This window comes from Pirellula sp. SH-Sr6A (assembly GCF_001610875.1).
In the GTDB taxonomy this organism is placed as follows: Bacteria; Planctomycetota; Planctomycetia; order Pirellulales; family Pirellulaceae; genus JBKCUI01.
Genome location: NZ_CP011272.1, coordinates 115343 through 173013, shown reverse-complemented (window position 1 = coordinate 173013; position 57671 = coordinate 115343). Strand labels below are relative to the sequence as shown.

32 protein-coding genes and 1 pseudogene (2 of these 33 running past the window's edge) are annotated in these 57671 nt (G+C 54.3%); 24 read left to right on the top strand and 9 right to left on the bottom strand.

The window, feature by feature from the left end; genetic code table 11:
- Positions 1 to 1812 carry the 5' portion of a chemotaxis protein CheW gene (locus tag VN12_RS00560; RefSeq protein WP_146674998.1) on the bottom strand. The gene continues 831 nt to the left of window position 1, outside the view, so the window shows 1812 of its 2643 coding nt (coding positions 1-1812); it begins with the start codon at positions 1810 to 1812; its stop codon lies off the left edge, out of view.
- A gap of 654 nt (positions 1813 to 2466) precedes the next feature.
- Between VN12_RS00560 and VN12_RS00555 the strand changes: the two genes are divergently transcribed.
- Entirely contained in the window at positions 2467 to 2826 is a 360-nt protein-coding gene (locus VN12_RS00555) for a response regulator (RefSeq protein WP_146674997.1), read from the top strand.
- Between the two features lie 36 nt (positions 2827 to 2862).
- Positions 2863 to 3378, top strand: coding sequence for a chemotaxis protein CheX (locus tag VN12_RS00550; RefSeq protein ID WP_146674996.1), 516 nt, complete (start codon positions 2863 to 2865; stop codon positions 3376 to 3378).
- 76 nt (positions 3379 to 3454) lie between these two features.
- On the opposite strand, the gene VN12_RS00545 is transcribed toward VN12_RS00550, so the two are convergent.
- Together VN12_RS00545 and VN12_RS00540 are read right to left on the bottom strand one after the other, a co-directional pair.
- On the bottom strand, positions 3455 to 3775 hold the full coding sequence (locus VN12_RS00545; protein WP_146674995.1) for a hypothetical protein: 321 nt from the start codon (positions 3773 to 3775) through the stop codon (positions 3455 to 3457).
- 51 nt (positions 3776 to 3826) lie between these two features.
- The gene (locus VN12_RS00540; protein ID WP_146674994.1) at positions 3827 to 4891 is read right to left on the bottom strand and encodes an alpha/beta hydrolase; all 1065 of its coding nucleotides are present in this window, start codon (positions 4889 to 4891) and stop codon (positions 3827 to 3829) included.
- A gap of 200 nt (positions 4892 to 5091) precedes the next feature.
- Here VN12_RS00540 and VN12_RS00535 point away from each other — a divergent pair, with 200 nt between their 5' ends.
- On the top strand, positions 5092 to 6552 hold the full coding sequence (locus tag VN12_RS00535; RefSeq protein ID WP_146674993.1) for a DUF1501 domain-containing protein: 1461 nt from the start codon (positions 5092 to 5094) through the stop codon (positions 6550 to 6552).
- Here VN12_RS00535 and VN12_RS00530 read toward each other — a convergent pair.
- Complete coding sequence (locus VN12_RS00530; protein ID WP_168164117.1) at positions 6549 to 7058, bottom strand: RDD family protein; 510 nt, start codon at positions 7056 to 7058, stop codon at positions 6549 to 6551. The genes VN12_RS00535 and VN12_RS00530 overlap by 4 nt on opposite strands.
- Before the next feature lie 158 nt (positions 7059 to 7216).
- Here VN12_RS00530 and VN12_RS00525 point away from each other — a divergent pair, with 158 nt between their 5' ends.
- Positions 7217 to 8182, top strand: coding sequence for a sugar phosphate isomerase/epimerase family protein (locus VN12_RS00525; RefSeq protein ID WP_240491276.1), 966 nt, complete (start codon positions 7217 to 7219; stop codon positions 8180 to 8182).
- 39 nt (positions 8183 to 8221) lie between these two features.
- Here VN12_RS00525 and VN12_RS00520 read toward each other — a convergent pair whose 3' ends face one another.
- The 3 genes from VN12_RS00520 to VN12_RS00510 are packed head-to-tail and all read right to left on the bottom strand — an operon-like array spanning position 8222 to position 10931.
- Positions 8222 to 9025 (bottom strand): glycosyltransferase family 2 protein, encoded by an 804-nt coding sequence (locus VN12_RS00520; protein ID WP_205855159.1) that lies wholly within the window; start codon positions 9023 to 9025, stop codon positions 8222 to 8224.
- 33 nt (positions 9026 to 9058) lie between these two features.
- On the bottom strand, positions 9059 to 10171 hold the full coding sequence (locus tag VN12_RS00515) for an alanine racemase (RefSeq protein ID WP_168164116.1): 1113 nt from the start codon (positions 10169 to 10171) through the stop codon (positions 9059 to 9061).
- Between the two features lie 31 nt (positions 10172 to 10202).
- Entirely contained in the window at positions 10203 to 10931 is a 729-nt protein-coding gene (locus VN12_RS00510) for an SDR family oxidoreductase (protein WP_146674990.1), read from the bottom strand.
- A 290-nt stretch (positions 10932 to 11221) separates the two neighbouring features.
- Here VN12_RS00510 and VN12_RS00505 point away from each other — a divergent pair, with 290 nt between their 5' ends.
- The 3 genes from VN12_RS00505 (at position 11222) to eno (ending at position 14479) form a co-directional block, all read left to right on the top strand.
- Positions 11222 to 11551, top strand: coding sequence for a hypothetical protein (locus tag VN12_RS00505; RefSeq protein ID WP_146674989.1), 330 nt, complete (start codon positions 11222 to 11224; stop codon positions 11549 to 11551).
- A 144-nt stretch (positions 11552 to 11695) separates the two neighbouring features.
- Positions 11696 to 12925: a cytochrome-c peroxidase gene (locus tag VN12_RS00500; RefSeq protein ID WP_146674988.1), complete on the top strand. Its 1230-nt coding sequence runs from the start codon at positions 11696 to 11698 to the stop codon at positions 12923 to 12925.
- Between the two features lie 276 nt (positions 12926 to 13201).
- Positions 13202 to 14479 (top strand): phosphopyruvate hydratase, encoded by a 1278-nt coding sequence (gene eno, locus VN12_RS00495; protein WP_146674987.1) that lies wholly within the window; start codon positions 13202 to 13204, stop codon positions 14477 to 14479.
- A 241-nt stretch (positions 14480 to 14720) separates the two neighbouring features.
- On the opposite strand, the gene VN12_RS00490 is transcribed toward eno, so the two are convergent.
- Positions 14721 to 20576: a serine/threonine protein kinase gene (locus tag VN12_RS00490; RefSeq protein ID WP_146674986.1), complete on the bottom strand. Its 5856-nt coding sequence runs from the start codon at positions 20574 to 20576 to the stop codon at positions 14721 to 14723.
- Positions 20521 to 21162 carry an ECF-type sigma factor gene (locus tag VN12_RS00485; RefSeq protein ID WP_146674985.1) on the bottom strand — a complete coding sequence of 214 codons (642 nt, stop codon included), beginning with the start codon at positions 21160 to 21162 and terminating at the stop codon, positions 20521 to 20523. The genes VN12_RS00490 and VN12_RS00485 overlap by 56 nt, the downstream gene beginning before the upstream one ends.
- 195 nt (positions 21163 to 21357) lie before the next feature.
- On the opposite strand from VN12_RS00485, the gene VN12_RS00480 reads away from it, so the two are divergent.
- The 17 genes and pseudogenes from VN12_RS00480 to VN12_RS00400 all read left to right on the top strand — a co-directional run.
- Positions 21358 to 22347, top strand: coding sequence for an alpha/beta hydrolase (locus VN12_RS00480; protein ID WP_240491275.1), 990 nt, complete (start codon positions 21358 to 21360; stop codon positions 22345 to 22347).
- A gap of 386 nt (positions 22348 to 22733) precedes the next feature.
- On the top strand, positions 22734 to 26156 hold the full coding sequence (locus tag VN12_RS00475) for a secretin N-terminal domain-containing protein (RefSeq protein ID WP_146674984.1): 3423 nt from the start codon (positions 22734 to 22736) through the stop codon (positions 26154 to 26156).
- Positions 26157 to 26158: 2 nt separating this feature from the next.
- Positions 26159 to 27859, top strand: coding sequence for a GspE/PulE family protein (locus tag VN12_RS00470; RefSeq protein ID WP_146674983.1), 1701 nt, complete (start codon positions 26159 to 26161; stop codon positions 27857 to 27859).
- Between the two features lie 6 nt (positions 27860 to 27865).
- A complete protein-coding gene (locus tag VN12_RS00465) occupies positions 27866 to 29068 on the top strand; it encodes a type II secretion system F family protein (RefSeq protein ID WP_146674982.1) in 1203 nt (400 codons plus the stop codon).
- Between the two features lie 67 nt (positions 29069 to 29135).
- The gene (locus tag VN12_RS00460; protein WP_146674981.1) at positions 29136 to 29546 is read left to right on the top strand and encodes a type II secretion system protein GspG; all 411 of its coding nucleotides are present in this window, start codon (positions 29136 to 29138) and stop codon (positions 29544 to 29546) included.
- Positions 29547 to 29670: 124 nt separating this feature from the next.
- A complete protein-coding gene (locus VN12_RS00455) occupies positions 29671 to 30456 on the top strand; it encodes a Tfp pilus assembly protein FimT/FimU (RefSeq protein ID WP_168164115.1) in 786 nt (261 codons plus the stop codon).
- Between the two features lie 3 nt (positions 30457 to 30459).
- A complete protein-coding gene (locus VN12_RS00450) occupies positions 30460 to 31047 on the top strand; it encodes a prepilin-type N-terminal cleavage/methylation domain-containing protein (protein ID WP_146674979.1) in 588 nt (195 codons plus the stop codon).
- The gene (locus VN12_RS00445; RefSeq protein ID WP_146674978.1) at positions 31047 to 32084 is read left to right on the top strand and encodes a prepilin-type N-terminal cleavage/methylation domain-containing protein; all 1038 of its coding nucleotides are present in this window, start codon (positions 31047 to 31049) and stop codon (positions 32082 to 32084) included. The genes VN12_RS00450 and VN12_RS00445 overlap by 1 nt, the downstream gene beginning before the upstream one ends.
- A 14-nt stretch (positions 32085 to 32098) precedes the next feature.
- The gene (locus VN12_RS26680) at positions 32099 to 34750 is read left to right on the top strand and encodes a type II secretion system protein GspK (protein ID WP_146674977.1); all 2652 of its coding nucleotides are present in this window, start codon (positions 32099 to 32101) and stop codon (positions 34748 to 34750) included.
- Positions 34751 to 34786: 36 nt separating this feature from the next.
- Positions 34787 to 36610: a hypothetical protein gene (locus tag VN12_RS00435; RefSeq protein ID WP_146674976.1), complete on the top strand. Its 1824-nt coding sequence runs from the start codon at positions 34787 to 34789 to the stop codon at positions 36608 to 36610.
- A 2-nt stretch (positions 36611 to 36612) separates the two neighbouring features.
- Positions 36613 to 37812, top strand: a complete 1200-nt coding sequence (locus VN12_RS00430) for a cadherin repeat domain-containing protein (RefSeq protein WP_146674975.1) — start codon at positions 36613 to 36615, stop codon at positions 37810 to 37812.
- Positions 37813 to 38136: 324 nt separating this feature from the next.
- Positions 38137 to 39012, top strand: coding sequence for a hypothetical protein (locus VN12_RS00425; protein WP_146674974.1), 876 nt, complete (start codon positions 38137 to 38139; stop codon positions 39010 to 39012).
- A gap of 191 nt (positions 39013 to 39203) precedes the next feature.
- On the top strand, positions 39204 to 39683 hold the full coding sequence (locus VN12_RS00420; protein WP_146674973.1) for a transposase: 480 nt from the start codon (positions 39204 to 39206) through the stop codon (positions 39681 to 39683).
- A gap of 283 nt (positions 39684 to 39966) precedes the next feature.
- Positions 39967 to 41430: an IS66 family transposase gene (gene tnpC, locus VN12_RS00415; RefSeq protein ID WP_146674972.1), complete on the top strand. Its 1464-nt coding sequence runs from the start codon at positions 39967 to 39969 to the stop codon at positions 41428 to 41430.
- Between the two features lie 399 nt (positions 41431 to 41829).
- On the top strand, positions 41830 to 42840 hold the full coding sequence (locus VN12_RS00410) for an IS4 family transposase (protein WP_256388117.1): 1011 nt from the start codon (positions 41830 to 41832) through the stop codon (positions 42838 to 42840).
- Positions 42834 to 44134, top strand: a pseudogene (locus VN12_RS00405) (IS256 family transposase). Before VN12_RS00410 ends, VN12_RS00405 begins: the two are co-directional and overlap by 7 nt.
- A gap of 903 nt (positions 44135 to 45037) precedes the next feature.
- Positions 45038 to 57671 carry the 5' portion of a VCBS domain-containing protein gene (locus tag VN12_RS00400; protein WP_146674970.1) on the top strand. 6740 nt of this gene lie beyond the right edge of the window, so the window shows 12634 of its 19374 coding nt (coding positions 1-12634); it begins with the start codon at positions 45038 to 45040; its stop codon lies beyond the right edge, outside the window.

Here is a 57671-nt window from a genome sequence, read left to right as displayed (position 1 = left end):
CGCCACTTTGCTTTCTTTTTGTTCGCTGGCGAGGACCGAGTCCACGTTGCGAAGGTTGCAGTGCATGGCGATTCCCACGGCATCGAGAATCAGTGCGACGTATCCGTCCCCCAGAATCGTAGCGCCTGCCAAATACCCAAGATCGCGGACATGTTTACCCAAAGGCTTTACCACGATTTCTTCGTTGTCGTGGAGGGTGTCGACAACCAGTCCGTATCGCATCTGCCCAGTTTCCAGCACGAGAATGCTGGTTGCGTGGGATTCCGATTGATAGTCGTCAGGACGCACGACTCCTAGAGCTTCATCGAGGCGGATCAGAGGAAGGAGGGCGCCACGCAATCGCAGAACTTCTGCGCCATGGATTCTCCCGATCTTTTCCTCAACTTCCGCACCAGGGACGCGCACTAGTTCGGCAATATTTGCTTGGGGGATCGCATACCGCTCGCCACCGCAGCTGACAATCATCGACGGGACGATGGCTAGGGTTAACGGCAGCGTGATATGGATCGCGGAACCGACCCCGAGTTCGCTTTCCACATCGACAGTACCGCCCAATTGCTCGATGTTCGTTTTCACCACATCCATTCCGACTCCACGCCCTGAGACATCGGTGATTTCTGCTGCCGTGGAGAATCCCGGTGCGAAGATGAGGCGAAGCGCTTCGCTGTCGGTCATCACTGCCGCTTGTTCAGCCCCGATGACCCCTTTCTCTACAGCCTTCGTCTTGAGTTTGACTGGATCCATTCCCGCGCCGTCGTCTTCGATCCGAATGCAGACCTTCCCTGCTTGGTGGAAGGCATGCAACCGAACCGTTCCAATCGGGCGTTTGCTAGCCGTAGCTCTTTTTCCGGGTGATTCGATGCCATGGTCAATACTGTTTCGAACCAAGTGGGTGAGCGGGTCTCCCATCGCTTCGACGATGGTCTTGTCTACTTCCACTTCGTTCCCTTCGATGATCAAGTCGCATTCTTTTCCAAGTTTGCTGCTCAGATCTCGGACAACGCGTGGGAAGCGATTGAAGACCGTTCCAATCGGTTGCATGCGTGTTTGCATGATCGTTTCTTGGAGCTCGCTGGTGACTTGATCGACGCGAGCCGCTACGGTGTCGAGACCTTCTCTGCCACCTCGAATCACAGCGGCGAGGAGCTGGTTTCGACTGAGGACCAGTTCGCCAGCAAGGTTCATGAGTCGGTCGAGGACGGCGACATTCACACGCACGATGGAGTCGGTAGCTTTCGGTTTAGAAGTGCTGCCGGCTACGGTTTTGGGATCGGCTTGTGCCTTCGTGGGCAATGCGGCTGCAATTTCTACGTTTTTCATAATCTCCTCGTGCTGCGATTCGATATCCGGAACGTTATCTTCCAAGGCCATCTCTTCTTCGACCAACTCTTCGAGCATTTCGAAAGCGTCGGAATCTCCTAGTTCCATTTCGCCGCGGTGGATACGATCCAATTCTTCAATCAGATTTCCCACGTCGACTTCGTTGCTCGACTCGACATGTTCAACCAATGATCGAAGCTGATCCGAAGCGCGAAGGAGCGTATTCACGATTCGCTTGTTCATGACCAGTTCGCGGTTGCGAATCATGTTCAGAACATTTTCAAGACTGTGAGCGAGCGAGTTGATCACTGCCAAACTCAAGAAACCAGCGGCGCCCTTTACAGAGTGAATGGCGCGAAAGACGGTATTGACCAGCTCGATGTCAATGTTGTCGCCAGCGGCCTCAATCTCCAACAACTGGCTTTCAATATCCGCTAAGTGCGAGCTGCTCTCGACTACGAAGTCCTGAATGAGTTCATCATCTTGAAACATGTTTATGCCCCCCAATATCTACTCAAACGCTATATCCACTTCGCGTTCCCTCCTTTGCTACCTCAGCAAAGGTAGCAAAGGAGGGAACGATCGACCTGGATCCAATCCATTAACGCCGTAGGGGGCATACGGAACTCACGATGCCGAAGAATAACCTCCCAAATGGGTAATGCTGCTCCAGACGGCAAGAATTCCCTGCGATGCAGAATTTACCTCGTCGTATCTAACAGCCGAATCAGTCGTGCTTTCCCCGCAGGCTTTAACAGACCTGAATGTAATTGACTCGATCATTTCCGATGTTTCATTAAAGTTTCCTGAACCTGCCTTCCGCCGCCGGATTGGATACGTCGTGTCTGTGCGATTTCGCGAGAGAAAGCCGAACACTCGCTCGCTGCTTCAGATCCACGCACCGTGTGAAAACGCCCTCCTGGTTGGGGAGGGCGGACCCTTTCGTGTTGATTATATGGATAGTGCGACTTCTACCGGATGCAACGGACCTCTCGACGCGTGAGGGAATCCGATCCTACGGAAATCTGAGAACAGTTTATTTGACTAAACCAACCGGTAACCAACAGTAGTTCGTTCAACGAAATGGCAGGATTGCTTCAAGTCCTGCACGCGACCAATATTTGGGAATAGAGAACGGGGTAACGCATGAAAGTTTTAGTTGCAGACGATTCTGGCATCATGAGGAAGATTATCATTCGATCTCTCAACGCGGTCGGAGTGACAGAAATCGTTGAAGCGGCCGATGGCCAAGAAGCGATTGACGCTTATAAAAATGAACCGGTGGATTTGATTCTCACCGATTGGAACATGCCCAACAAAAGCGGGCTCGATGTGGTAACCGAGATCCGGGCACTTGGCTCGACGGTCCCCATCATTATGGTCACGACCGAAGCACAGAAGAGCCAAGTCATCGCGGCGATTCAAGCGGGTGTCAACGATTACTTGACGAAACCATTCGAGGCGGACGATCTGCGTGCCAAACTGGATAAGTTTGTCACGGTTTAACTCCCCACCTAAGAAGCTCTCTATAAGGAATTCTTCGTGTCGACTACCACGCAGCGCCCACAAGCAACCGGACTTTCGGAAGCACAGAAACGATTTCTTGCCCCGTTTATCAAGTGCACGAAAGAAGTATTCAGCCGCATGCTGAGCTGGGAGGTCGACCTAGTCGGGTTTGCGACCAATGATGCGTCCGCGACTCGCCATGAATGCAGTGGCATCGTGGGAGTCTCCGGTGCGATCCGAGGCTCGGTCGTGGTCAGTATCTCCGCGGAAATGGCCATCGCTGCAGCCGAGGCATTTCTCGGCGAACGACCCGAATCCATCACCGCGGAAGTCATCGACACAGTCGGTGAACTGACGAATATGATTGGGGGATCCAGCAAAGATAAGATGGGAATCGAAGGCATCGCGTTGGGGCTTCCAACGGTAGTGGTTGGAAAGAATCACTCGATTTCCTTCGACCAGGGGGCCCACGTTGAAATGCTTCGATTCCAATCTCCCCATGGTCCATTTACTGTCGAGATCGCTATCGTCGGTCTAGGGAATCTCCTGTAATTCGATACACATGTGACAGCAGTCAAACAATCGATTCCATTCTCTCGATTGTTTGACTGTCTGTTTCTTCTAGCGATCACTCTTCTTCCACGGCCTCTTTGATTCGCCGGACCAGATCGCTATGCGATAACGCTGCTCTCTCGATTGGTTCTACGGTTAATCCCAATTGTTGGGCGATGCGTTTCGCCAAGTCCGAATCGCGTATCCCTCGATATTGATGGATTCGATTCCCATGCCGGTACAGCATCTCGCCGGGTGATTTAAACCCGCTTTCGTAGATCTCGCTCAGATCGAGGATCCAAGCATCGGGAATTCCTACCTGACGGCAGTAGTCGATCGACCAGACATCATCGCCGGTGCACTCTGCAAGCCATGTTAGGAGGTTCGATCGATTCACGATTTGAGCCTTTCATTCCTTTGCGGCAAACTCCGTCGATACCTGTTGCAGTTATTGCGCAGCGGCTTTGTAGTCTTGCCACATCCAGACGAGAGTATCGGCTAGCGTATGCTCGAAAACCTTGCGATCGCAGTGTTTCGTCGCTTTGCTGAAGACATATCGGTAGTCGTAGCCCTTGGCCTTCAGTTCCGCCGCTGTCCGTTCGTTGGCCATCACCCAATTGTGATACGTTTCTTCAGGATCTTTGGCACGAAGATCGTTTTCGGCGACATGGGTGAAAATGCGAAGCGGTTTCTTTTCCGAGTTTTGGATCAGTTTCATGCTGGAATGGTATTCCCAAGCGCCGAGCGGATACTGGGCCTCCTCCGGTGCATCGTCGTCCTGCTGGTCAACGAAGGTACCCGAGTAAGTGATCAAGCGACGGAATAGATCGGGCCGAAACCATCCCATCGTCAATGCCGCTGCACCACCCGAGCTGCATCCCAAAACCCCTCTTCCCCATGGATCGTCCGTGATCGCGATACCCGGGTAAGCAGCCTTGATATCGGGATGGCTAAGGATAGCAGGAAAGACTTCATCGTTGACGAAACGCGCTAAGCGATCGGACATCGTATCGTACTCGAGCCCCCGCTGACTTCCCTTGCCATCGTTTCCTCCGTTTTGAATGGCGATCGCGATGAATGGGGGCAGCTTCCTGGATGGATCTTTAGAGATCGTCAGATTGTCGAGCGCATTGCGCACCAGGTTCAATTGGCCAGGACCATCGTGGATCACCAGCACCGGGGCCTTCGTGCCATCCTTATATTGTGCCGGGACATAGACGAAAATCTTTCGCTCTTTTCGTACTTCTTTGCGAGCATCGAGCGTCTTATCATCTCCTTTGAAGATCTTGCTTTCCTCGAGGGGCATCGAGAACTCGAATGCCTTCCCCTTCGGATTTCCTTGATCCGTCAAGTCCGAAGCCAACGTGTACTCAGGCCCGATCACAAAATTGCCATTCCCATTGGAGGAAGGGGCTTGCTGTCCCAATGCGGAAGATGCCGTTGGAAGGGCTGCCCAACTCCCGAGTGCGAATAACAAGGAGGTAGCGATGGCGCGTCGGAGAGAATGTTTCATGGATATCGCTTTCTGAAAGGTCGATCGAACAGAAGGGAGCGATCGCAATCGCTCACCCTATAGCCAAGCCCCCCAGTATACACGGATCGACTCGATTCTTGAGATCGCCCCTCCAAATGGCTATCCTTAAGACAGCTCCTTCTCGAACCACCCACCCCATCCACCTTCCTTTCCATACTCGCTCTTCCATGAGACATGACATGACCGACTCGGAAATTGCACGAATCCAATCCTGGAATGCACGCCGGCGGTTCCTGTTTTCCTCGGGCATCGGACTGGGGGGTATGGCACTGTCGCAAATGATGGGGGATGCGGTCGGAGATGAACCCCCATCCTTGGATATTCGGGGAGGGGGAGGGGAGTTGAAGGCGTTTCATCATCTTCCCAAGGCCAAAAGGGTCATCTATTTGTTTATGTCGGGCGGGCCCTCCCATCTGGATCTTCTCGATTACAAGCCACTCTTGAAGGAGAAAGAAGGAGAGCAGCTACCAGATTCCGTACGAGGTTCCCAGCGATTGACCGGCATGTCGGGAAATCAATCGTCGATTCCCTTGGTTGGTTCCCCCTTTCGATTTGAACAGGCTGGTGAATCGGGCGCTTGGTTTAGCGAACTTCTTCCGCATACGGCCGGTATCGCCGATAAGATCTGCGTTCTGCGCTCCGCTTTCACCGAAGCGATCAATCACGGACCCGGCGTTACCTTTTTCCAAACGGGGACCCAAATTGCAGGACGCCCCAGCATCGGTGCATGGCTTAGCTATGGGCTGGGGCAAATCAACGCGGACCTACCCTCCTTCGTTGTATTGGTGACAAAGGATAAATCAGGGCAGCCTTTGGGAGCTCATCTTTGGGGGAGCGGGTTCCTTCCGACGAAGCACCAGGGCGTTTTGTTGCGTGCGGCGAAGGACCCAGTCCTCTACCTGGGCAACCCAGATGGAATTTCGCGCGAGAGCCGCCGCATGATGCTCGACCGTTGGAAGGAATTGCAACAGGAGCAATTGGCGCGAACACCCGATGTCGAAATCCAGAATCGTATGGAGCACTACGAAATGGCTTTCGCGATGCAGTCGAGCGTTCCTGAAGTTGCCGATCTATCCAAGGAACCCGCCAGCGTTTTAGAGATGTACGGGCCCGACGTTCAAAAACCGGGAAGCTTTGCAGCCAACTGCTTGCTCGCGCGCCGACTCGCGCAGCGAGATGTTCGGTTCATCCAACTCTATCATCAAGATTGGGATCATCACGGCGGACTGCCAGGGAGCCTGCCAAAATTATGTCAAGAAACCGATCAGCCTAGTGCAGCATTGGTCAAGGATCTTGAACGATTGGGAATGCTCGAGGATACGCTCGTTATCTGGGGGGGAGAGTTTGGGAGAACGAACTACTGCCAAGGGAAGATTCAAAAGAACTTCGGCCGCGACCATCACCCTCGATGCTTCTCGATGTGGTTCGCGGGAGGAGGGACGCGCCCCGGTACCGTCTACGGTCAAACCGATGAGTTTGGATACAACATCGCGGAGAATCCTGTTCACATTCACGATATCCAAGCGACGGTGATGCATCTCCTTGGAATCGATCACGAAAGACTCACCTATCGATTCCAAGGTCGACGTTACCGATTGACCGATGTGCACGGCCAAGTCGTTCAAGGCCTTATTGCCTAGGCCTTTACAACCTTGGTCTTGGCGATGTCATCATGCAGACACTTGCGCGATTCGCGAAAAATGGCCAGGACGTTCACCAAGCCATAGAGCCCGCCAATGAAAGGGATCAACCCGATAAGCCAAGTCACGCCATATCGATAAAGTATGAGGTGGGTGAACTCAGGCTTCGTTCCATCCTCGTTCACGATTTTGATGTTGGTGATTTTCTTCCCAATTGTCTGGCCATTCAAATTCAAAAAGTAGCCATTGATCGCGAGGAATATTCCAATCCCGGCAACGCCGCCGACGACTTGGGCGACAAAACTAGCAACCACTCCTGTCCCCATCACGGAACCGATCAGGTACCCCAGACCAAAAATGACCGGCGCGGCCACAATTATCATGATCACCCCGTCCACGATGGCGGCGACCAAACGCGTCCCCCGATCTGCGAGAGGAACACTCTCTCCAATATCGCGAACGTAGTCTTGGGCGGTGGGGAGATAGGGATTGGTATCGAACGACATGGACAGAACTCCTGAAAAGAACGGAAGCAGCAAACGGTCCGGGTGACGCTGTTTCACCCATCCTGCGGTAAACGTCATTCGCATAGTAGCAAATTTTGCACGGCGGAGTACATTTCAAGAGTCTGATTTTTGACCCCTCTTTCGAAGAAAGCAAACCCGTGGATCGACGCACCTTCCAAACCGGCTTGGCAGCAACCATGACAGCAGGGGTACTAGCCTCGTGTATCGAGACGGGCGCTGCAATCACCACCGCCGCCGACGGTGCTCGAACCACGAATCCGATCGGTCTCTCCACCTACTCTCTTTGGCGATTCAAGAACGAAGAGTTCAAAGATGTGACGAAGTGCATCGACTTTGCAGCAGATTGCGGGTTCGATGGCGTCGAGATCTTGCTCTATCAAATCTCCCAAACCGAACTTCTCAGTCACAGTGCCTTGCAAGCGATCAAACGACGCTCGCTGGTACACGGTCTGCCTCTTTATGGAATGTCGACCCATCAAGGGTTCGTGTCACCGGACGCAGAAGTACGTCGATGGAATATCGAGCTCACCATCGGCCAAATCGAACTTTGTTACAAGCTGGGTATTCCTACCATGCGAGTGAATACGGGGCGGTGGGGGACGAGCAAGAACTTTGACGAACTCATGGCGAATCGCGGAATCGAGCCCCCTCTCGCGGGATACACGGAGGAAGACGGATTCCCGTGGGTGATCGACGCGCTCGAGCGTTGCCTCCCTACCGCCGAGAAATGCGGTGTGGTGCTCGGACTCGAAAACCATTGGGGGCTGGGGCTAACTCCTGAAGGCGTTCTGAAAATCGTCGACGCCATCGACTCCCCGTACCTGCAAGTCACTTTGGACACCGGCAATTTCCTTGAAGATCCTTACCAAAAGCTACAACGTCTCTTACCAAAAACCGTCTTAGTCCAAGCCAAAACCTACTACGGTGGAGGCGAGTGGTACACGCTCGACCTGGACTACTCCAAGATTGGCCAAATGGTCCGGGATGCCAAGTACCGAGGCTGGATCTCGCTGGAATTTGAAGGCAAAGAGGATCAAAAGACAGCGATCCCCAAGAGTCTGGAACTGCTCCGTAAATCGTTTGCCCTGGAAGGCGGACGCTAGGAGCGTTTCCGCTGATGAGCTCCGCTCGCGAAGACAGGTTTAGGATTGGACATCCTTCAATGCCGCATTGACGGTCGAGATGTAGCTCTTGCCCGCCTTGGTTCTCGGGTGCACCAAATTGTAATAAAAGATGTACCAAATCGCGGCGATTCCATCGGAGAGGCCAATCTTTTTTCCTTCTTCGTAGGTTCGTCCGTAGTAGGAAATCGGGACCTCGTACGTCCTCGATTTGGTTTTGCAAACCATCGCCGTGATCTCGATCTCCATCCCAAACCCCTTGCTCGTGAGCTTCATCGGGGCAATGACTTCGCGTCGAAACGCTTTGTAGCAAGTTTCAATATCGGACATGTTCCGGTTGGTGAGCAAATTGCTCAAGCACGTTAGGAACTTGTTCGCGATGTAATGGTAGTAGTAGAGAACGCGCGAGGCCTTCTTGACTAAAAAGCGACTGCCGTAGACGACGTCGGCCACGTTTTCGAGGATGGGGGCGATGACATCCGGAATCTCTCGAGGGTCGTACTCCAAGTCGGCGTCTTGCACGATCAAAACGTCGCCCGTGGCCAGCGAGATGGCGCGGGCGATCGCAGCCGTCTTCCCTTGATTGGACGTCTGTCGAAAGAGTTTCACCTCCGGTTGCTTTCCCGCGATGGACTCCACCACGTCCGCTGTCCTGTCCAGTGACCCGTCATCGACGACGAGGATCTCTTTTTGCGCGAAGGGGAGCTCCAGCAATCGTTCCAGCACTCGGCCGATCGTCTTTTCCTCGTTGTATGCAGGGACAAGGATCGAGATCTTGTTCGATTGGGACATCGATGGATCGGGATGGGGGACTGCTGCGCTCATGGCGGTTTCGATTGATCTCCAAAGGGCGCAGACCTAGACAAGCAAACCGCGTGCATCGACAGGCAAGACGGAAAGAGTCTGGCCATCATGCAGAAAGAACTGATTTTGGAGGTTGATGCAAACGCAAATGTGGTTTGGGATCAACCATAGGCGATCTCCCACCTCAGGCACTCGACCGCTCGCAACGTCCGCATCGCTAAACACGATTTCGCCATGTTCTTCGCTAAGCCGCACGACCTTGGCCTCTGGAAAGTCCGGGAGATACCCGAATCCGCTATCGGGCAAGGCCGCATTGCGATCGCTCGAAAGAGTTTTGCTTCCAGCGTCGATGACCACCTTGTTGGGTTCAGGTTTGCTGACGACTGTTGCGAGAACTCGAGCTGCGACTTGATCCAAATCACAAACACCCAGTCGAACCTCGTTGAGGTCGTTGTAGACATAAGTCCCTGGGCGGATCTCATTCAAGGCGGTGTTTTTGTGCGATTCCATGGCCGTGGGGGTCGAGCCACCGGAAACAGCCTCAACCGAAAGCCCTCGTTGGGCCAACTCCTCGACGATGGATTTCAAAGCCGCCTCGTATGCGCTCCATGTCTGGGAATCGGCATGGGGAAGAATGTGGCCCGGGAAGCACATGAGACCGCGGAATGCAAGATTGGGTTGGGCTGCGACAAACGTGCACAGTTCCAATGTTTTGATTCGGTCCTGCACACCTGTTCGATGAAAGCCGACATCGATATCGACCAAAACCCCCACTTGGACCCCCGCATTTTGGGCAGCCGATTGAAGGGCAGACGCGGCAGCGATCGAGTCGATACCCACCGAGACCGAAATGCGTTTTGCAAGCTCCATCAATCTGCTTAATCGATGGGCCCCGATCGCTGGGTAGGCAATAAAGATGTCGCGGCAAACATGCGACATGACCTCGGCCTCACCAACCTTTGCAACCGTCAGCCCGACCGCTCCAGCTTTCATTTGCAGCTGTGCTGCCCACAAAGATTTGTGGGTCTTTGTGTGAGGACGCAGTCGCAAGCCATGTGCGTTGCAGTAGTCCTGCATCCGTTTGATGTTCGCTTCCGCTAACTCCGTCGACACAATCACCGATGGGGTCGGTTGATCTGCAGGGATGTTGTGAATATTCCAATCCATCTTTCGTCTCGCTTGGTGCGCCGTTCGCGTCTTAGTAGTACTGCTGATGAATCGGCTTAATAACGATTTCTGGTACATGGACGCGGCTCGGCATCTCTGCCAATCCGACCACAACCTCAGCAATATCCTCCGGCTTCAAGATCTTTTGACGATGTTCTTCTGTCACCGGTACAGGTCGTTGTTCCAGAATCGGAGTATCGACTTCACCGGGATAGACATTGGTAACCCGTATCCCTTCCACTCCTAATTCGTTGGCCAAACATATGCCGAGCGCGGTCATGGCAAACTTGCTGGCCGAATAGGCGACACCACCGAGCGCAATCGCTCGCTTCCCTGCCACACTCGAGATATTGATCAGCATCCCGGCCTTGCGTTCCCGCATGGACGGCAGGACGGAGTGGATGCAGTTGTATGCCCCCGTCGCATTGATCGCCATCACTTGATCCCACATCTCGGGCGTCATGGCGGCCATGCTCCGATCCTTGATGTTGATTCCCGCGGCATTGACCAAAATATCGACGTCTCCTTGAGTTTCCTTGACCCAATCGAAGAAATGCTGCACGCTCCCACGGTCGACCACGTCGAGCACTTTCCCGGTCAGCTTTCCTTGACTCGCAGCGACCGCTTCCTCGACGGCAGAGTTTCGGCGGGAACCGATGGCGACTTTGGCTCCGCGCGCAGCGAACGCCGTAGCGAGGGCGTAACCGATCCCGCTCGCCCCGCCCGTAACAACGACTGATAGATTTTGAAGAGCACTCATTCCGCTTTGTTGGACTTTCGACTTGTCTGGACTGGAAAATGACAAAGGGAGACCTAAGGTTCACCCAGCGAGGCCCAATCATACGCTTTCTGGCTAGATTCAGGAGTCGGGGCTTCAGATTTCCTGAGTCGACGTAGCCGGGTGTCCAACGGAGCGCCGAACAGGAACGCGAAAGTGGAATGTCGGAGATTTTTCCTTCCACAGGATTTAATGCGAAAATCCGTGAACTAAGTTGTTTGAAGAGGCTGCGCCACAGGGACGGAGCCTGCGTATTGACCAAGGATTTTTCGATGATGACATTCGAGACTCCGTTTAAGCCGATCGAAGGTTGGATTCGTTCGTTCCGAATGCTCGCGATGGTGTCCGTTGGGCTGCTCATGTCCTACGAGGCCACCGGAAAAGCTTGGAGCGGCTACTGCGAATACAGGGAGTCCAACAACCTGGTCCATCTCAACGAATTGGTCAAAATCTACTCGCAGACAGTAGGAAACAAGCCCGATTTGAATTTGATCGAGCTCTACCAGCACGGACTCACCTCGAGCCCTCTTCATCCGACCCCCTACGGTGGCTACTATCGGTTCGATCCACGGGCAGGTGTGGTCTACAATCCCAACCGATAACCAGCAGGAATAAGTCCTATAACCCAAAAGTTCCTCCCCGTTGTCTTCGTGGGGGCTTGGTCGTGACGTATACTTTGCGGTTATCAGATCGGATCCCGATCGGTTCATTCCCCTCCTTCCCCTCCCTCACTCTGCAAAAGTCTTATGCGACATTCTTTGATGTTTGGATTGTTGACAATGTTCGCCGCTGGGGCCCCCGCCTCCGCTGCCGAGCTGGTCAAACTCGGTTCGGACACTCTCACTCAGGGAATTCCCGGTAAAGGGAATTTGACCATCGAAGAAATCAAATCATTTCTTAACAATCCGAAGAACCACGAGCCCTTAAACGTTCAACTTCCGGACGCTTTAAAGGCGGGTGCTAGCGCGCTATTCATCCCCGAGGATAATCCGATGACCCTCGCCAAGATTGAATTGGGGCGACAGCTCTACTTCGATCGCCGCCTCTCCGTGGACAACACGGTTAGCTGTGCGGACTGCCACCACCCCACCACTGGTTATGGTGCCAACACCCGGTTCGGCGTTGGCGTTCGCAAGCAAGAAGGAAATCGAAATTCGCCCGTATCCTTCAACCGAATTCTTAGCAAAGCCCAGTTTTGGGATGGCCGAGCTGGGACACTCGAAGACCAAGCGGTAGGTCCAATTGCCAACCCGATTGAAATGGGGCACACCCACGATGCCTGCATTGGGAGCCTCGGGAAGATCGAAGGTTATCGCATTCAGTTTGAAAAAGTCTTCGGACGCGCTCCCAATATCGACGATGTTGGGCGTGCCATTGCGACCTTTGAGCGCGCTCTCGTTACGGAAGCCAGCCCATACGATCTTTATGAACCTGTCCGACAAATGCTGGTGGCATTCCCTGAAGAACTGGAGGATCTGGACGCGTTGAAGGAAGAGGATCCGCAACTCTATGCGCGATTTACCAAGGCGAAGGCCTTGTCGGATGAGCATCCCATGAGCGACTCTGCCAAACGGGGGCGCGATTTGTTTTTCAGCGCTAAATCGAACTGCACCGCTTGCCACGTGGGGGTGAACTTCACCGACGAGCTTTACCACAACCTGGGTGTCGGGATGGAAGCCGCAGAACCAGACCTTGGCCGTTTCGCGGAGACCAAGCAAGAGAAAGACAAGGGAGCGTTCAAGACGCCGACGATTCGGAACATCGCGCAATCGGCTCCATACATGCACGATGGTTCCCAAAAAACGCTGGAGGAAGTCGTCGAGTACTATGCAAAAGGTGGGCATCCCAATCCCTATCTGAGCGATAAAATCAAAAAGCTTGATCTGACCGCCCAAGACAAGGCCGATTTGGTAGAGTTCATGAAGGCCCTCACAGGACCGCTCCCCAAGGTCGAAATGGGACGGCTTCCTCAATAGCCCCCCAGATTCCACTCCGAACGATGGCTCGGCTGCCTCGTTCCATCGACGAAGCAGCCCTTTTTCTTCCAAACGGTTGCCCCCAACCGACCCGAGGTGTGCGAACACCTCGGGTTTTCTTTTGCGCGAACCATTTGAAGTAGCCAAGAAGCCAACGCTCCGCCACAATGCGCAAAACGTTGTATGTGGGGAGCAAACGGGCGCGGGCTCGAAGTCTGAGCAAATGCCCACCCCCGCCGGCTTACTCTGATTTCTTTGGACATTGGCAGGTATTTCATGAGCCTTATCGAGCGCATTCACGGTCGTCAGATTTTCGATTCTCGAGGCAATCCTACGGTTGAAGTCGACGTAACGCTCGTCGATGGCTCCACCGGCCGCGCGGCGGTACCCAGCGGTGCCAGCACCGGCGCCCACGAAGCATGGGAACTCCGCGACGGCGATAAGTCCAAGTACATGGGTAAAGGGGTTCTCAAAGCGGTTGAGAACATCAATTCGCAAATTGCCGAAAACCTCATCGGCTTCGATGCGCTCGATCAACGAGGCGTCGATGCGATGCTCCGCCAAATCGATGGAACGTCCAACAAGAAGAATCTTGGTGCCAACGCGATGCTCGGCGTCTCTCTGGCAACTGCGAAGGCGGCAGCTCATTTCACGAATCAACCTCTCTACCGATACCTGGGTGGAGCCGGCGCGCACCTCCTGCCAGCACCCATGATGAATATCGTCAACGGAGGTCAGCACGCTGACAACTCCGTCGACGTACAAGAGTTCATGGTCATGCCCCTCGGCTTTGACTCGTTCACCGACGCACTCCGCGCCGGAACAGAAATCTTCCACAACTTGAAGAAGGTTCTGAGCGAGAAGAAACTGAACACTGCCGTTGGAGACGAAGGTGGATTCGCACCTGACCTAGGCAGCAACCGCGAAGCCCTCGATCTGATCATGGAAGCGATCAAGCGAGCCGGATACCAAGCGGGCAAACAGATCTTCATCGCATTGGATGTCGCTGCGACCGAGTTCTACGATGAAAAGACAAAGAAGTATACCATCGACGGGAAGCAACTCTCCGGCGATGAAATGGTCGACTTCCTGGCAAACTGGGTCGATAACTACCCGATCTGCTCGATCGAAGACGGATGCTCCGAAGATGACTGGGACTCTTGGAAGAAGCTCACCGAACGCGTCGGCGGCAAGGTCCAATTGGTAGGTGATGATTTGTTCGTGACCAACACCGAGCGACTGCAGCGAGGGATCGATCAAGGAATCGCGAATAGCATCTTGATCAAAGTGAATCAAATCGGAACCTTGACCGAGACCATCGAAGCGATCCAATTGGCACACCGAAATGGTTACTCGAGCATCTCGAGTCACCGAAGTGGCGAAACCGAAGACGCCACCATCGCCGACTTGGCCGTTGCTCTCTCGACCGGGCAAATCAAGACCGGATCGGCTTCTCGTTCGGACCGAATGGCCAAGTACAATCAACTGCTGCGAATCGAAGAAGAGCTGGGTGAAGGCGCTCGCTACGCCGGCCCTCTCTTCCGCCGCAAGTAGTCCGTCGGTCGCATTGGAATTTCGATCGCTGTCGATTGGATCAAACCGGAGTTTTGCACAGAACGGCTGCGTTGCAGCCGCGACCGTGTTGATCTCCGGTTTTTTGTTGGTCCTCGATGTTGGTCCTCGATGTTGGTCCTCGATGTTGGTCCTCGATGTTGGTCCTCGACGATGGTCGGCGAGGCAATCTCTATAGTTTGTAAGTAGGCGGTCGCCGCTCCCCTGCGACGCGAATCATGGGTTACCGAGCAGATGCTACCGTTCTACGTTCAAGCCCTTGTCGATGGAACATCTTTCCGAGCGCTCGAACGGCCCAATAAACGTACGCTGTTACGAATACACTTTGCGGAATGATCCAGTACCATCCGGCCCAGTCGTAATATTCACCCGGCTCGAGCGGCTGACTCCACCCATGAAGGCTCAAAATTCCTCCCGCCGTGAGGATTGCTCCGAGCACGATATAAAAGAAAATAGCGAAGACTCCACGCCATTGTTTCTGAACACATCGATGCACTATCAATCCGATCATCCCGACGATCGGCGAGAATAAAAGCGCCAATCCATAACTTGTAAACCAGCCACCTCCTTCGGTCCCTTGTTGCACCCGAAGCGTGATCAGCGAAATGGCGACGAGAATGGGTAGCAATAACAGCCATCTAAGGCCCCACTTCCGCTTTCGAAAGGTTGTCCACAAATAGAGGCCAGGGATCCAAACCAGCAACACGGATTGGAAGAGACCGGTTACTAGAAACGCAACAACCTCCATGGGTAATTCGGTCGCCATCGAATTTTGCATCCAAGGCAATGGCCTTTGAAATCGCACATCGCGCTCCGTCGATACCAAGGAAATCGGTGACTGGATATTTCTCGATGACGGTGTATCGCTGCACGCTGCCCTCGCATTGGATTGATCGAGGTGATTGGTGACGACGATTGGGAGTTCTCCATCTCGGCGCGGGATAGCGAGAGTCGGTACGATTTCATTCGAATACGTTCGATGTCTCGTCGGACCGTGACTCCACCAATGTCGATCCCCGGTCTCGCTATCGAATGCCGAGACGCTGGGATGTTCCCCCCACGAGTGCAGTACGATGCTAGGAGGATGGGACGCACTCAGCGAATGGACCTCCACGTTCGCTGGATAGCGGTCGGCGTCCAGCGCTCCGTTCATACCGACCGACGTTCCCGCATGCGCATCGGCGATCGTGAAGAGCGTCTCCAAATTTTTTGAGAGATCCACAATTTCAATCCGGCTGCCAACAATCGCTCGATCCAGGATGCCATCGGCATCGTTGTCCAATAACCTCCAGATAATGGGTGGCTTGGGATAGGTAGAGGGCTGCGGATAAGATCGCTTGGCAATACTGGTCCCATCCTCGTCTAAAATCTGAATATGATCCTTTCGATCCTGTTCATAGCCTAAGAGAAGCATCGACTTTCCGTCTGCATCCAGCAGGGTTCCGCTGAAAAGCCTGTCCCCCGTGGAAGCAAAGTTGCGACGAAAACTCGCGTCAACTTCGATGGGATGGTCCCAGAGTTCGACTCCCGACTTGGCTGCGACCGCGACCGCATGGAGCTGCCTGGACAGACTGCCGTCCTCCCGCGAATCATCTCGCACCTCGACGAAGTAAACTTGGGAGAGAGCGGCGTCCGCATTCGCTCCTTGTGGCTGAACGCGGGCTTGTGCCGCTTCGGCGAAGCAGTTGCTGGATTCTCGGCAGGAAGCTCCCGGACGATTCCACAATTCGGTTCCATCCCTCCCATCGAGTGCCAGCCAAGTGGCCGCCATCGGTGGTGTGGTCTCCGCAGACGGCTCGGCGGGCGCGAGAATGTCCGTAACGCCATCGCCATTGAAGTCACCCATTCCCAATTTTGGCATCGGTCGCGACGCGAATGGGTAGGGCAAACGCTGACCGGAATTAGATCCGTACTTACGCGTCAATGCGCGATGCCATCGCTCCGCTCCGGTCGTAGCATCCCACACAGACACGATGAGATTTCCGTCATCGCCAGACCAACTTCGGCGATTTTTCAATGCAAGCAGCGAATCCGAATAGGACAGGTAAACGATCTCGCTGCGTCCGTCTCTATCCAGGTCTTGGCACTGCAGATATCCCGATCCTTGCTGGTAGGTTTTTGTCGCTCGTGTCTTCCAAATTCTCGATCCAGTTTTTCCAGAGATCGCTTCGAGTACTTCGAGCTTGCTTCCGCCGGTCTGGGACTCCAGGATCAGATCACCAATCCCATCGTCATCGAAATCCCAATTACGATGGTCGAACTCGGCAAATCCTTCTGCTTCCCAGCTCGGTGCTCCTCGCAATCGCAACGGTGCAACGCCTTGTTCGCTATGGACAGTTGTGTGCGAGGCACGGCCACTCAACTGGATCTGCCATAGGAGGGAACCGTCCAACGTGTTGTGTGCGGTGATGGAACGATAATCCGTTTGGATCAAATCCAGAATTCCATCCCCATTGAGATCGGACACCTTCTGGTGGGGTTGGCCCATACGGTCCCAAAGGGATTCCCCAGTGCCCCGCACAAAGTGAGTCTCGGATTGTCCTCGCAATCCGAGTTCCGGTGTGCGAAATCGTGAGAGGGAAAGATCGGGTACTTTGTCTCCGTCTAGATCTCCTATTTCTACTGAATGGACCTGCGTCGCTTCTTGTTCGCAATGTCCGGTTCCAATCGAAAAGATCTTCAGTTCCGCTGCGTCTCCTTCGCGGGAATGAGAGCTTTGAAGGGGAACGACGACACGCGGCCAACCATCAACCCGATTCTCCCAAAGAAATGGTTGGCAAAGGTAGAACGTCTCCGGCGAGTCGCGATGCAGCACGCGGCTTTGCCCCTGCAGAATCGTCTTACCTGTCGCGCCGGAAAGGACATCGAGGTGGACGCGAACTGGCATGCCAGCCATCGTCGTCACGATCAAATCGAGAACACCGTCACCATCCCGGTCTGGGCCAACCACCCAATGATCGATCTGCATATCGGCATGTCGAATGCGTGCATGCCACTTCTCCTCACCGTCTTTCGCATGGAGTACTCGAATAGCAGTGCTCTTTGGATTTCCAGGAATTCCGTTTGTCGATTCATCGGGGACGATCCACTCGGGAACATCGTCCGAATCGAGATCGACCAAGAATGGCCAGCGAGGAAGAGTCATTTCCCACGTTCGAAGTAGTGGCAGCTGTGCTTGTAGCGTCCTCTGCCAAAGAACCCGATTTTCGGATAAGGACCAAGCGACGCACCGAAGCGATGGTGGAGCGACATTGATCGGTTTTGCAGCCTGCCCATCCGTCGTCGAGCCTCCGTCCATCCAATAGAGAGTTGCTGGCACGTCGTTCTTTTCGGGCCAGAAGAGGGGAGGGGTTTGGGGGATTCCTCCTAGGTGGATCGCGTCTCCTTGGAACCTCCCCGTTCGCAGATCGATAGAGAGTAGGTTCTCACCGACTTGATACCAAAACGTTGTGCTCGGATTCTCGGCAGCACGCGAGTCATTGAGGAAGATCGTAGCACCGACTGCGACGAATTCGCCGGTCAGTTCACAGCTTTGGTTGCTGTTGCGACTCCAATAGCCTTGATTAAGAAACGTGCCACTTCCTCCTTCACTGCTCCCTGTATTCATGCCCGTAAACCATTTGTAGTGATAGGGGACCTCTTGGGGACTTAAAGAAAAAGCGGAAAGCGGGATTGTGGTGCTCCATAGGATCTCGCCGCGAAGTCCAGACAATGCGATGACTTCGCGCACCGCTTGATGAGTTTGGGGAAGGCCTCTCGGAGGAATGGAGGCGATATGGACGATGAAATCGGGATGTTCATCGCCATCGATATCCGCAACGATGCGAGGGGGTTCTACGATAGTACTACGTGGACTTTGTTTGCAGGCGTCGAGTTGTTCCTGTATCGAATCGGTTTGCAGGACATCGGCTGCGAGCCCACGCGCCCACTTTGTCGTCCCATCGCATCCCACCATTGCCACGAACGCTTGGTGGCGAGTGGCAATGAGAAGATGGTCCGATTCCAAACCAATCGTTGCACCGGGAAGACCTATCAAAAAAGGAGCCGTTGACGACTTCGCGCCTTGTACGATGTTTCGATGGAATTGATGGGCAGACTCCCAATGAAAACTGGGAGCCGAGTCGCCGTTCGTAAACGCAGTCCAGGGAATGGACGCCTGTTTGGGTTCCTCACCCGCGAGCGATTCGATCACCAGATGATGGGCATCGATCGATACCCCCCAGGCATGTTCGGTCCCTTTCACGAGTTGGGTTCGAAAGAATCCAGTCTTGGATGGCGCGAGCAGTTGATCTGTTGGGTTCAGCGTCTGTTTGTGATCCCGTCCTGCTAAGAGAGACAACTGATAGGTTTGGCTCAACAAACCGGGGGTTCGAACCCGCAACTTGTATTCGCCCGGTTGCAGCGGGATGGGGTCTTGTGTGGGAACCGTTTGAGCGTGGAGCGCGAGTGTGCCATCTGCGCTAAGAATTTCCGCCGTCAACGAAGTAGCGGGACTGGTAAGGGAGAGGTGGGATTCTCTCCATTGTCGATAACCGACCCAACTTAGGATGGCAAAGGCCAGCAACATCAGGCTCGCGACAATCGATGTGACCGACCAAGTGAATTCGTTGCGATGCTGACGAATCCACCGCTGAGACCGCTCCACGAGCGTGGGCTGCTTGGCTCGGATCGGGCGTCCATCGAGCAGCGCTCGAAGGTCCGAGGCCAACTCCGACGCACTCGCATAGCGAGAGGTTGGATCCTTCGAAAGGCACTTCATCAGGATCGTGCTGAAATCTTTGGGCAACTGGTGTTGGTAGCGAGTGGCTGGTACTGGCTGACTGTGCAGTATTTGATGGATCACGCCATGTGGAGTCTGGGCATCGAAAACCGGATGCCCGGTCGCAAGCTCGTAAAGCGTCGCGCCGAGGCTGTAGATGTCGCTGCGATGATCGATTGCGTGCACCGATGCGGACGCTTGCTCTGGACTCATATAGCGCGGTGTTCCCAGCAGTGCCCCCGCGACGCTCAAGGTGACGTCATTTTGTTGTTTGGCGAGCCCGAAGTCGGACAGCCAAATACGTTGTTCGCGATCGAGAAGCAAATTGGATGGCTTCACATCGCGGTGAACGATCCCGCGCCGATGCGCATGCTCGAGAGCTTCCGCCGCTTGAAGTCCCCAGTTGGCAACGCATTCCCAATCGATGGGCGTGTCCGGATCGTGAAGGATCTTGTCGAGACTCGTTCCTTCGATGTATTGCATAGCGAAATAGTTGATCGGACCATCGCTTCCCACTGAAAAGATCGGGACGATGTTCGTATGGTGAAGCTTGGCGACGGTCAGCGCCTCACGCTGAAATCGCTTCATGGCTTCCCCATTGGAATGGGATCCAGACCATAGAATCTTCAAGGCGACCGTTCGTCCCAAGGAGGGCTGGATCGCTTCAAAGACAATCCCCATTCCCCCACGTCCAATCTCGCGGACGATTTGGAATTCGCCGATGGACCAATTGCCTGCTCCCTTTCCCAATCGATCTGGCGAAGCCATTCCATCCATGGCGTCCCGTAGTACGGCCGGAAGCCCTTGTTGGGCCGCGATCCAGTCTGAAGCTCCTAAGGTTGGATTTTCATGACATGCGTCGCGATACTTCTCAATCCAGATCGCGAAATCCTCCAGTTGCGCCTGCGAAAGGGCATAGGAGTCGGACAACGGCTCGGTGTTACCACTTCTCTCCGTAGCTAGCGGTGCTTCGGTGCAGTCTTTTGCTTCCCAAAAAGCGTGGAGTGCGGGGATGACGGATCCCAGGTTCGCGTAGAATGCGACCTCGATCGATTGACCTCGTTCGGTTTGCCAAGCCCATGCGATGGGGAGGGTCTCCTGAAGAAATCGAATTCGGAACGATTCCTCTGAGCGAAAAGTGCCATCGGCAAGCAAATCGGCCAAATGTTTCGATAATTGCGATGCAATCTCCACGGAGGAGGTCGGAATGGCGACCCTCAACCAAGTTTCGAATGATTCGCACGCATCATCGAGTCGGAGCAATTCACCGTGAGGAATTGGAATCGGAAGGGCTGGGTGGAAGGTCGATGGATTTTCCATGCTGAGTCCAAATTTCGCGAATCAATTTCAATCGACGCTCGATCGTAGCAAGTGAACAGCCTTGCTCCTGCGCGATTTCCGCATTGGAAAACCCATCCAGTTTACGAATCGCAACGAGTCTCATCGGTTCATTAAGCAAGTCCAACAGGACGCGCAGTTCTTCGATAAGGATCGCTTCCAAGTCCGGACCTAGCTCCGGGCCAGCGACTTGTTCCAGGGGGCGATCACCAGGATTGCTAATGGGTCCCGGAAGCACCGCCGACTCCCCTTGAACTTTGCGTTTCTGCCGCGACTGAAAGCGGATGCGATCGATCGCTTTTCTATGGGTCATCCAGGAGAGTAACCGCCAAAGGCTGTCGCGACCCCTCAAATCGAGAAACCGATTTTTCTGCATAGCAGTAAAAAAACTTTGCAAGACGCTTAGCGCGACGTCTTCCTCGTCCTCGACCGCTTTGCGGATGCCGGTTAATCGTTTGCGTGCTAGCAGGACAAGTTCGGGGAAGAACGCCTCCCAAATCGCTTGCTGTGCCTGGGAATTTCCAGCTCGAATCTCATGTAACCAGCTTTCAATCGAGTTTTCTACCATTCCTTACCATCCCCGCGAGTCCCCCCCAACAATCAGCCCCTCATGATGAGGGCTGACCCATTATGTAGGTTGAATAGTTCCCGTGTATTGAAAACCACCCGCCAACCCGATACCCTAAATTTTTCGAGCGTGTACGCACGATCGCGCGGAGGCATTGATCCGACGCGTCTCCTCTCCCTATTCTGATAGGATCGAATGATGAAAGCGAATTGGTTTATCGGCGGTCTATTGTTCACCGCTCTTATCGGCAATTGCGAGGTGTTGAGGGCGCAGGAGCCTGCAGCGCAGCGTGAAACCAAGCCAGGGCAGCCACCCGAGAACAGCGAAGATCCACAGCGAGTCAACCCGCGTCGGGGAGGCGGGCGGGGCTTCGGTGCACCGATTGTACTCGAAGCCGATGATGTGGCTGCCTATGACGCCCCGCCGGAGGGATTTCTCAAAGAGCGAGAAGGGATCCCCCACGGAAAGCTGGAATTGGTCGAGTACGAGTCGACGACGGTCGGAACGACTCGAAAGTTGAACGTATACACCCCCCCTGGTTATTCGAACGACAATAAGTATCCGGTCCTCTATCTGTTGCATGGGATAGGAGGCGATGAAAACGAATGGGTGCGTTTCGCCTCGCCCAATCATCTCTTCGACAACTTGATCGCTGACGGCAAAGCGGTTCCGATGATTGTCGTTATGCCCAACGGACGAGCGCAAAAGAACGATCGAGCTGAAGGGAATGTGATGCAAAGTGCTCCCGCGTTCGCCGCGTTTGAGCAAGACCTCCTGAAGGACGTTATCCCGGCGATCGAGGCCAAGTATTCCGTGGACGGCAATAGGGAGAAGCGAGCGATCGCTGGTCTCTCGATGGGAGGAGGGCAATCGTTTAACTTCGGACTCGGGAACTTGGACCGCTTCGCGTGGGTCGGACCCTTCTCGGCTGCCCCCAATACCAAGCCCCCCCAAGAGCTCGTCCCGGACGTCGAGAAGGCGAAAAAGGAATTGAAGCTCCTCTGGATATCCTGCGGAAACAAGGATGGATTGATTCGTATCAGCCAAAACATGCACCGATTCCTAAAGGAAAACGGAATTCCGCATGTCTGGCACGTCGATGGGCACGGTCACGACCCCCAGCATTGGAGCAGCAGCCTCTACTGGTTCGCACAAAGCGTCTTCCAAGAGAAAACGAAGAGCTGACCGGGCGTCCACCGACGATCGGTGGTCCTCCATCGCGATATGCGTCGACCTCGGCAGATCGGTCCCTCCGACCGATCTGCAGCCTCCACTACGACCAAACTGTCACCCTCGGCAGATGCGCCCCGTTTAGAACCGTCCCGAAAAACACGGGTTCCCATTCGATCTTAGGCCCTCTGAAGCCTTCCCACGGAACCTTTTGCCGCCGAACGGGTTAAGAGTGTGCCGGTTTTAGCATTTGGAAACCTTTTTCCTGTGCTGATTCCGATATTTGGCACGCGATTTCGAACATTACACCGTCAACTATTCATTAGCCGCTAGCGAATGGTTGCCAGGCAACTAGAGTCGAAGTGCAGCGCAATTTTCTTCATTTGCATTCGTTCTTTTCCATGAATACCAACCGAAGCCTTCGTAATCGAGTTTTGGCATTACTCCTTGCTACCACCGTGACTTCTCACGCGTTTGCGGATGGGAACCCAGCATTGGTAGGGGTGCTCGCGGTGATCACGGACCCCCAGAAAGCGGCAGAATTGGGGCTTTCCGAGGACCAGCTAGGAAAATTGAGCTTGCTGATCAAGCAATACGAATCGAAAGCCCTGGATTTGGCCAACACCTTGCGAAGCGTCGATTCGCCTTCGGAACGCCGCATGCGGCAAATGGAGGCCATTCGTGGAATCGAAAAGCAGGGATACGAATTTCTCAGCGAAGCGCAGCGTGCGACCGCCGAAAAGTGGCGCCTGAGCAATTTGGGTCCCATCGCGATCTTGGATCCCGAGGTTGCGAGCCAATTGCAGGTGACGCCGGAGCAGGCGGAGAAAGTCCGCAATGTCCTCGAGGGACGCAGTGTATTGCTTCGCACCCTGGGGGCCGAGAAGGCGGATGCCGAGATCAAAACCCGCCTCGTCGCGGTCTTGTCCGACGAACAAAAAGGAAAGTGGACGGAACTAACAGGCGCACCAGCGATCGCGGCAGCAGCCGCTCCCGCATCGAGTCCATCGGATGTCCCGAAGGCAACCGGAGCCCCTTCCGATTCGAATTCTGCAGTCGCGTCGTCGAGCCAACCGATATCGGGTCCCGAGGACGGTCTCCTGATCAATTTCAACGCAGCGCCGTGGTCGGAAGTTCTCAAATGGATCGCCCGAGAGGCGGAGTTGAGTTTGCAGGTCGACGCGTATCCCACCGGGACCTTCACGTATCGAGATCCTTATCGGCGGTACACGGTCGCGCAAGCCATGGATATCATGAACAGTGTTCTCTTGAGCAAGGGCTACACGCTTGTCAAGAAACAACGGATTCTGATGAGCATCGACTTAGCCAGCGCCGAATCGGCGGACGTGATGCGATCGCTTCTTCGGGAAATGGCCGAGCTCGTTCCACCTGAGGAGCTCGACTCGCGTGGCGAATACGAAATCATCAAGACGGTCTTCTCTCTTGAGCGGTCAAGCATTGAAGATATCGAGAAGGAAATCAAGCTTCTCATTGGCCCGCACGGCTCCATTGTCCCGATCCAATCGGCAGGTCAAATACTGGTCACGGAAACGGGTGGCAAGCTTCGCATTATCCGTGAAACGATTGAACGATCTGAAAATCCGGACGGGGTCCGTTCGGCAAAGATTGTGCGACTACCTCTGAAATTCGTTAGTGCGGAAGAAGTCCTTTCGATTGCCCGCGCATTGCTTGGAATCAAAGAGAATGAGTTTCGCGCCGAAGATATTAGTATCTCGACCGATACGTTTGGGAACACGATGTTCGCCACTGGCTCGGCCGACAAACTCCAGAAACTTCGCGACATCGTCAAGGAGCTGGACGTCAAACCGGACGAGTCTAGCACGAAGATGGCAGCATCGGAGCAGCCAGTTGTAAAGAGCCATCTGCTGCTTGGCTCCGATCCCACCACGACCATGGATGTACTGCAGTCGACGTTTGCAGGTCAGCCCAATATCAACATGGCGCTCGACCCGAAGACCAATAACATCATCGTCCGAGCGACCAAGACCGACCACGACTTCATCGAAAAGCTGATCAACGAGTTGGCAGGCCAATCCAGCGAATTCGAGATTATCCCGCTCGGAAACATCGATACCAATGCAGCGGTCCTGACGCTCGAGAAGTTTTACGGCAAATCGACGTCGACCGGTAAGGATCCCGCCGCGATCAAAGGTCCCATTTTCTACGGTGATCCTGCAGGCCGCAGATTGCTGGTGAAAGGAACCAAACAGGAAGTCGATCAAATCCGAATGCTGATCAGCAAAGTAGAAGATTCGGGTCCCAAGATCGAAGGATTGGGCGATGGTGTTCGCGTCATTCCTCTGCGTGGCAAGGCCGCCGATCGCTTGCTGGAACAGTTGGAACTGCTTCGCAAAGCCAGCCGATCCCGAATCAAGATCTCGTTGCCAAAGGATGAATCATCCAAGGCCAAAACGCCCGCGGAGGGAGAGATCGGTGAAAAACCGAGCGAAAAGGATGCCCCGCGTGCCTCGCTGAATGCAGTCCCCGAGGGAGTTTTAGTCGCGAACTACGACGAGAAAAAGGAAGACGAAGGAAAGAACGCGCCGTCTGCTAAACAAGCGGTGGTAGCGACATCTGCGCAACAGACTGCCGGGGATGCCAAACCAGGCAAAGGCGAAGTCACCATCATGCAAGGTCCTTCGGGCCTGATCATTGCCAGTGATGATCCAGAAGCGATGAGCGAGTTTGATCAACTGCTCCGAGTCGCCGAGGACCAAATGCGGAATGCCCCAGCGGAACCCACCATTCGCTTTTTGCGACATATCACGGCCAACGCCGCCGCAGAGTTGGTAAAGAGTGTCATTGCTGGGGAGCAAGCTACAGCGGGCAGTGGAGGAGGCGGGTTGCTGGGAGATGTGGCATCGAGTGTTCTCGGGGGAGGCGGGTTGTTTGGAAGCCTCTTCGGTGGTGGCGGAGGTGGGTCAACCGCTGCCGCGACGACCGTATCGGGAGCCGCAACGGTAGGAGACGTGGTGATTACACCCGATGCACGACTCAATGCACTTTGGATTCAGGCCAATCCGATGGACGCGCTCTTCGTGGAAGATATCCTCACCATGATCGATGTCGAGCAGAGCGAAGTCGACATCCAGACTCGAGGAAGTGTCCAAATCGTTTACTTGGAGAACACGCCGGTCGAAGAAGTCGAACCGATTGTCAAGCAAGTTTTTGCAGCGCAGATCGCCCAGCAGCAGCAAGGGGGGGCAGCGGGTGGCCAGCGACAGCCTTCGCCTGAGGATTTGATCAATTTGCTGCGTGGGGGCGGAAATCGACGAGGCGGAGGTGGCGGTGGCAGTGCCCAGTCAGAACTGAAGGAGCAGACCATGACCATCAGCGCCGATAAAAAGAACAATGCTTTGATCGTTGTGGGTCCCCCGTATCTCTACAATCAAGTAAAATCACTCGTGACCAAGATGGACGAGGCGGCCGCCGAGGACGAGCAAACCATCTTGACCGTACCCCTTGATGGGGATGTCAATCCGGTCCTGATCCAAAACACCCTTAACTCGGTGTTTGGTGCCAGCGCCCGAACGACTTCGACCAACGCGAGCGGTACGACTCCCACCACAAATCCCACCAACAACGCCGGCGGTAGAACGTTCGACCCAAGCCAATTCCAACGTCGTCAACAAACCGGCGGATTCCCCTTCGGCGGAACGGGCGGATTTGGCGGGGGCGGCTTCGGAGGAAATGGCGGATTCAATCCTGCCCAATTCGGACGAGGCGGCCAGGGTGGTAATACCCAGGGCGGCGGAAACAATCGCGGAAACCGCGGCGGCAATAACCGAGGAACGAGAAACTAGGCATGATTACAGAGGCAGGCGAATTGCTGCTTCGGCGGGGCTTGATCACGCAGGAGCAACTTACCCAATCCCGCAATAACATGAATGGCGGTGGCATTCTTGAGAGCATTATTAGCTCCGGGTTTGCCAAGGAAGAAGATGCGCTCCGGGCCGTCGCCGACGAGTTCGGCCTCGATTTTATCGACTTGCGAGAAGCGAACCCTGACCTGAGTCTGCTGCAGACTTTCCCGCAAAAGTTGATCTATCGCCACGGACTCTTCCCGATCAAGCGTGAGGGGGGGCAGCTCTTTGTCGCGACCCATAATCCGCTCGACCTGTATCCCATCGATGAGGCCGCCGCAGCGACGGGGCTCCAAGTCGTCCCGCTGGTGGCCGAAAAGTCGGAAATCGCCAAGCTGGTGAAAAAGCACTTGGGGGTTGGTAGCGAGACCATCGAAGGCTTGATGGCAGCCAAAGCCGAAGACGACGAAATCGAACTGTTGGAGAAGATCGAGGCCGATGGCAGCGAGCTCGGAGAGCAAGCGCAAGAGGCGTCGGTGGTCCGGTTGGTCAATGAATTGCTCGTAGAAGCGGTCGATTCCCGATCCAGTGACGTGCACATCGAATCTCAGGCCAGCGGGTTGGTCGTTCGCTATCGAATCGACGGTATTCTTCACACCCAGCCTGTCCCACCCGAAATCAATCGATTCCAAGCGGCGATTATTTCCCGTTTGAAGATCATGGCTCGTTTGAATATCGCCGAGAAGCGACTTCCCCAGGATGGTCGTATCAAACTGCGTGTTCACGGTCGTGAGGTCGATGTCCGGGTCTCCGTCATTCCGATGATTCACGGCGAAAGCTTGGTCATGCGGATTCTCGATAAAGGCTCGATGAAGTTCGACCTTCGAAATCTTGGGATGGGGGACGCCACCTACAAACTCTTCAGCGAACTGATCCGCCTTCCTCACGGAATCATCCTGGTAACGGGTCCGACCGGTTCGGGAAAGACGACCACGCTTTACAGTTCACTGCTGGAGATCAAGTCCCCGGAAGTGAAGATCATCACGACCGAAGATCCAGTCGAATACCAACTCGAAGGAATTAGCCAAATCCAGGTCCATCCCAAGATTGGCCTCACATTCGCGGCGTCCCTTCGAAGCATTTTGCGTCACGACCCCGACGTCGTGCTCGTCGGGGAAATCCGGGACGCGGAGACAGCGGAAAACGCGATCCAGGCCTCTCTCACCGGTCACACGGTTTTTAGCACCTTGCACACCAACGATGCTGCAGGTGCTTTCACTCGGATCGTCGATATGGGAATCGAACCCTTCTTGGTCGCCAGCACCGTGGAAGGCATCATGGCGCAGCGGCTTGTTCGACGTCTATGCCCATCTTGCAAAGAGCCTTATGCTCCAAAGCCTGAGGACATGCCTCGCGACTTCCCATGGCATAAGTTGGAAGGTCGTCCGCTCTACCGCCCCGTCGGTTGCAGGACTTGCCGCAATCTTGGTTACGCTGGTCGTTTTGGTATCTATGAATTGCTTGCGACGACCGAAAAGGTGCGACAATTGGCACACGACCGCAAGAGTTCGTTTGAAATCAAACAAGCTGCGATCGAAGCAGGTATGCTCACTCTGCGAGATGATGCATTCCGCAAGGCGATGGAAGGTGCGACCAGCATCGATGAAGTGCTGAGAGCGACCAAGGGAGATCACCTCGGATAATCTCCTATGCCAGATTTTGCTTACACTGCCCGAGATATGAAGGGCAAGTCGATTACCGGTACGATTTCGGCCAACAGCCAGCGCGATGCGGCTTCTCAGTTGGGTGCGAAGTCGTTGTTCCCGATCTCGATCACGATTAATAAAGGTTCGCAGGTCAAGAAAACCCGCCGGGTTGCTGGTGCCCAGATGGCCGGCTTTTATGAACAACTCGCTTCCCTATTGCGAAGCGGCGTCCCAATGCTTCGGGCACTCAGTGTTCTCTCCACCCAATCTGGTTCCAGCCGAACATTGCGGAACGCGGTGTCGGAAATCAAAAGCCGAGTGGAAGAAGGAGAGTCCTTGGGAGATGCGATGTCCCGCTATCCTCGGATCTTCAATGATATGGGAGTCAACATGGTTCGCGCGGGAGCCGAAGGCGGGTTCCTCGAGGACGCGTTGGAACGAGTCGGTTCATTCATCGAACAGCAGGAAGAAATGAAGGGGAAGACAGCCGGAGCGCTCGCCTATCCCGTATTCGTTATGAGCGTCGGTGTGATCGTCGTCACCGTCCTGCTCATTTTCTTCGTACCGCAATTCGATTCGATCTTCGAACAGATGCGAAAAAAGGGAGCGTTACCACAAGCGACCGAAGTTCTCCTCGCACTCAGCCGTTTTGTGCAGCGGTTTTGGTGGGTGGTTCTCGGAGCGATCGCACTGATTGGCTTGGGACTCAACCAATATCTGAAAACGGAAAAAGGGAAAAGAAATGCCGATTTAGCAAAAATCAAGACACCTTTGCTTGGTTCGGTGTTTCTAAATCTGGCTGTTTCCCGCTTCTGCAGAGTCCTTGGAACGCTACTGAAAAATGGCGTTCCCCTACTCCGTTCGCTGGAGATCAGCCGGCACGCCGCCGGGAATATCATCTTGGCGGAATCGGTTCAGAAGGCGAGTGAGGAAATCACGGCAGGGGAGAGACTTGCTAAGCAGCTGGAGAAATCCGGGCACTTTCCCATGACCGTCGTCGAAATGATATCCATTGCAGAAGAATCGAATAACCTCGACAATGTCTTGGTGACGATCTCAGACAACTTGGAGCGGACCACCTTTCGGCGATTGGAAACAGTCGTCCGATTATTGGAACCCGTGATGTTGCTCGTGCTAGCGAGCATGGTCATGTTCGTCGTATTGGCACTCATGCTCCCCATCATCAATTCCGCGAGCTCTCTGTAATCGATCGCAGTACCTCGCTCCCACCTCCAACGTCCATTGGAAGACTCGTAAGAAAGGAATATTTACTATGAAAAGAAGACCAATTAGCAGAGGACGTCAACGCAGCGCATTCACGCTGATGGAAGTCCTCTTGGTTCTTATCATCATCGTCGTCATCGCAGGCTTTGGTATCCGAGCATTGACGGGAACTTTTGATCAAGCCAAGAAGAACCAGGCTAAGGCCATGTTGGGGATTCTTTCAACCTCGCTGAAGGAATATCAAATCCAGGTCGGTTCGTTGCCTTCGGCGCTCGACGCATTGCACCAGCAGCCTAGCGATTTAGCCGATCCGTCGATGTGGGTTCAGAAGCTTGACAAGCCAGTGCCTGCGGACCCATGGAATCGCCCTTACGAATACAAGCTCAATGGAACGGCGTTTGAATTGCGAAGCCTTGGTCCGGACGGTCAGTCGGGAACCCAAGACGACATTACTCCGTAGTCACTTCGTTCGTCGCCTGTTGGGCGATGTGTGAAGAACTCAGGTGGCATTTCCGATGCGACCGAGACCTCCAGCGCCATCCCCATCGGATGGCGATTTCCTTTATTGCAGGTCACCCCATTCCATGCCAACGAAAGGACGAACATCAACGAAGAGCCAACGCTTTTCGCATTGGCTTCGCTCCGTTTCTTGGCCGACGTTCGTACCTGCGTCGACCCACAGTCGCTCAGGCGTGACCTTGATCGAGGTCCTTCTCGTCCTTGCCATTCTCGTTGCGTTGGCTGGTATTGCGGCCCCGACTTTCGAATCGATGATTACGAGCCGGAGGCTTCGCAATGCTGCAGAAAGACTGGCCAACGATCTTGCGGAAGCCCGCGTGGAAGCAATGAAGAATGGGCAAGCCCAAGTCTTCAAGGCGACGTTGAATGGCCGCGACTACTCGATCGACGCGTGGCTTGGGACCTACGATGATATTGACGCTTCAGCGGGTGCGACCGTGCAGGACGCGACCGGTGCTGTGGTAGAGACTGAGGCTGCTGCCGGTGGTGGTGTTGCGACATCCGCCGAATCCACCGAGAGCGAGATCCAAGAGTTAGAAACCGGAGTTCAGTTCGCGTCGGTCGATACGTTGATCGATACTCGCAACGCAGCTGCTATCGAAACCGAAACAGGCAGCGTTCCCGTCGCAGGGGCTGCAGCACCCGTTGCCGGTAGCGAATCGAATCCCATCCTGCTTTATCCGGACGGTTCGACAACGACCGCTCAGATTATCTTGGCGGATGAAAAGGGCCGCCGAATGGTAGTTCAATTGCGAGGGGTGACGGGACAGATCAGTTTCTACGCTACCACATCGGTTGATCCCTCCACTTTGCCCGCCATCGAAGCCTCGACACCATCCGGAGCACCTTGAGCCATGACGCAGATCAAAGCAAAAAGATGCACCGATACCATTCGAGTCCAGCTGCCTTTCCTGCGGCTTGGTCGTCCTCGAAATTCTTCGGGAAAGGGACAAGCAACGCGTAGTGGGTTATCCTTGCTGGAGGTCGTCTTGGCGCTGGCTATTCTCGCGGTCTCGGCTGCACTTTTAGCGCAGATCACCCGACAAGCCACCGACAACGCTCTGTCGGCTCAAAAGCTCGCGCAAGCCCAAATGCTATGTGAATCGAAAATGGCAGAGGTCTTGGTCGGGGCCATTCCGATGGAGCCACTCGACTGGACCCTCAATGAAGACGGTTCGCTTCCCGGGCAATGGTATTACCGGTTGGAGACCAGCGCCACCGAGCGTGAGAATATGATTGGGTTGCGATTGGCAGTCACCGACAATCCCAATCCGGTCACCGGGAGCCCTGAATTGTTTTTCATCGTTCGCTGGGTCATCGATCCTAGCCTCGGCTTGGATAGTCCCCCCTCGAGCGACCCGACGGCCGACGGTTCTGGGGCGACCGGCATGGGAACGACAGGCGCAGGTGCAACGAGTGGTTCGGCGGGAGGAATTCAGTAATGAACACTCGCCGCATATCCGGATTCACGTTGCTGGAACTGATTCTGGCGCTGATGCTGACCGCCGTCGTAGCCGGTTTGGTAGGTTCGTTGGTCCAGCTCTATTTGATCAATCAAAGTTCAGGACGCGAGCAAGTAAAGCAAGCCCAGCTGGCCCGCGCAATCTTGAATATGATCGCCGAAGATATTCGTGCCACCGTGCGCTATCAGCCCTTTGACTCCAGCGGATTGAGTGAGATCCTCAGTGGCGGGCAAGCGGGTGGAGCGTCTGCCGGAGGGGCAGCCTCAACCAGCGCTGGATCGGGGGCAGCTCCCAGTGCTTTCGGTGCGGACGCGATGAGCGGGAGTGCCTCTCCATCGAGCGGGATGGCTTCCGGCGATGCAGGAGCAGCTCCGGTGTCGGCATTGCCACCCGGGATCTATGGGAGCGAAGCGTCTATCGAAATCGATATCAGCAAACTCCCTAGACCGGATGAGTACTATGCCACCGAAGGGGATATTTCTACGGGCACGCTCGGAGACATGCCCAGCGATATCAAGACTGTGAGTTACTACGTCCAAGCTCCCCGGCCGGACGGCGTAAAAGATCCACTGGGAGGATTGACGATCCTCGGAGCTGGAATCGAAACCACTTCCGCAGGGCCCGGTGGGTTGGTGCGGCGTTCGTTGGATCGCGCCATCACCCAGTATGCGTACGAGCAAGCATCGACGGACTCCCTCTTACGAACGGGAGAACTGGTGGCGACCGAAGTGATTTCTATCGAATTTCAATATTTCGATGGGACAATGTGGCAACTTCAATGGGACAGCAGTGTTCAAGGATTGCCAAAAGTGATCAAGATTACCATCGCATTGCAGCGTGAGGGCAAGGCCCGAACCAATCCGATGGAACCAGGTGTAATGATGTCTTCGATCACACCAGAAACCATGCGGGAGTTCGGCGTCGATGTGTATTCCATCAACGCGATCATCCCGGGTGCCCATTTGCTATCCGCTCCTCAAGCGTCGGGCAGTGGAACAAGTTCAATGGGCTTTTAAGGAGGAATGAAACGATGAGACGTTCTAAAAAAACTTCGATCAGAAAAAGGAAGGCCAATCACGCTTCGCAGTCGAAGCGGCGCGGCTTTATTTTGCTGTTGGTTTTGCTCGTCGTTTCGGCCATTTCGCTTGGTGCATTGGCTTACTCCCGCTCCATGCTAACCGGGCACGAGGAATCCATCCTGGCTGGGGAAGCAGTGCAAGCGCGTTACGCAGCCGATTCCGGTATCGACGCAGCGAGATTGTTCCTTTCGTACACGCGCGACCAGCGAATAGAAGCAGGTGGTACCTACAGCAATCCCGACTATTTCCAAGCCATTTCGGTCTTTCAAGGGAAGGGGGAAATGAACGTTTGCAACTATTCCCTCGTTGCGCCCGATTTGGACGAAGAAGGGTACTATGCGGGCGTTCGATTCGGGCTTCACAATGAATCAGCCCGACTCAATGTGAATGTCCTCCCCATCATCGATAAGCAGTTCAGCGTCCAACAGATCGCTCAGCAGGCCATGGGCCAAGACCTTTCCAGCCTCGGATTGGGAGGGGCGCCGGGCGGAGGTCTCGGCGGAGGTGGTGCAGGCGGGGTGGGAGGTGCTGGCGGATCTGGCGGAGGAGGGGCTAACGGTGCAGGCGGTGGTGGCGCAGGAGGGTCTGCTGGAGGTGCAGGTGCTGCAGGAAGCGGAACAGGTGGAGGTAGAGCAAGTGGTGGAATGGGAGGAAGTGCGATCTCCGGTGCATCAGGTGGTTTATCGGGCGGCAGTGGCTCCGGGGGCGGGACGGGCCAATCAGCTGCTGGCGGCGTAGGACGCGAATTGCTCATGGCCTTGCCCGGCATGACCGAAGATGTCGCCGATGCCATCTTAGATTTCGTGGATGAAGACGACGAACCGCGAGAATACGGTGCGGAGCGGGACTATTACATGACTCTCTCCACCCCTTATGCACCCGTAAACGGCCCGCTGCAGTCCATCGAGCAACTGCTGCTGGTTCGAGGCGTTACTCCGGACTTGCTGTTCGGTTTGGACCAAAATCGAAACGGAGTCCTCGACCCTGCCGAGGAGTCTGCCTTGTCGCAACTGGGAGAATCCCCGGATTATGTCAGCGGTAGCGATGAGGAAACCGAGACCGAGACTCCGGACTTAGGTTGGGCCGTTTACTTGACGCTGTATTCCAAAGAGCGGAACACCATGTCCGATGGATCTCCCAAGATCAACATCAACAATACCGACATCGCGACCCTTCAAACGGATCTAGAAGCAGCGGTCGGACCGGAGCTCTCCAGCTTCATCCTGGCTTATCGGTATATGCAGAACCAACAGGGGGCAGGGCAAGCTGGAACGGGAGGTGCGGGCGTCATTGGAGTGCCCGGACAAGGAGGCGGACCTGGCGGAGGCCCCAGCGGTGGACGCGGAAACAATGGTGGCCAAGACGGACAGGGTGGTCAAGGCGGGCCTAGAGGGCAAGGTGGCCCCGGTGGTCAAGGCGGCGGAAATCGTGGACCTGGCGGTCCCGGGGGGCCGGGAGGCGGATTTGGCCCAGGCGGCCCCGGAGGGGGCCCAGGCGGGAATCCCGGTGGAGGATTCCCGCGAGGCGGTGGAGCTCCAGGAGGGCGAGGAGGCCGTTCTCAGATTGTTATGGAAACCCTCCCCTTGATATTGCAGCAACCTCTCATGTTGACCTCGTTCTTGCAACAAGGTGGGCGGGGCGGATTCCAAGGCGGAAGACCAGGGCAGCCTGGTGGACAAGGTGGCCCCAGCGGACAGGGCGGACAGGGAGGCTTGCAAGGTGGCGGTCGTGGACCAGGACAAGGCGGACCCGGTCAACCCGGGCAAGGGCCTGGCGGCGGCCGGAACGGCGGTCGTGACGGAGGACGCGGCGGCGACAACGGTGGCCGGGGTGGAAACAACGGCGGCGACAACGGTGGCCGTGGCGGAAATAACGGTGGAAACAATGGCGGACCCGGTCGGGGCATGGGCAATGGCGGAGGAATGGGCCCTGGCGGTGGAATAATCGTTGGAAACCCAGGCGGAAATAACGGCGGGAAACGGATGGAATGGAAAGCCGAATACTTCGAGTCGATCGGAATCGATACGGCAAACCCACCCGCCGGACGTGTTCGTCAAGTCCTGGATTTGGTCGGCGCCGAGTTCACCGCCCAATTGAACGGCGAGCAAGTCACGTTTACGTCTCCCCTGGTGAACCAGCCCGTCGCCATGGCGATATACATGCCCATGATTATGGAGAAACTGACGGCTGTAACTGCGACGACCCTCCCAGGGCGAATTAATATAAATGAGGCGCCGCGCGAGATCCTCCGAGGTTTGCCCGGAATGACTACGGAGATTTTGGACGCGCTGTTGGAGGCTCGCGGAATGTCCTCCGATACCGACAATCGCAAGTACGAGACTTGGCCGTTGGTCGAAGGAATTATCACCCTTCAACAGATGAAAACGATCGCACCCTTGATCACAGCCGGTGGTGATTGCATGCGTGTACAAAGTGTGGGCTACTTCGAACAGTCCGCACGATATGCCCGCACGGAAGCCATCATCGACGCCAGCACCCAAGTCCCCACTGTTCTGCTCTATCGCAAACTGGATCACTTAGGGCGGGGCTTTAGCCAAACAACTTTGGGACAGCGAGCCATGGGCTTGGTCGTCCCTCAATAAAACCTAATCGACACTTCCCTTAACACCTCAAGACGAATGTCCAAGACCATCACCATTGACTGCGATCCAAAGGAAATGCGGATCGCGGTTGGCACGAGCGGCCTCACAGGGGTTTCGGTCGAGCAAGTACTTTCGGCCCCGCTCGATCTCGGGCCCAATGAAGATTTTTTGGAGAGTCCGAAAACCCTTGCGGCCCTTCAACTGCTCCTCAAAAAAGGAAACATTCGAGCCGGAAACGCCATCGTTTGCGTCGCGCGCAGCAACGTCGAACTTCGAGCCGTCCATGTCCCCACTGTCGATAAGAACGAAATGCCGGACATGGTCCGATTCGCCGCGCAAAGACAGTTTGCCAGCGTCGGTGACAATTGGCCGATCGATTTCGTCACGCTCGGCTTAACCCCGGATGGTATGACGGAGGTGCTCGCCGCTTCGGTCAATCCGGCCCGCATCGAACGGTTGGAGAAGATTCTCGAGGATAACGGACTTAAGTTTTCGCAGTTGGTCCTGCGCCCGATGGTCGCCAGTACGGTAGCCCTTCTTAAGAGGCCGGAACTCGCCAATCAAGTCACCTTGTTCGTCGATTTGCTTCAGCAAGAAGCGGATATGGCGATCGTGGATGGCAAGAATGTTGTCTTCATGCGAACCATTCGCTTCGATGCGGATCAAGACGAAGGGTCTCGAAACAAAACAATCAGTTCCGAAATCAAGCGAACACTTCTCTCGGCCGCATCGCAGTTCTCCAACTTAAGTGTCACCCAAGTCATAGTGTGGGGATCCCTCTCGGCTCGTGAAGCTTTGTGCCGAATCCTTACCGACAGCTTGTCGCTCCCAGTAAGCAGCCTCGATCCATTCGAACTGGCGGACGTATCGGCGAAAGCGAAAGGGGAATCAGGACATGAGTCCGGCAAGTACGCGGCAGCCATTGGTGCATTGTTTGCTCCCAGTTACCACGAGCATCTGATCGACTTCCGACACCCTCGCAAACGGATAGAAAAGAAGGTCCCAGTCCTTACTTACAGCTTGGCTGGTGCTGCCGCCGCACTGGTCGTCGGACTCGGCCTCTACTCGTATTTCGCGTCTCATGCCGATCTCGACCAACAGATCATCGCTCTCAACGATTCCATCAAGCAGAATGAAGGGGCGGTGAAGCTGGCAACGCAGAAGGAGAACGAATGGAGGAAGATCGAGGCCTTCCTCGCCGGCAATTACTCTTGGCTCGAAGAGCTGGAGTACTTGTCCAAAAAATCACTCCCGGCCGATCAAGCCATGTTTGGATCGGCTACCTTCTCGCTAGACGCCAAGGGAACCAACGCAGCTGTCTCGTCAAAGTTCATCTTCCAAGAAAGTGAAGATGCACCGGAAATGCAAGCCGCCTTGCGTGATCCGGATCACGAGATCAATGCTACGGGCATCGCTAAGAATCCAGATCGAACCAGCAAGTACCCGTGGTCCTCCGATCTCACCATCCGTCTCGCTGGACGAAAAGTCGAAGATCCGCGGAAATGGAAGTCTGTTCCGATTCCTGAGACTCGGACGGCACCGACCTCGGAGAGCAATACGAAGAGTGACCCGACTCCCACCGGGGCTCTCTCGCCAAATCCATCCCCCACCCCCGTCGCAACAGAGAGCACTACGCCCGCCAACAATGCGAGTGATGCCTCCCCTGTAACTCCCTCCCCCACTCCAAACGTAACGGTTGGGGCGCCTTCCACAACCACTTCCCCCCCCAATGTTGGTGAGGGGCAATCAGCTCCCAACACAAATCCCAATCCAAATCCTGCCCCGAACGAAGGATCGGCAGCTCCCACCCCACCTCCCAGCGCAGGCGAGAAATCCCCCACTTCCGAGGAGGGCAACTAAGCATGAACCAACGAGAGAAACTTCTAGCAGCGGGCATTGGCGTTATCGGCGTCCTCTTCGTCGGTCAGATGGTCTGGTCGAGCATCCAATCCGGTTTTGACATCAAGAAATCGGAAATCGATACGTTGACCAAGAAGAAAGAGGCCCAAGATCTGGAAATTCAGAAAGGACTCGTCGCTTCACAACGCATTACAAAAGTGACGCCGCGATCAGCATCGAAGAGCCGCGAGCTCGCGAGGGCTGAGTACGATCGATGGTTGATCGAATTGGCGACCAAGGTGAAGTTAATCGATCCGACACATACCGCCACGTCATCCGCGGAGGCTCGAGATAAGGACGGATTCCAATCGCACAAATTTCAATTGCGAGGCAACGGCACTCTGGCTCACGTCACGCACCTGCTGCACGAGTTCTACAGCAAACCTTTCTTGCATCGCATCAATCGTTTGGACCTTCGACCATTGGGAACACAACGAGACAAGAATCCCGACATGCTCGCGATCGTCATGGACTGCGAAGTCCTTTCGATCCCGACTGCAAAGGACAATCAACTTCCTCTTCAATCCGATCCAAGCTTGGTCGCAAAATCCCTGGATGACTTCAACAAGTCCATTCTTTATCGCAACATTTTCTCACCACCCAATCAGCCGCCGGCACTAGCTGCAACCCGAACGGTAGACGCTTTCCAAGGACTGCGCGTCGACTACAGCGTCGATGCCAAGGATCCAGATCCAAATCAATCGTTGAGCTACACGATCGATGGAGACGCGCCCGAGGGGCTCACCATCGATCCTGCTTCGGGAAAGATCAATTGGACAGGACGCGACTTGGGAGAATACAAGCTGAAAGTCGTCGCGACCGACTCCGGTTTGCCAGCGAAGTCCGCATCCCAACTGCTCACCATTCGCGTTGCGCCCCCACCCCCACCTCGCATCGAACCAGCGAAATTCGACATTGCTTCGCAGGCGAAAGTCACCGCATTGGTAGCAGGTCGGCAAGGAACCGAGGCTTGGGTCCATTCATTAATTGAAGGAAAGACCCACAAGCTTCGCAAAGGTGATGAATTGAAGCTTGGTGAAATACGCGGGAAAGTGCTGGAGGTCGGCGCGAACTTCATCGAGCTAGAAACCGATGGACGCAAGTGGACTATCGGCATCGAAGAATCCATCGCCGACGCCTTCAAACGTGGCCTCATCGATTGAGGTACGATTCAATAGACTCCACTAGGTATGGTGGCAGGGATTCGCAAACCTGTCGTGGCTAAGCTTTCGGCGAATGTGTGGAACAACCCACACATTTTGGGAAGTGACTCGCTGCATTACTTTGATGTTCGCGGTGATGCACTTGTGTCACCCACGAAAGGCAATAGGGTAATCACCTACCGATCGTTTGGTTTGCCATATCGCTCCCGTCTGTCTTGTAGCGATGCCATTTTGTTTGCATCCCGGTATTCCCTTTCGCCGCGATCCCCCGTCTTCCTCCGTCCCCACGTCGATCTCACCTAAATGCCTAATGCTCCATGTTCCATGCTTTTGCACTTCACGCTCTGGATGCTTGCCACGACAAGCGTCGTCGGTCAAGAAGTCGCAACGGGAGGTTCTGACAAGGACTGGGTGTACGTCGAAAACCACCAAATCAAAGTTGGTGTGCTTCGATCCCACGGCGGAGCCATGGCTTATTTGTCGGATCGCGGCACCAAAGACAACGTCCTCAACCACTACGACCACGGTCGACTGGTACAGCAATCGTACTATGGCGTCGAGGACGGCTCGAAGTGGGTGAAACAACCCTGGCGTTACAATCCCGTCCAAGGAGGAGACTATCGAGGAGCGGCATCCAAGTTGTTGGAATTCCGGTCGACAGATCACGAGATCTACACCAAGACCACTCCCAGGCACTGGGCAACGGGGGAACTGCTCACGGAGTGCATCATGGAGCAAACGATCGATCTGACAGGCCCGGTGGTTCGCATCCGCTATGCCTTCGAGTACACAGGAAACAAAGTCCATGCGGCAAGGCACCAGGAGACACCCGCAGTCTTTGTAGAACCTCGGCACAACCGTTTGTTCTACTATGAAGGCAATGATGCTTGGTCGGGACGTGATCTCAGCCAACGTATTCCGGGATGGCCGAATGAGTCGATCAAACTATCGGAATCGTGGGCAGCTTATGTGGACGATAGCGGTCAAGGGCTGGGCGTCTATGTCCCGGGATGCAACGAAGCGACATGTTATCGCTATATGGGAGGATCGGGATCCGATTGTTCTTACATCGCACCATTGCGAACGTTTTCCCTCCACCCAGGCTTGCGTTTCACGTATACCGCCTACTTCACCCTTGGAACTCCCGCTACCATTCGCACCCGCTTTCAAGCCATCAATTCACTCCCTCCCCAAAAGTAGCTAGCTACCTACGTATAGAACTTTGACCTTGCCCCCAAGTTTGATCCACTCAGAAGATTATTTTTCAGACTCCAGCGCGGCGAGATACAACCAAATGTTGGGCTCTGTGTATTCGGAAAAGTGGCGTATCCTGCTGGTGTAAATGTTACGTTTCACTAGCGGCACAACGAGGGCACAAGGAGTACGCCGAGATGAAAAATATGGTATTCGATGCTTCTGAACCATTGAATGGGAGGGAAGTTCTTAAGTTTGGAGCCGTCGAGAACGCCAGAAGCGTCCTCGCCCCAATTATCCAAGACGGGGCGAGAAGGATGCTGCAAACTGTTTTCGGAAGCGAGGTCGACGCGTTCCTAAAACGGCATTCGAACGAAGTCGACAATGAGGGAAGGCGACAAGTGGTTCAAAATCGATACTTGCCGTCAAGCGAGTTGGTGACGAGGGCAGGAACCTTCGAAATCCAACAGCCCCGTGATCGCGATAAATCACCAGAGGCCGACGATCGCGTTCAATTCTCCTCCAGCATTCTTTCGCCCTACCTTCGTCGTTCGAAGGCGATCGACGAGATCATCCCATCGCTTTACGTCAAAGGTATTTCCACGGGAGATTCCTCGGAAGCCTTGCAATCTTTGACGGGCGCTCTCGTGGATTCTCTTACCCGGCAGATATCGTGAGGCGAAGGCTTACAGCTAAAAGAAGAGCGAGGGGGCTTCAATTGCTGGGGATCCCCCCGAATGGCACTTGCGCTTTTCTTCTGATTTCGGAAGTTCAGGTTCTTATTGAACTTAAGTTTTAGCTCGCATTCCAGCAGCGATAAACTGCTATTCAAATAAGAGGCCTCACTTGCTCAAGATTTGGTTTACCAGAACAAACCGTAACCGTTCACGGGTCGCGCCAACAAAATGGAAAAACTGATCTAGACACGGAAGAGGTGTTTGGGACACGACATAGATTATCGTGTCTCCACCAACATCATCCCATCCGCTGATCCCTGCTGAAATCGACGCCGAGATGACTCCGGCGGTTCGGGCTTTTGTGCACGCGTTGATTGCTGGCTTTCAGTCCCAGATCAACATCCTGCAATCGCAGATCGTTGATTTAAATGCGAAAATCTCGGATCTCGAATCTCAAGTCAAGAAACTGACCCCTCAGAATTCCTCAATACCGCCAAGCAGCGTGCATCCCCACGCCAAAGCTCTTAAGAACAAACCCAAGAGCGGTAAAAGTCGTGGTGGACAAAAGGGACACCCTCGCCACCAGCGTGCGTTGGTCCCGGTTGACCAATGCGACTCTATAATTGCGCTGATGCCTTCGACGTGCCGTTGTTGCCAAAAACCACTGTCCGGCGAAGATTCTTCACCTATCCGTCACCAAGTTTATGAACTTCCGGTCATCAAGGCTTTCATCACCGAATACCAGCGTCATCGACTCCATTGCACCCGATGCGGCACAACAACATGTGCTGAGCTTCCAATAGGTGTACCGAGTGGACAGTCCGGACCGAGGCTGATTGCATTTACCGCATTACTGATGGGACACTTTCGCCAAAGCAAACGCCTAGCGTCGGAATTTCTACGCGACCTACTGAACATTCCCTGTTGCCCTGCAACCACCGTCAAGATGCAGGACATCGCATCGGCAGCGCTCGCCAAACCGCACGAAGAACTCCGGCAATCGCTTGCATCAGAGCGCAACGTCTTTATGGACGAAACCCCCACTAAGCAGGCCAACACCAAGGCCTGGCTGTGGACGGCCGTAGCAAATCAATTCGTCGTTTTTTCTGTTTTCGCCAGTCGCGCAGCAACTGCGATCGAATCGCTTCTAGGTTCTAATTTTGAAGGCATCATCAACTGCGACCGTGCGAAGATGTACTATGTTGCGAAACATCTGCAATGGTGCTGGGCTCACTTGATTCGCGATATCCAAGCGATGATCGATTCGAAGGTCCCGGATCGTGTCGGATTCGGTACTCAAGTCATGAAAGAGGTCAAAGAAGTTTTTCGTCTATGGCATCGATTCAAGCAAGGCCAGATCGAATGGGAGGAATTCCAGAATTCAGCGATCCCAATAGCCAAGAAGATCAATGAACTTCTGTACGCAGGAATGGGAAGTCACGATTCGAAGTTGCGGAATCAGTGTAAATCGCTGTATGTGCACCGAAACCGGTTATGGCTGTTCATCAGCAATCAAGGGCTTGAACCAACGAACAACCGCGCCGAACGAGCGTTGCGCAAGGCTGTCATTTATCGAAAGTTATCTTTTGGAACGCAGTCGGAAGGCGGCAGCAGGTTTATCGAGCGCATCTTTAGCGTTGCAGCAACATGCCGCATTCAAAATCGAAGCGTCTATCAGTACCTTGTTCGAGCCATCGAAGCCAAACTAACAAATCAGCCAGCCCCCAAGATACTCCCCACCCCGTGAACGGTTACGAACAAACCCAAGCAGGGCGGCCAAAGATGTTAGCATCATTTTACTCGATGGTGCGAATCGCGCAAAGTCACAAGGACCTGTATTTTGCTGGACTTCTGACAACCCAGGATATTGAAAAGTCTTTTTTGAGAAAGCGTGTAAATCCCGAGGTGCACTCTATGACCCTCTGACGGTTGTGACCGTCTTCTTGGCTCAAACTCTAAGCGCCGATCATTCTTGCCGAGAAGTCGTATCGAAGCTTTTATCATGGCGACTCAGCAAAAGGCTACCCGCCTGTTCAGCCAATACTGAGGCTATTGCGTGGCTCGGGACACGTTGCCGGAAAAAGGGTGCGAGGCATTAGCGCGAAACATCGGACGCGATCTTTGTAACGACGCTCCCAAGAGCTGATTGTGGAAAGGTCGGGAGGTAAGAATTGTCGATGGATCCACGGTGAAAATGCCTGGCACCGCTGAAATGCTGGCGGAGTACCCTCAGGAGTCGCAGCAGCGACCGGGAGTTGGCTTTCCGCTTGCAAGGATTCTGGTTGTGTTTTCGCTCGCGGTTGGAGCGGTAGTGGAAATGGCGATTGGCCCTTATCAAGGTAAGGGCACCGGCGAAACTTCGATGTTTCGAAGGCTTTTGCATCGCTTCTCAGTAGGAGATGTCATCCTTGCTGATCGCTATTTTTCGGGTTGGTTTGATATGGTGCTTTGCGGTGCAAACAGACTAGATCTTGTCGTTCGCATGAATGAATCGCGCAAAGCAGATTTTCGAAAAGGCACTTGGCTCGGGAAAGATGATCACATAATCCGGATCAAGAGGCCGTCGCGGCCTCAATGGATGTCAGTCGAAGACTATAGTGAGTGCCCAAAGGAGATTGAGCTTCGAGAGGTGCGCATACGTGTCCATCAAAAGGGGTTTCGCACGAAGACGATTATCGTGCACACAACACTCCTCGATGCAGAGCAATATACCAAGGAGGACATTGGAAAAATCTTTCGCCAGCGATGGAACGCGGAGCTTAACCTTCGATCCCTCAAGACAACGATGCATATGGAATACCTGCGATGCAAAACCCCACATCGTATTCGAAACGAATTCTACATCAATTTGGTCGCGTACAACTTAATACGCAGAGCCATTGCACTGGCTGCTATCCAGGCTGACACAAAGCCATGGCACGTTAGTTTCAAAGGAGCTATCCAGACTCTCAATAATTTTCTAGCCATACTGACGACTCCGATTGAGGCGATGCAATGGTGTCTTCAACTGCTCTATGCAATCGCAGCTCATGAGGTAGGTAAACGGCCCGATCGCGTTGAACCCCGTGCCGTCAAACTCCGCCCTAAGATGTACGCGCGACTCAGTAAACCTCGCGCACAGTATGAAAGGCTTGGGAAGCGTCCCACTAATTGTTGAAAGTTGAAAGATGTTCTCCCGGAGGGCAGAATCTGCCCTTCGCAACTTTTCAATTTTCGTCGGCGGCAACCGACGGGGAGATCATCATGAATGAAGTTAGTCTTTTGCAATCTCTTGGGCAAGTTTCTGCGTCAGAAACCGGAGAAATCTTTCGAGCGTTCTTACGGGGGCACGTCCGCCAGATGATTTGTGAAGTCATGGCCGCCGAAGTCACTGAGCTTTGTGGACCCAAGCACGATCCGTCATCGAGCGATCTTTATCGCGCGGGATCCGCCTCGGGGCGAGTGCTTTTGGAGGGCGAGCGGGAGGAGGTCGTTCGGCCACGTGTGCGTCAGAAGTCCTCGGACGGGACCAGCTGCGAAGTCGAACTGGCCAGCTACCGGGCGGCCAAAGATCCGCAGCAGTTGCAAGCTCAGATCGTCCAAGCGATCGTCTCGGGCGTCAGCTCACGAGCCATTGAGGAGATTAAGCCAAACTCTCCGGGCGTCAAACGCTCGAGTGTTTCACGGCTTTAGCAGGAAGCTGGTTGCCGGTTGGTTGATCAACTACGCGGTAAAGATCTTGGCTCGATCACGTGGTGTGCATTGATGCTTGACGGAATACGATTAAGCAAGGACCAGACGGCGGTCGTGGCTTTGGGGATCGACAACGAAGGTAACAAGCATGTCCTGGATTTCGTTTTGGGAAGCAGCGAAAACATCGAGATTTCACGTGAACTGATGCGTCGAATCGTCGGGCGTGGCTTCGCTTGCTCGCATCGTCTGTACGTCGTACTCGATGGCAGTGATGCGTTGCGTGGGGCGGTAAAAGAATCCTTTACCGACTGCGTCGTGCAACGTTGCTTGGTGCATAAGGAGCGAAACATCAAAGGCAAATTATCCAAGCGTCATTGGGGCGAACTATCGCGGTTGTTTACGCGTATTCGCAGCGTGCAAGGGATCGCGGCCGCTGAGGAAGTGTTCAAAGAGTTGAAATCGTTCTTGAAGCCGATCAATGCGGAGGCTTACAAGAGTCTACAGGAGGCCGGTGAGGACCTTTTGGCGTTGCAACGTCTTAATGTCCCCAACACGCTTCACCGTTCGCTGCTGAGCACCAACGCGATCGAGAACTCTTTCTTAAACACACGTCGCAAGATCGATCGAGTAACCCGTTTTCGAGCCGAGACGGATCAAGCCTCACGCTGGCTTTCGTATGCGCTACTCGAAGCAGAGAAGGGCTTCCGCAAGATCGCAGGGCATCAGTCGCTACCTGACTGATCGCGGCATTGTCGCGTCCCGAGGGGGCACCCACCTGATCGGCTTCGCCGCCATTTCCAATCGCCTCGGCGATTGGAAATGGCGGCGAGCAGTTGAAAGTCAAGTCAAGTAACCCTAAGTTTTCACCAGCGAGACCATCAAGAGTTTCAACAACAAATGGGACATCCCCCTTTCGGCAATGGGCCCCTTCAGTGGTGCGATACCGGCACGCATAGCGTGCCGGTTCTTTCCCGGAAAACCGCTTTGTCCCACAACGCCAACGGATCTGCTGCTGTTGCTCTTGACCTGTTGGTGCACGTTGTCTCGACCAGATTCTCCCCGACCATTCGTTGCCAAGCATCTCGGCGGGGGCGGTCCCGTGCTTCCTTTTCCGGACCTTTCTGGTCTGATCGTCCAATTCGCCGGCACGTTCTCGCCATCTTCACGGATTTCTCTCGTTCGAAGCTTGCAAACACCTATTGGGTGAAGTTTAATCAGTCATCGGATTAGACAAGGTAGGCAAGGAGTGCTGGTCTTCTTCGAACTGGACGCCAACAGTATTTCCTTGTTTTGTGAGCATGGTCGCTTGCGGACAAGAGCCCCGATCAGCATCCTCCATGCCATTGCCTCTCGAGAACGCCCGAACTCTCAGCCATCGAAACCGCAACCTCCCATCGTGGAGGCATCTTTCGTTTTCTGCGCGGGCCGAGGCATTCGCTGGTAAAAAACCATCTGGATTTCGAGCCTACCTGAAAACGGTCAGCCGCTCTGGTGCTAGCCTTGGTCTCCGACGGTATTCGGGTAAGCACTTTGGCGAAAAGATTGAGTATTCCGGGCGACCGTCGGTCGCTTGGATCGGCAAGGGAGCGAGTTATTCACGTCCTGTTCTTGGCCATGAAGGCCAATCGAACGAATTGATTTTGAAACCATTTTTGCAATTAGTCATTGAGCGATAGAACAACATGAGCATTCGACGCAACCATCGAAACGGCAACACCCAACGCGCAGTCCGCAATCAGCTGAAGTCACAGCGGCTGCGGGATCGCGTCCGCGAGAGTTCGCGAGTGTTTATGGAGCGGCATCAATCGAGAATGACTTGGTGGTCCCGCACGTTCCGCGTACCGATGGTCGCTTCTGGGTGGCTCTTCTCGAAGGCGAGCACGTTGTGGATCGCCATGATGTCCTTGCTCGGTCTCCGCTCCCCTGGCCAAACCATCCGCCTCGACCGTCGCCGCGGCGATGTTCAAAAAGCCAAACGTCGCGCCAAAGTACGTGGCTTGATCCATGAGCCACTCGAAGCTCGGCAATTGTTGGCGTCCGACCTGTATGTCGGCAATCTTGCCACAGAAGGTGTCAATACTGTCGACTTCGCGCTTACCTCGGACGCAAATTCCAATTCTGTTATCGAGAGTGGTGACACGGTAACATGGCTAGGTGCAGACCAAGCGAGTGGCGGCACGGGGGCAGCAGTTGATGTCACCGGCTTGACGTTCGGCAGCGTGACATCGAGTAAAGGCGCCTTCGGCAGCATTCAAGCGGCCATCAATTCCGCTACTGCCGGTGATACTATCTTCATCGCGCCAGGCACCTACAATGAAAATATAATCATCGACCGAGCGATCACGCTTAAAGGATCAGTAGACACTAATGGAGTTCCCACCACGATCTTGAACTCGTTAGGAGCTCAAATCAATGTCTCAGGCACGCTTAGCACCGGAAACGTTACGATCGAGAACATCTCCTTCGATGGCCAAAATGGCGCTGCGTCTCTAGGCGTTTACGTTCCGAACACGACGACAGCAGGAACCGTAACCGTCAAAAATGGTGTGTTCACTGGCTTTAACACCAGCGCCATCGGAATCTTCGGCAATACATCTACCGGACTTTCTGCATCGAGTATCGTAATTGAAGGTTCCAGCTTCGCAAACAACGGCACATCTGGTACGGGTGGGACCGGCGATATTCAAATTTTTGAATACAATGGAAACGTGACACTGAAAGACCTGACACTGGTCGGAAGTGCAACGGCAACAACGGGAGCCCGGCTTGGCGTCCAGCTTCGTGGTGTAGGTGCAATTGACGGAAACGGCGTCATCGCTTCGGGCAATGTCTCGCTCAACAACATCGACATATCAGGAAGCTACCGAACGCAAATGCTCGGTATTCAGCGCTACAGCGTTCCGAACATCACCTTCACCGATGTCAAGCTAGGCGGCGATACATCCGCTGTCACTGGAGCGTTCGGTGCTTCCTTGCGGTTTGACGCGGTAGGGACAGGAACGATTGAATCGCCCGCCAGCATTGACTTAGGCAACACTGCGTTTCGAGGGCTATCTGCCACGAGTGCACAACGCCATGAGCTTGAGATTGCACCGGATAACAACTTCACTTTCCTACGAGCCAATGCAACCGGCACATCTTGGGTATTGGATTCAAGCACAGTCGCTGCATCGGCGTTGACTGAATCTCAAGCGATATCCGTTGAAGATCGCATTCTGCACTACACCGACGCCTTGCATCCTACTCATGGAACCTTTAAAGGTTTTGTCTCGGTGAAGAACAACCAAGCGGTTGTCACGACGGACACTGTGTCGTCTAACCTCGTCAATGGTTCGATTGCTCGTGCTCAGGACGTATTGACCAGTGGCGGAACGGTTCTTGTTGAAGCGGGCACGTTCACCGAAAATGCCACACTAACCAAGGGCTTGACTGTTAAGGGTGCAAATGCGGGTGTGGCCGGTATAAGCACCACGCGGGGTGCGGAGTCAACGATCGTCGGCATTACGACAATCAACTCGGCCGATTCAGTGACGATCAATGGCATCCAATTTTTGGCCACATCAACCAGCGGCAACACAGGCCCAGCCAATCCGGCATTAAACATCCTGACTGTTGGCACAGGAAGCACACACACAATCACCAACTCGGTGTTCTTCAACGAGACAAACGGTGGCACTTCCGATGCACGCGCGATTTCGATTTCTCCAATTGCCATGGGATCGATCGCAATCACCAATAACTTGATCACAGGCACGTCGCTTGGCAAATATGGTACAGCGGCGTGGGGGCGTGGAATTTGGTCCGACGGTAGCGGAGTAGCGTTGACCATATCCGGCAACACGTTCAACAGCACGCGTTCCGCGATTAATCTTGACACACCGACAACGGATCCAGTTGTTTCGAACAACACGTTCGCACTTGCAGGAACGGGCATTTCGTACGGCCCGGTTGGACCATTCGCCGTTTCGAATTTGACCAACAACACATTCGTCGATGTTGATTCCGACATCAACGCGCGTAACGTCCCAGGCAATTTCTCAATTGACCTCAGCGCTGGCGGCAATACCTCTAGCAGCGGTCAAGTCACCGTCGTGCTCGGTGGTGTAGGCAGTGATACGATCGTGGGAACATCAGGAGCCGACTTCCTGGACGGCAATAACTTGAATAGCAACTCGGACAATGACACATTCACCGGTGGCGCAGGCGACGACACCATTCTAGGCAAGGGTGGCAACGATACCGCGATTTACACCGAAGCATTGACAGAATCCCAGATTACTCCAGATGGTAGTGTCTTGGTTAGCTCAACGACGCTGGCTGGTTGGAAAGTAACAGGTACCACTACCAGCGGTACAGACCAATTGATCGACGTGGAAACGGTCGTTGATTCGACCGGAAAGACCTATCGCTTGGTAGGTCGAGGTGGATTCGATTCCATTCAGTCGGCGATCGATGCCGCGAACGCCGGCGACATCATCTTGATCGCTCCTGGAACATTCGTCGAGGATGTAAACGTCACTAAAGCGGGCGTTACAGTCAAGGGGGCAGGTAGCGACGCTACCACGGTTAGCGGAGCGATAGGCGGGGCAGTTGCAACGATCCAGGTCAGCGCAAGCAACGTGACCATCGAAGACGTTCGAATTACGCGTGAGGGAAATAACACAACCGACTGGAATAACTCTGGTCTGAACTCCGCCGGAGTCGCTGTGATCGGGACGGCAATCTCTGGAATGACGGTTCGTCGTACGTTAATTGTGGGCAATCGCACGGGCATTGACATCAACAATACGTCGGGCCACACAATCGTGAATAACACGATCACGAATAACCGTACCGGAATGATACTTAGGAATCAAACGAACAACCTGACGGTTGAAAGCAACTTTATTACAAACAACTGGACCTCGGGCGTATTGTTCCTCGATGCAAGTAATGGCAGCAACGTTCCCGTTCAAGAAGCGTTGAACTCAGCATTCCGGTTTAATAACATAAGTGGAAACTGGTATGCACAGGTAGAGGATCGCCAATACGGTAGTTCAGTGGCAGCGCCAGGTACGAATTTAAAGAATTTCTCATCGAACTGGTTTGGTTCGTCCACTCCTTCGGTGAGTACGGTTCAGGGGGGTGAACCGGGATACGCGGATCAAATACCAGTAGGCTTTGGTGGTGCCGCCGTCGCTCCTCCCGCTGGTCCCGGCCTTGAAGCAATTCGTGGCAGTGCTTCCGCAAACATTGACTTCAGCCCGACTCTTGCATCGGGAATAGACACGAATCCTGGCACGGTTGGTTTCCAACCGGATTTGTCCCATCTCTTGACGCATGCGAACAGCCCACAAGTTGGTTCTGTCGGTAAGATTCAAGAAGCGATAAATCTCTTGTCAGACGGCGTCCTGACGGGGGGGGCGAGAATGGTTGAGGTTACCGAAGGAATCTACGATGAGACTTTCATCGTCAATAAGCCCTCCACGATCGATGGTACTGGTGTTGCTTCGATTAAAAGAACCTCTGGATCGCAGCAGATTATTTCCACAATCGCCTCTACCAACGTCACCATTCGAGATCTGAGCATTCAAGTAAACCAGAATGATAACGGCGCGGGGCAACCCATCGCCCCGGTGGGGATAGGAGCCACGCCCGCAACCACGTCGGACTTCAATGGTTTGGTCATCGAGAACAATACGATCACGTCGATTGGCAATTCCCCTGCAAATTGGTCAGGGTCTCCAAGCTTTAGTGTGCGAGCGGCGGGGATAGTGCTTTATGACAGCCCATCTGGGGGAATTCCTGCGATCACGATTACCAACAACAATGTGAATGTCACGAGTGGCACCAGCTTCTTCCAACGGGCGGTTTGGTTTGCGCAATTGAATGCGACTGTTACTGGTAACACATTTGCAGGTTCTGCAAACGACTTGATTTTCCAATTTCCATCCGGTGCTCCTTCCTCCATAACCAATAACGCATTCAATGGTGCCCATATTAGCGGTGGCGGCGGCTTGGTAGTTGCAGATCCGAATGCGGGTGCTCCAGTGACGATCCAGAATAATGCTTTTAACCCGTCTCTGAGTATCGCGGCTTCTGTTCCGCGCACCTCTCTGCAGGTCAATCGTAACGTAGCGAGCGGTTCCCCCATCTCGATTATAAGCAACACGTTTAATAATAGTGTTACGGCCGTCGATGTAGGCGGTGCTCGCGATGTGTCCGTCAATGGCAATGTCTTCAACCCGAAGGGAGATTTGACGGCCGCAGGCCTTACCTTTACCCATGTTCGTGTCAATTCGCAGTCAGCAAGTTCGAATGGCGCTGATTCTAGCCCCGTTAATACGGTGATCGACGACAATGCATTTGGTGCATCGACCGGGTCTACCGGAACAGCAATTCAGATCTCGGACACTTTGCCGGCAAGCAATTTTGTTGGTGTAACTATCGGTGGAACAGGAGACAATACCTACAGTTTGGGAATTAGCACGGGTGTGCAAGTAACCGGAGGGCGAGCAATTGTTGCCGATTCAGTATCGAACACATCTACTGGTGTACTTGTGACGGGTGGTGTAGCGGTTCTTTCAGGCGCTACGCTTGCGAATAATGAAACCGGAGTGTCGACCAGCTCCGCAGGGTCGCTTGAGGTTCTGCCAGGAAGTGCTGTAACTGGCGGTGATGTCGGCCTAAGTTTCTCCGGAACTGCAGCCTCGTTGGTGGGAAACTCGCTCAACAATCTTAGCTTCAGTGGCCAAGCGGTGGATTATGTGGTGCTAAGCAGTAATGCTTTGGACAATCTAGAGATCAACGCTATTCAAGCAACGTTTGAGGGCTTCTTGGGTGCGGCTGTAACGGTAGCTCAGAACTTTGCGATCGAAGATAAAATCGTTCATGCCATCGATGATGAAAACACCGGCTTCGTAAGGGTGAATAGTGGACATGTATATGTCACCCCCAATAGCTTTGCGTCAACAAATGCTTCGCCTAGCGTGCAAAGAGCAATTGATGCTGCGTCTGCGGGGGATACGGTCCATATTCAGGGCGGATCTAGCTATACCGGGGGAGCTAATGCGTCAGGCAAATCCATTATTTTGTCACCCGGCAGTAGTCCTGCAAGAGTTACTGTTGATGGGGACCTCGTCCTAAACTCGGGCGATGTTCTGCTGATTGAGGCGTTTGGCACAAATGCGGCGTCGGAGTATGATAATTTTGTCGTGAATGGGAATGTGGTTGTTTCGGGAGCGACCTTGAATTTTGTCGTCGATCCCTCCTACGTTCCATTGCATAATGACGCCCTAGCAATTGTTTCAACCACGGGCACGGTGACAGGGGAATTTTCGAATACGACGGTAAGTATCGTCAGCCGACCAAACGCGAAGTCAATTGCTGACACGAAGTGGGATGTGTCTTACGCGAGTGCCAGTGGAATAGTACTTGCCCGGGACTTGCAGGCAGATGAGTCTTTGCCTGTTAGTGTGTCCCTTCCTGCCTTCGCCGGAAATGGTACCGTCTCGTCGGTTCCTTATGTTGTCTCGGGGTTGGATGGCGACGCTGTTGCGACGTTGACCTTTACGGATTCTTTATTTAACACGGTTGAAGTGAGCAATGTAATTTCAAATGGAGCTGTTGACTTGGCCGGTTTGGTGGATGGCGTTATTACACTTGCCGTGTCGGTGATCGATAACGTTGGCAATGTGGCTACCGGGGCAGGTGACAGCACGACAAAGGACACCGATAGTCCTGATGCTCCGGTTGTGTTGTCCATCACTAGGGATACCGGGTTAGTATCGACAAATGGAAAAACAAGCGACAACACGATTCTTTTCAGTGGCACCGCTGAGCCAAACAGCTCAATTTCAGTTTATAGCGGTGTTGGCCTTCTAGGGGACACCGTTGCTGATGGGGCAGGGCTATGGTCGTTTGACTATACTGGCACGACTCTGGCGGACGGAACATACAGCATCACGGCCATTGCGACCGACAACGCCAGTAACCCCAGTCCTCCCTCCGCAGCCTTCACCTTAGTAATTGAAACAGAGGCGCCCGAGATTTACGCAGTGTCGGGCACAGGAGATGTTCTTGAACCTTTAGCTACTGCAGGTTTGAGTATTGCCACGGGCACAATTTCCTTTCAAGATTTGCAATCCGAAGACCCCAGCATCACTCTGACTCCACTCTCGCAAGTAGTCTCTCCGAGCTTGCCCGGAGGACCGATTGGACCAGTTGGCTCGCTGTCAGTTTCGACGACAGATTCGGCGTTCGATGATCAGTTGGGCGAAGTTGAGTGGACATACAGCGTAAGCAACGCGGCAATCAATTTCCTCGCGTATGGGCAGACGCTTACACGAACCTTCCGAGTTCGTCTAAGTGATCCTTCCGATGCAACAAAGTTCGACGAATTTACGGTCACAGTGACTGTGACCGGATCGAATGATGCTCCGGTCATTAACTCGATTGCATCAACGAGTCTCAATGAGCAAACGGATACAAACCCAGTTGTCGCGACGATACCAGTGACGTTTTCGGACGCTGACTTAGTTGATATCGGCCATGTAGTAAGTGTTAACAGCGTAGTTGCCTCCGGAGCTACCACGGGCCTAGCTCTTTCAACGGCAGACTTACTTGCTCTAATAACGCCTAACGCGGTAATCAAGAACAGTGGTGCGTCAACCGGATCCGTTAATCTTAATTTTAGTGCGCCGAGCGCCGCTTTTGACTATCTTCGCCAGGGAGACGTCCTAAATCTCACCTATTCAATTGCCATCAACGATGGAGAAGCGGCAAACAACGAAGGAGCCAGGAGCTTCCTGATTCAAATCACTGGTACCAACGATGCGCCTGTTCTTGGTTTCGTTCAGGACTTTGAGACGGATACTTCCGGTCTTGTCACAGCCGGTGGCTACGGAGCGGTCAGCGGTCCAGCCACGGGACTCACAGGCGCGACTGGTTCGTACGCTGTTGTCAGTGAAGCCGACGGAACTCCGGATACTGGTCCATTCACACGCTTCGGTGGCTACACCAGTGAATTTGTGAACGGCCAACAAGCGGGCGTTGACGTCTACTTGGATATCACATGGGCATTGAACGAAGGCTTCCAGTACTCGGTTGCTGCTAACAACCAAGCTGGCACGCATCGACGTGACTTCGCATTCTTGGTTCGTTCGACTGGCACGGGAAGGATCGAGATTGGAGCTGCCAATGGAGCCACACAGACGGCCTTGACCTCGACACCTTCGAATGCGGCCACAGTCTTGGCCAGTGGCTGGTATACACTAACGCATGTATTCAATGATGTTAGTGGCGTCCTTTCGGTCGACTTGATCTTGACCAACAAGTCCACTGGCGCTTCGCAAACGATCGCTACGTTGTCTGATCCATCAGATTTGATTGCAACTGCAGTTGGCGGCATTCGCTACGGTTGGTTCACCGACATTAGTCTGCCTAGCGGTTTGGCGATCGATAACCTCAAGCTTGGCGTTTATGAGGGAGCGATTACAGAAGTTGCCGATGGAACTGCGGGCGAAGCCACAGCGACATACAGTGACAGCGGCGTGATCAAGTTCTCCGATGTTGACTTGACCGATACGCATACGGTCGCAGCGACTGCGGGCGCATTAGGTTACATCGGTGTGTTCACGCCAACGATTTCCAATGTAGCCACGGGCAGTGGTCAGGGAGCCGTGAGCTGGACGTTCACCGCGAGCAACAGCGAGTTGGATTACCTTGCTGCAGGCGAGACCCTAACGCAGGTTTACACCATTACCGTTACCGACGTTCCAACGGGCGCGACATCCAGCCAAACTGTAACGATTACCATTACTGGTACCAACGATGCGCCGACAGTGACCGCCACGACGGACGTCAGTGAGACGCTGTCCGAAGGCGATGCGGCCTTGTCGACCAGTGGTTCGTTCAATATTGAAGATGTCGATGTCACCGACGTGGTGACCGTTTCGAACATCACGGTCGCGGCCACAGGCACGACCACAGGAGCGCCTACGAATCTGTTGGGGCTGTTCACTGCAGAGCTCAATGCGACCATCATCGATGGTACAGCAACCACCGGTACAGTGGACTGGACGTTTAATGCTGCGGCCGGAGCGTTTGACTATCTAGCAGCGGGGCAGCAGATTGTTCTGACCTATACTGTCACCGTCTCCGATGACAATGTGCCTGCTGGTTCCGCCACGCAAGACATCGTCATCACGATCACTGGTACCAATGATGCGCCTGTTCTTGGTTTCGTTCAGGACTTTGAGACGGATACTTCCGGTCTTGTCACAGCCGGTGGCTACGGAGCGGTCAGCGGTCCAGCCACGGGACTCACAGGCGCGACTGGTTCGTACGCTGTTGTCAGTGAAGCCGACGGAACTCCGGATACTGGTCCATTCACACGCTTCGGTGGCTACACCAGTGAATTTGTGAACGGCCAACAAGCGGGCGTTGACGTCTACTTGGATATCACATGGGCATTGAACGAAGGCTTCCAGTACTCGGTTGCTGCTAACAACCAAGCTGGCACGCATCGACGTGACTTCGCATTCTTGGTTCGTTCGACTGGCACGGGAAGGATCGAGATTGGAGCTGCCAATGGAGCCACACAGACGGCCTTGACCTCGACACCTTCGAATGCGGCCACAGTCTTGGCCAGTGGCTGGTATACACTAACGCATGTATTCAATGATGTTAGTGGCGTCCTTTCGGTCGACTTGATCTTGACCAACAAGTCCACTGGCGCTTCGCAAACGATCGCTACGTTGTCTGATCCATCAGATTTGATTGCAACTGCAGTTGGCGGCATTCGCTACGGTTGGTTCACCGACATTAGTCTGCCTAGCGGTTTGGCGATCGATAACCTCAAGCTTGGCGTTTATGAGGGAGCGATTACAGAAGTTGCCGATGGAACTGCGGGCGAAGCCACAGCGACATACAGTGACAGCGGCGTGATCAAGTTCTCCGATGTTGACTTGACCGATACGCATACGGTCGCAGCGACTGCGGGCGCATTAGGTTACATCGGTGTGTTCACGCCAACGATTTCCAATGTAGCCACGGGCAGTGGTCAGGGAGCCGTGAGCTGGACGTTCACCGCGAGCAACAGCGAGTTGGATTACCTTGCTGCAGGCGAGACCCTAACGCAGGTTTACACCATTACCGTTACCGACGTTCCAACGGGCGCGACATCCAGCCAAACTGTAACGATTACCATTACTGGTACCAACGATGCGCCGACAGTGACCGCCACGACGGACGTCAGTGAGACGCTGTCCGAAGGCGATGCGGCCTTGTCGACCAGTGGTTCGTTCAATATTGAAGATGTCGATGTCACCGACGTGGTGACCGTTTCGAACATCACGGTCGCGGCCACAGGCACGACCACAGGAGCGCCTACGAATCTGTTGGGGCTGTTCACTGCAGAGCTCAATGCGACCATCATCGATGGTACAGCAACCACCGGTACAGTGGACTGGACGTTTAATGCTGCGGCCGGAGCGTTTGACTATCTAGCAGCGGGGCAGCAGATTGTTCTGACCTATACTGTCACCGTCTCCGATGACAATGTGCCTGCTGGTTCCGCCACGCAAGACATCGTCATCACGATCACTGGTACCAACGATGCGCCGGTGATTAGCATCGAGACGGGAAATGGTGCATCTGCGTTCTTGACAGAGGGCAACGCTGGTTTGACAGCGACAGACACGTTGACGGTGACGGAGTTGGATCGCAACAACATGATTACCACATCGGTAGTGAGCGTTGTTGAGAGTGGAACAGGTCCGACCACTGGCCGTCCGGCAAACGCCGCATTGCTAGGCATGTTCTCAGTGTCGCCAACGACACTGTTGAGTGATACGTCCTCAACCAGTGAGCAATTCACATGGGCGTTTAATAGTGTCAGCGAAGCGTTCAACTACCTAGCAGCAGGCGAGACGCTGATTTTGACGTACACGGTCCGCGCCAGTGACGGTACGGCATCGGATGACCAGGAAGTGGTCATCACGATCACTGGTACCAATGATGCGCCTGTTCTTGGTTTCGTTCAGGACTTTGAGACGGATACTTCCGGTCTTGTCACAGCCGGTGGCTACGGAGCGGTCAGCGGTCCAGCCACGGGACTCACAGGCGCGACTGGTTCGTACGCTGTTGTCAGTGAAGCCGACGGAACTCCGGATACTGGTCCATTCACACGCTTCGGTGGCTACACCAGTGAATTTGTGAACGGCCAACAAGCGGGCGTTGACGTCTACTTGGATATCACATGGGCATTGAACGAAGGCTTCCAGTACTCGGTTGCTGCTAACAACCAAGCTGGCACGCATCGACGTGACTTCGCATTCTTGGTTCGTTCGACTGGCACGGGAAGGATCGAGATTGGAGCTGCCAATGGAGCCACACAGACGGCCTTGACCTCGACACCTTCGAATGCGGCCACAGTCTTGGCCAGTGGCTGGTATACACTAACGCATGTATTCAATGATGTTAGTGGCGTCCTTTCGGTCGACTTGATCTTGACCAACAAGTCCACTGGCGCTTCGCAAACGATCGCTACGTTGTCTGATCCATCAGATTTGATTGCAACTGCAGTTGGCGGCATTCGCTACGGTTGGTTCACCGACATTAGTCTGCCTAGCGGTTTGGCGATCGATAACCTCAAGCTTGGCGTTTATGAGGGAGCGATTACAGAAGTTGCCGATGGAACTGCGGGCGAAGCCACAGCGACATACAGTGACAGCGGCGTGATCAAGTTCTCCGATGTTGACTTGACCGATACGCATACGGTCGCAGCGACTGCGGGCGCATTAGGTTACATCGGTGTGTTCACGCCAACGATTTCCAATGTAGCCACGGGCAGTGGTCAGGGAGCCGTGAGCTGGACGTTCACCGCGAGCAACAGCGAGTTGGATTACCTTGCTGCAGGCGAGACCCTAACGCAGGTTTACACCATTACCGTTACCGACGTTCCAACGGGCGCGACATCCAGCCAAACTGTAACGATTACCATTACTGGTACCAACGATGCGCCGACAGTGACCGCCACGACGGACGTCAGTGAGACGCTGTCCGAAGGCGATGCGGCCTTGTCGACCAGTGGTTCGTTCAATATTGAAGATGTCGATGTCACCGACGTGGTGACCGTTTCGAACATCACGGTCGCGGCCACAGGCACGACCACAGGAGCGCCTACGAATCTGTTGGGGCTGTTCACTGCAGAGCTCAATGCGACCATCATCGATGGTACAGCAACCACCGGTACAGTGGACTGGACGTTTAATGCTGCGGCCGGAGCGTTTGACTATCTAGCAGCGGGGCAGCAGATTGTTCTGACCTATACTGTCACCGTCTCCGATGACAATGTGCCTGCTGGTTCCGCCACGCAAGACATCGTCATCACGATCACTGGTACCAATGATGCGCCTGTTCTTGGTTTCGTTCAGGACTTTGAGACGGATACTTCCGGTCTTGTCACAGCCGGTGGCTACGGAGCGGTCAGCGGTCCAGCCACGGGACTCACAGGCGCGACTGGTTCGTACGCTGTTGTCAGTGAAGCCGACGGAACTCCGGATACTGGTCCATTCACACGCTTCGGTGGCTACACCAGTGAATTTGTGAACGGCCAACAAGCGGGCGTTGACGTCTACTTGGATATCACATGGGCATTGAACGAAGGCTTCCAGTACTCGGTTGCTGCTAACAACCAAGCTGGCACGCATCGACGTGACTTCGCATTCTTGGTTCGTTCGACTGGCACGGGAAGGATCGAGATTGGAGCTGCCAATGGAGCCACACAGACGGCCTTGACCTCGACACCTTCGAATGCGGCCACAGTCTTGGCCAGTGGCTGGTATACACTAACGCATGTATTCAATGATGTTAGTGGCGTCCTTTCGGTCGACTTGATCTTGACCAACAAGTCCACTGGCGCTTCGCAAACGATCGCTACGTTGTCTGATCCATCAGATTTGATTGCAACTGCAGTTGGCGGCATTCGCTACGGTTGGTTCACCGACATTAGTCTGCCTAGCGGTTTGGCGATCGATAACCTCAAGCTTGGCGTTTATGAGGGAGCGATTACAGAAGTTGCCGATGGAACTGCGGGCGAAGCCACAGCGACATACAGTGACAGCGGCGTGATCAAGTTCTCCGATGTTGACTTGACCGATACGCATACGGTCGCAGCGACTGCGGGCGCATTAGGTTACATCGGTGTGTTCACGCCAACGATTTCCAATGTAGCCACGGGCAGTGGTCAGGGAGCCGTGAGCTGGACGTTCACCGCGAGCAACAGCGAGTTGGATTACCTTGCTGCAGGCGAGACCCTAACGCAGGTTTACACCA

Bases quoted from the DNA above. Each gene is read 5' to 3' on its own strand.
- VN12_RS00435 (WP_146674976.1), top strand. From the start codon at position 34,787: ATGTCCAAGACCATCACCATTGACTGCGATCCAAAGGAAATGCGGATC.
- VN12_RS00470 (WP_146674983.1), top strand. From the start codon at position 26,159: ATGATTACAGAGGCAGGCGAATTGCTGCTTCGGCGGGGCTTGATCACG.
- VN12_RS00540 (WP_146674994.1), bottom strand. From the start codon at position 4,891: ATGAAACATTCTCTCCGACGCGCCATCGCTACCTCCTTGTTATTCGCA.
- VN12_RS00430 (WP_146674975.1), top strand. From the start codon at position 36,613: ATGAACCAACGAGAGAAACTTCTAGCAGCGGGCATTGGCGTTATCGGC.
- VN12_RS26680 (WP_146674977.1), top strand. From the start codon at position 32,099: ATGAGACGTTCTAAAAAAACTTCGATCAGAAAAAGGAAGGCCAATCAC.
- VN12_RS00515 (WP_168164116.1), bottom strand. From the start codon at position 10,171: ATGGATTGGAATATTCACAACATCCCTGCAGATCAACCGACCCCATCG.
- VN12_RS00555 (WP_146674997.1), top strand. From the start codon at position 2,467: ATGAAAGTTTTAGTTGCAGACGATTCTGGCATCATGAGGAAGATTATC.
- VN12_RS00480 (WP_240491275.1), top strand. From the start codon at position 21,358: ATGATGAAAGCGAATTGGTTTATCGGCGGTCTATTGTTCACCGCTCTT.
- VN12_RS00475 (WP_146674984.1), top strand. From the start codon at position 22,734: ATGAATACCAACCGAAGCCTTCGTAATCGAGTTTTGGCATTACTCCTT.
- VN12_RS00445 (WP_146674978.1), top strand. From the start codon at position 31,047: ATGAACACTCGCCGCATATCCGGATTCACGTTGCTGGAACTGATTCTG.
- VN12_RS00505 (WP_146674989.1), top strand. From the start codon at position 11,222: ATGATGACATTCGAGACTCCGTTTAAGCCGATCGAAGGTTGGATTCGT.
- VN12_RS00455 (WP_168164115.1), top strand. From the start codon at position 29,671: ATGCCAACGAAAGGACGAACATCAACGAAGAGCCAACGCTTTTCGCAT.
- VN12_RS00485 (WP_146674985.1), bottom strand. From the start codon at position 21,162: ATGGTAGAAAACTCGATTGAAAGCTGGTTACATGAGATTCGAGCTGGA.
- VN12_RS00490 (WP_146674986.1), bottom strand. From the start codon at position 20,576: ATGGAAAATCCATCGACCTTCCACCCAGCCCTTCCGATTCCAATTCCT.
- VN12_RS00450 (WP_146674979.1), top strand. From the start codon at position 30,460: ATGACGCAGATCAAAGCAAAAAGATGCACCGATACCATTCGAGTCCAG.
- eno (WP_146674987.1), top strand. From the start codon at position 13,202: ATGAGCCTTATCGAGCGCATTCACGGTCGTCAGATTTTCGATTCTCGA.
- VN12_RS00465 (WP_146674982.1), top strand. From the start codon at position 27,866: ATGCCAGATTTTGCTTACACTGCCCGAGATATGAAGGGCAAGTCGATT.
- VN12_RS00500 (WP_146674988.1), top strand. From the start codon at position 11,696: ATGCGACATTCTTTGATGTTTGGATTGTTGACAATGTTCGCCGCTGGG.
- VN12_RS00460 (WP_146674981.1), top strand. From the start codon at position 29,136: ATGAAAAGAAGACCAATTAGCAGAGGACGTCAACGCAGCGCATTCACG.
- VN12_RS00520 (WP_205855159.1), bottom strand. From the start codon at position 9,025: ATGAGCGCAGCAGTCCCCCATCCCGATCCATCGATGTCCCAATCGAAC.
- VN12_RS00510 (WP_146674990.1), bottom strand. From the start codon at position 10,931: ATGAGTGCTCTTCAAAATCTATCAGTCGTTGTTACGGGCGGGGCGAGC.
- VN12_RS00420 (WP_146674973.1), top strand. From the start codon at position 39,204: ATGAAAAATATGGTATTCGATGCTTCTGAACCATTGAATGGGAGGGAA.
- VN12_RS00530 (WP_168164117.1), bottom strand. From the start codon at position 7,058: ATGTCGTTCGATACCAATCCCTATCTCCCCACCGCCCAAGACTACGTT.
- VN12_RS00535 (WP_146674993.1), top strand. From the start codon at position 5,092: ATGACCGACTCGGAAATTGCACGAATCCAATCCTGGAATGCACGCCGG.
- VN12_RS00425 (WP_146674974.1), top strand. From the start codon at position 38,137: ATGCTTTTGCACTTCACGCTCTGGATGCTTGCCACGACAAGCGTCGTC.